This is a genomic window from Shewanella sp. HL-SH8, assembly GCF_051165765.1.
Taxonomy (GTDB): domain Bacteria; phylum Pseudomonadota; class Gammaproteobacteria; order Enterobacterales; family Shewanellaceae; genus Shewanella; species Shewanella glacialimarina.
Genome location: NZ_CP195039.1, coordinates 2,689,113 through 2,746,783, shown reverse-complemented (window position 1 = coordinate 2,746,783; position 57,671 = coordinate 2,689,113). Strand labels below are relative to the sequence as shown.

Here is a 57,671-nt window from a genome sequence, read left to right as displayed (position 1 = left end):
GCTTGTAAAAAGCTGCCTTGGTTGGCACCGGTTAATCCCATGTCAGTAAACTGTTTGGTTAAATAGTCTAAGGTCAGTTTCTCGCCTTTAGTGGTAGGGGCGCGACCTTCAAATTCGTCAGACGACAGTACTTTTATATCTTGACGAAAACGTTGCTCATCAAAGGTAATTAATTCGGTTGTTGAGCTAGCTAAAACATCATTGCTAGCCTGTGATTCTTGTTTGTTGTCTTTAGTGTCACCGTTACAGGCGCTTACTAACAACGCAATTGCGCAGAGAGGAAATAAATGCTTCATCAGGATTCCAAATATTATTTTTATTTTTATTTTAAACCAAAGTAGTGAGGTTCGGTTATTAAGCGAAGTTATTTGATCAAATCATTAAAGAGTGTGATAAGAGAACATTCGCTTTACCGTATTGCAGATTATAATGAAGCAAGCCAGCATCTTATAAAAGGGTGCTGGCTTGAAAATGTGTTACCTAATGTAAATTGAGCCACATTAGCTAGGCGCTTAAAGCCTAGACCACGTCAATATCGCCGGCACAGGCGAATACATGATTGGGCCTGAACGGTTCTTTATCTATATCGCCCATCTGGCTAACACCACTGGTGACCAGAATGGTTTCCAGACCGGCCTGGAATCCTGCCAAAATATCGGTACGCATATTATCGCCGATGATCACTGTATTTTCAGAATGGCCCTGAATATGATTGAGGGCAGAGCGAATAATCCAACTTGAAGGCTTCCCAATATAAAATGGCATTTTGCCGGTAATACGCTCAATGGGTGCGCATAGTGCACCACAGGCTGGACTAAACTGTGGCCCATGGGTATCAGGATTAGTCGCAATAAAGCGTGCTCCACCAGCAACAAATCGCGCGGCTTTATGGATCATGTCCCAGTTGTACGAGCGGGTTTCGCCAATAATTACAAAGTCTGGATTAATGTCAGTAATGGTAAAGCCTGCGTTATATAATTCATGGGTGAGGGCGCCTTCACCAATCACAAAAGCTTTAGTGCCTTGTTGATGCTTTAAAAAATCAGCAGTTGCCATCGCAGAGGTATAAAAGCAGTCTTCGGGCACATTAATGCCGGCCGCACCAAGACGATTTTGTAAGTCTTTACCGGTTTGCACTGGATAGTTTGTCAATAATACCAGTGGATTACCTTGTTCAATAATACGATGAATAAACTTATCACTGCCGGGGATCAGCTTGTTATCGTGCAGTAATACGCCATCAATATCGCAGATAATATTCTTCATCAATTCAATCTCATCTTTTAGCTAAAATGGGTTTTTCTATACTTTATATAACGCTATATATTGGGTAAAAACAATGTGTTTTAAATGAAAATGCCAACCTGAGTAGATTGGCATTGATTTGTAGTTTGTGTTCAGCAATCAAAATCTAGCAGAAAGTGATTAACACTCGACAATATTCACCGCTAAACCACCTTTAGCGGTTTCTTTGTATTTACTGCGCATGTCACGGCCGGTATCCATCATGGTTTTAATCACTTTATCAAGTGATACCTTATGATTACCATCACCACGTAACGCCATACGTGAGGCATTAATCGCTTTTACTGCGCCCATGGCATTGCGTTCAATACAGGGGACTTGTACTAGGCCGCCTACTGGGTCGCAGGTTAAGCCTAGGTTATGTTCCATGCCAATTTCAGCCGCGTTTTCTACGTGCTCAACTGTGCCGCCCATAATTTCAGTCAGTGCACCTGCAGCCATAGAACAGGCTACGCCTACTTCACCCTGACAGCCAACCTCAGCACCTGAAATAGAGGCATTTTTCTTATACAAAATACCAATAGCAGCAGCGGTTAATAAATATCGACTGCACACATCGATATCCACTTCTTGCACAAACATGTCGTAGTAACATAATACCGCAGGGATAATACCCGCAGCGCCATTAGTTGGCGCGGTTACCACGCGATCGCCAGCGGCATTTTGCTCGTTTACTGACAAGGCGAATAAATCTACCCAGTCCATTGCGGTTAACGGATCGGTATTATTACGGCCCTCTGCTTTTAAACGCCGGTATAAAGAAGGTGCACGGCGGCGAAGTTTAAGACCACCAGGCAATATGCCTTCTTTTTGATAACCACGGTCAACACAGGTTTTCATGGTTTGCCAAATTTTCCATAAACCCTGTTTTACTTCTTCTTCGCTGGCAATACTCAGTTCGTTAGCCATCATTAATGATGAAATGCTTAAGCCGTTCTCACAACATAACTCTAATAATTGCGCTGCACTGTTGAAGTCATAGGGCGCTTCTTTAATCGGCGTTGCAGGTGAAGCATTACGTTGGGTGATTTCATCTTCATCAAGAATAAAACCGCCACCCACTGAATAGTAAGTACGCTGATAGGTGATTTCGCCTTTGGTTAACGCATATAACGTCATCGCGTTTGCATGGGCGGGTAAGGTTTTACGGCGATGATATGTTACGCCATTTTCACGGGTAAACTTAACTAATCTACCATCGGCTAGTTTAAGCTTTTGATCGTTCGATACGGCTTCTAAAATGCCGTCAATCGCGCCGGTGTCGACGGTTTCTGGGTCTTCACCCATTAAGCCTAAAATGACCGCTTTGCCTGTGCCATGCCCCTTACCTGTTTGACCTAATGAGCCAAATAACTCTGACTGCAATTCATCAATACCCGATAGCAGATCTTGGTCTATCAGTTTTTGCATAAATATTTTGCCGGCTTTCATTGGGCCTACGGTATGGGAGCTAGACGGGCCAATACCGATTTTGAACATATCAAATACGCTAATCATAATTTTTAGCCTTTATGTGGTCGTTTATTGTTTTAGTTATTTGAGAGTATTATCATCACGCTATTAAAATCATCACGTCACTATCGTTCAAATCATTATAGTTAACGCCACTATAGTTAAAGATACTTAATTATAGCTGATTCTCTATAGCTGAGTGTTTTGCTAACGGTTGTTCGATGGCATACTCGTATTTTTTAACACGCGTTAAATTGGCTGAAGTATCCCATATTTTTGATCAGACAGTTCATTAGTTTTTTTTATGCATTATTTTCAGATTAGCCTAACTTATACATTAAGCTTATTAGGCTAAATTATACGAGGTATACGATTGAGCTATTTAATGATGGATCTAGCCGGGCTGACAGTGTCAGCGCTAGAAGCAGAGCAACTACAACATCCTCAAGTGGGCGGTATTATTCTATTTACTCGCAATTACGTGAGTAAACCTCAACTCATTGAGCTTGTAAAACAAGTGAGGAATATTCGGCCTGAGCTATTAATTGCCGTTGATCATGAAGGTGGTCGAGTGCAACGCTTTAAGCAGGACTTTACTCATATTCCTGCTATGGGAGATATTTTGCCCGCTGCAAAAGGTGATTTAGCATTAGCAAAATTGTGGGCTAAAGAGTGCGGTTTTTTAATGGCGGTTGAACTATTAGCGTGTGATATTGATTTAAGTTTTGCGCCTGTGTTAGATGTAAATGGTATAAGTGAAGTGATTGGTAAGCGAAGTTTTAGCGCTAATCCGGATGAAGTGGCCAGCTTAGCGGCAGAGTTTATTATTGGTATGGAACAAGCGGGTATGGCTGCTGTGGGTAAACATTTTCCCGGTCATGGCAGCGTTGCAGCAGATTCCCATGTGGCTATGCCTGTAGACAGTCGCAGCCTGGCGCAAATTGAAGCCTTTGATATGCAACCTTTTGTCAGCTTAATCGCTAAAGGGCAATTAAATGGTGTTATGCCTGCACATGTTATTTATGATCAAATTGACCCTAATCCAGCAGGCTTTTCTACTTACTGGCTGCAAGATGTATTGCGCCAACGTTTAGAATTTAAAGGGGTTATTTTCTCTGATGACTTAGGCATGAAAGGAGCCAGCTTTGCCGGTGACTATTTAGGTCGAGCGCAAGCGGCATTAGATGCAGGTTGTGACATGATTTTAGTCTGTAATGACCCAACAGGTGTGGCGGCATTATTACGCGATTTTACCTGGCCAGCAAATCCACCAATCGCCAATGCATTAAGTTTAAAGCCTGACACACAAAATGTCGCTAACGCGCTACAGCAAGATGCGCGCTGGTTAGCGGCAATTGCAACGGCTAAACAAATCCATGCAGCAGTGTAAGTTTTCGCAGTAACAATAAAAAAGCGGCTATCAATAGATAGCCGCTTTTTTAGATATTATTTACACCGTAAGTGTGCGTTTATATTAAAGTTTGATATTTTTTGGGACTTTTGGTGAGGAAAAGGGTTAAGGACTAACACATTTCTGCCCCAAAGTTGGTTAGGCTATGACATGCGGCCACCAACGTTGTGGTGCTTCACCCACACCAGACCAAAGTGGCAAACCGCACGCTTTTTACAAAAGAAGCCCTTTAGAAACCCTCAGCGCCCCAGACGAAAAATGCTGAAAAGCGCATAATTTTCGATGTAATTAGACCAGAACACATTCATGTGAGCTTCACGCTATTTTCTTCAACATCCTCAAGTTCAGAGTTGAATCTCGACCGTTGCAAGCAAGGTAAAATGAATCACAATTAACATGGCCATATATGGCTTAGTTTTAATTCTAAATGAGTGATTTTCAGCGATATATAAAATCGGTCATTACCATTTCGGTTGAGTTTTTGGGTCAGGTTCTATTTTAACGACTATCTTTCCATCTCCCTTATCAGTGTATTGATTTATGAAACAACGAGCCTTTAGTGCAGATAGAAATTCAAGGACTTCTGCTGGCATACTGGTTTGAAGTGTAGCTTGAAATTTTTGACTAAAAACCTTTCTTACTTCCTTTTCTTCGATTTCGCCGAGAAGGTCTAAGATATTTTCTTTAGTGCTGCGTGAATTAAGGGCATATCGTGTCAATAATGCCAGTTTATAAGGATCACTATCCGATGAAGCTATGACGTTTTTCAATACTGTTGAAGGTACATCTATTCCATTCAAAAGGGATAATTCAGGGTAGCTTATGAAATCTTTTATAAGCGTTGAACGCAATTCAATACTAAGCTCCGTTGATATCAATGATGCCCTAAATAGCCGCTTGAAGAATTCCTTATCTTCATTCTGTAACAAATAAAACTCCATGTTTTCCGTGAATTTATCTTGATATTTTTCAAACCAAAAAAGTAGAAAACCCAAAATATCTGATGTTGTTTTCTGTTGGGTAATGATATGGCTATATGCATCTTCTTCAAGTGGTAGTTTACCGTTTTCGACTAACCGTCTTAAGTTGTTAATAGAAAGGCTGTCATCAAGTAAAGTAAAAGGGATATGTAAGAGTGTGGTAACACTCTGATAGACCTCATCCGATAATTCATCATCAGATACAATATTTATGTAGATGTCCGTTGTAGTCTCAAGCGGCACTAGAGAATTGTCATCAGTAGATAATGTTTCGGCATGACGGGTTAGATAGTCACGTAACACAACGCGATTACACTTACTCCCGACGTATTTTGTCAAAGCTAGCCAACAAGGAACAATTCGATCATATTTGTACAGCAGATCATGCAGGGTCATCGAACTGTTGTCTATTTTAAGGACCGTGCTATCAGTAACTTGAGTATGATCCTCCAGAGAAAATGCCATGTGACTTATGATTTCAACCTTAAGGTTTATGTCTAAGTCGTTATCATCTAGCATGGCGATTATGCTTTCGCTATTTTCGTTGGAGAATAGAAAAATGTTTCTCACAAAACTGTCAATGTCAGAGGTTACATAATTTTCAATAGTAGTGAGGTTATTGTCCAATAATAACGACCAAGGCGTGTTTGCAACTTCTAAAGCGGATATGTGTTCTTGGCCAATTTTAGCCATGACTATGTTACAAAATGTCTCCCTGCTCGGTATATACATATCATTGTCGGCTAAGTATTTTGCAGCATCCCGCTCAGTATCGCTAATCACTTCAGTTACTTCGTCGTACATAACGCCTAATGACTTGGCATTGTTCATGAATGGGGCGACTTGATGTAGGTCAAGTGCACTAACGAGGCTCCACCCGCACTGTTCAATGTATTGCCTGAACTCTTTTAGTGTTCTGGATTGGCTTAAATTAGCGTGCACCATCATAGATGTAATAATTCGGTTATGTAGCGATCCGTTGTCTGTTTCAAGCAACACTCTAAGTAACTTATCTTGGTGTTCAGCTATTTTTGTTGCCGCAATTATAAAACGGTCAAAATTACTCTGATCTTCAAACCTTTGATCAATAATTCCCATAATCGAGTAGATATCTTCACATTTCCTACTTAACAGGCTATTGATAACACCGTCCAGAACAACGGGGTTATTGTGAAGAAGGTCAGCTAGCACTTGGTGATGCAGAGCACCATCACGATGAGTGTAAGAGTTTTCAATCAGTTCTCTGGTAACGTCAGCAACATTCTCAATTAAAAAAGAGTCATTGGCTTCCGCATGATTAATATGAAGGCCTACCTTTTTGATATATTCGTTATCCTCGGCTGATATTGAGCCTTTATAAAAAATTGACCGATACATCATAAAATCCTGCATCAGATAGCCGTTAGTTATCAGGTAATAAAGTGCATCAAAACCGCCATATTTGAGGCTATCGAGTACCGTTTTCTCTTGTTCTGCTGAAATAATGCCTTTATCATTAATATCTTTGATATAGTTCGTTGCTAATAGATTGAATGCTGTTCTTCCTATTCGCTTTGTTAGTTCGGCTAGGGAAATCTCGTTACGTTTGCGGATATTTTCACGTAACTCAGCGATTTCACGCTGTGTTTGTTTAATGACATTTAATCTTGAATCCTTTGTTAACTCTACACGAACAGCATATTCCTCCAAAATGTTACGCACTTCATGAGTCTCGAGTTTAACTTGTCCTTGATTTGAGCTTCCTAAATAAATATCGGCAGTCGTTGAAAAGTACGCTTTGAAAACTTCTTCACTGTTAACTAAGCCATCTGTAGTTTGCGGTGAGGCGTTATAAGAATTGGCAGGTCCTTTATAAAAAAAATAATGCGGCCAAAGTTTTTTAGAAATAAAACGACATAGTATTTCCTCACGAACATCAGTGGAATTCGATTTTAATTCATTCATTGCTCTATTCTGTTTATCCTCAAGCTCATCCAATTGTGCATCTAGATTAGCAAAGTGATTAACATGTAGTTTTTTTGTTCGAAAATCATGCATGTAGGAATACAGAATCCCCAGTTTTTTATCTACGAGGTTATAGTCGAGGGCAAAGAGGTTCTTATAAAATATCAAGGAGAAAAGTTTAGGTTTGCTGGACTGATTGTCCACTATATTCATATACAAGTTATATTCGTTAATTATGTTCTGAAGTGAACGCATATCAGTGATGTATAGAGAAGCTCCACGCAGACACTGTGAATCTGGGAATTCAATGATTTTTGATTTCAAGATGCTATAGGCATTACGAGTGTCCATTATCGGAACTATAGGAACAATGTAATCAAAGAACTTAGTTTTGACATCTGCACCAAGGAAAATATCATCCTTGACGGCATAGATGAATCGAACAGGATCATCGACCTTCCGATTGTTATTAATTATTTTATTGATTTCCCTAAGTTTTATGAAAATATCAGCTTTACCTAGCCTATCAAGATCTTCAAAAATCACAGTTCGATACTTGGACCGAGAAAAGAAGTACACAATCTCATCTAGGCAATTGTTTAAAAGTGAGGACGGCGGCTCCTGTCCTTGAACCTCTGTTGCACCAGTTAAAAATGCTATTTTGCTAAGTTTCAATTTTTTGTCGAAAATGCCGGCTCTTGAAGCTGATTGGGTAAGATAATAAAGGGTTAGCAGAAACAAAAGGATCATTGCAATAGATCTAAGAATGAAGTGTTCCTTTAGTGCATCATCCAAATATGCAGGTAGAAGAAAATATTGTGCGGCGGTTTCAGTGAAGATCAGGCTCAGCAATACTAGCGTCGGGATAACAATTTTTATCAATGAAATAAAAAGACCAAATACATGCCGATCATTACGGTCTTGGATACGATCAATCCTTGAGTCCGGGACCACATCTCGATCCACTTTATAGAGGATCTGCTGAAGGATACTGAGTTCAACTTCTCTAGGATCATGCGTTTTATCACTGCCGGCGATATCGAATCCAGCCAAAGATACATTCACATGGGGGATCTTCTTATGCAAGGAGAGAAAAGACTGTATGACAGTACTTTTACCAGCTCCATAAGGACCTGTGACGGCGATATTTTTCACATCAGCTTGTGAAAAGGCAAAGTCAAGTGCGGCAAAATAATGAGAAGTACTCTCATCATTCTTCAACTTAGGCGTCAGAGAGGCGTATTTTGAGCTTGAGTTGGGCTCATCTATAGCCACTTCATACTTACCGTAAGCCTTTAGCGCTGCAGTATTTGGTACGTTTTTGGTCATAGTTATATCTTAAAAGTTACATAGAGGAATATGGAAAACGGCCAGTGATAATATGGCATGCTTTGAGCTGTTGGTAAATAGTTGTATTAGTTAACAAAAGATTAATGGTTTCATTGAATATTACGGGGTTAAGTGAACAGGTTACACAGATGCTAAAAAGCTGAACCATGAGTGTTCGTAAGACGAAGAATCTGAGACATGGATGTTTAGGTGAGCTGTAAGGACATATACGCGTGTCGACGAATGAATAGCAAATTTAGTGAGGTCAAGGTAAACGTTTATAAAAAGTAAATTGAAATGCTGGCTTTCTAAAACGTTTCTGTCCAAAAACGAGTTAACTCTTGTTCTGATTTAGCTTTTACTACAATCACAAATAAAGCTAAATCGAAGAGATATAAATGCGGGTGTAGATGAGCCAGCGAGTATCCAAAACAAGGATGTTTTGGTTAAGCCCACATGGAGGTGCTTGCGGCGTCTCGCTGGATCATCTGCACTTGTAGTAAACCTTTGACGCCAATGAAAATTTAATTGAGTTTTAAAATTTAGTTTGGTCAGGGCAAACTTTTAGAAAAACAAATCTTGCAACCCGCTTTTGTCCAAAAGTGAGTTTCAAAGTGATCAAACTTTATTCTCAAAAAATGAAATTTGTCCTCTGATAATTTATCAACTATTACGTCATTACCGTTCATGACAACCTTAATTTTTTATCAAACTATATTATCGTCGTACAGTAAGCATATTCTCAAGTATAAAAAAACCGGATACATGATCCGGTTTTTACTCGTTCTAGATATTATTCACCTAGATAGCATTAACTTAAGGATTACTGGCCATAGGGTTGCACAACACCGGATTGACTTTGACTTTGAGAATTTGGTTGGGCTTGATAGCTAGGTTTACTTAAATCAATTGGCTTTACCGAGGTTGGCTGAGCCATTTTACGAATTTGCATTACCATGCCCATTTGCGGATGATCAAAGTAGTGAATTTCGCCACTGCGCACCCGACGGTTTTGCGCTAATGGGATCACTTGTAAAAACGGCTTCATCGTCTTTTCAACTTTAGTATTGACCGCATTAAACTGATTGAACTCGCTACGGTTAGACTCGACTAACTTTTGAGTCGGTTTACGCAGCGCTAAATTATTTTCAATATATAAATAATGGCTTAAATAAATATTGATGGTGCCATCGAGCTCCCATACCGGTTTTTTTGCTCGGTTTGAGTCATATCGCCCAAGGTTGAAAAGTCATTCATTGACAGTTGATATGACGATTCGGTTTGAGATTGTCCACTCACTTGCTGGCCGTGATAATCAAATTGTTTTGAAAAGTCTTTCCCACCAAATATTCTTACCGGAGTTGATCTGCGCTGTGACTCCATATTTTGCTGCCAGGTTAAGTGCACAACCGGTTTGACATTACGTTCACGGCTAACGGTACGGATAATATCTTTAAATTTGCTTTGGCTGTCGGCAAGCAAGAGTGGCCCTATGCCTATATAAGCTTGCTGTTCACTTGATGCTGCAACAGTAAATGGCACCTGGCTTGGGTGACTGCGTACCGTACTGCTGGTTAACGGGTCATTACAGTCTGGGGTGATCTCGCTAGACCAATCATTGGCACTACAGCCACTTAATCCCGCGGCAACGCCGGTAATGTCTGTGCTGATTAAGGGCGTGATGAAATCGACGACACGATCGCTAATTTTCGGTGCAACGGCATTAGTCCATTGTTCTAGCGATGAACTTTCACGTTCAAAAACAAATACCTCAACCTCAAACCATGATTCAGCTTGGGCTATGGATGAAAATGTTAACGCACTCAGCGTTGCCATTGTTATTGCGATACTGGGTAACGCTGATATTTTACGAAGCACTGTTATATTCAAAAGCACTACTGCTCTCCAGTTTGATGTTTAGCGAGCTGTTCAAGTAAAGTTTTCAATAATTCGAGCCTGTCTTTACTGGTTTCAGCTGGAATGGTGAACTTTAACTTATTTGGCCCATCCATTCGATAGATTTGTGGCTGCTTTTGCAATAAACCGATGATAAACATCGGATCGACTCTATGTTCTGTGCCAAATTCTAAGCTGCCACCTTTTGAGTGCATCTCAATACGCTGTAATCCTAGCTCAGTGGCTTGGTGTTTATATAAGGTGATGTCCATTAAATTACGGGTTGGATCGGGCAGCATACCAAAACGGTCAATAAACTCGACTTTAAGTTCATCAATCATGGTTTCAGAGTCACAGTTGGCAATACGTTTGTATAGCGACAAACGCATATTGACGTCACCAACATAATCTTCGGGTAATAAAGCCGGAATACGTAAATCAATGTCGCAAATTGCATTCATCATATAGGCTAATGACGGCTCTTTACCTTCCTTAAGCGCTTTGACAGCCGATTCGAGCATTTCCATATACAAGCTAAAACCAATTTTACTGATATGTCCGCTTTGCTCATCACCGAGTAATTCACCCGCGCCGCGAATTTCTAAATCTTGGGTTGCTAGTAAAAATCCTGCGCCTAAATCTTCTAGTGCATCAATGGCTTCTAGTCGTTTACGCGCATCTGAGGTCATAAGTTTTGGGTGCGGTGTCATCATATAGGCATAGGCTTGATGATGTGAACGTCCTACTCGGCCACGTAATTGGTGTAACTGGGCCAAACCAAACATGTCAGCCCTGTGTATCAAAATGGTATTGGCGCTAGGTACGTCAATACCGGTTTCGATAATAGTGGTACACACAAGTACGTTAAAACGTTGGTGATAAAAATCAGCCATCACTTTTTCTAAATCACGTTCGCGCATTTGACCGTGGGCAGTTACAACGCGTGCTTCGGGTAACAGATCGCGAATATCCTGAGCGGCTTTTTCAATGGTTTCAACATTATTATGTAAATAATACACTTGGCCACCGCGTAAAATTTCCCGCAAAATGGCTTCTCGCACCGTGGCAATATCGTACTCGCGCACGAAGGTTTTAACCGCTAATCGTTTGGCGGGTGGCGTGGCAATAATCGATAAGTCTCGCATACCCGACATGGCCATATTCAAGGTTCGTGGAATAGGTGTGGCAGTTAAGGTCAGAATATCGATATTGGCACGTAAGGCTTTAATCTTTTCTTTTTGACGCACGCCAAAGCGATGCTCTTCATCAATAATCAGTAGGCCGAGGTTATCAAACTTAGCCTCTGCTGTGAGCAGCTTATGGGTACCAATAACAATATCGACTTTGCCATCGCTTAATGATTGCACCACTTGATTTTGCTCTTTGGTGGTTCTAAAGCGTGACATTACTTCAATTACAAATGGCCAATCTGCAAAGCGATCGGTAAAGTTTTCATAATGTTGTTGTGCTAATAAGGTGGTAGGTACCAGTACGATGACTTGTTTACCCGCATTAACGGCAACAAAGGCTGCGCGCATGGCCACTTCTGTTTTACCAAAGCCCACATCACCACACACTAATCGGTCCATTGCCATTGGCGCTTGTAAGTCGGCTAATACCGCATGAATTGCACTTTCTTGGTCAACGGTTTCTTCGTAGGGAAAACCTTGGGCAAATACTGCGTATTCTTCTTCATCAAGTGCCAATGCTTCACCGGGGCGAGCTTGTCGGCGAGCATAAACATCCAGTAATTCAGCGGCAACATCACGAATACGTTCAATGGCTTTTTTCTTGGCTTTAGCCCAGGTTTCGTTACCTAATTTATTAAGTTGGGTATTTTCTTCATTACCCGCACTAAAGCGACTAATTAAATGCAGTGACGACACTGGCACATACAGTTTATCGCCGCCAGCGTACTCAAGCTTTAAATACTCAGCAACTAAACCGCCGGTGTCTAAGGTTTCTAACCCTTGATAAAGCGCGACACCATGCTCTAAATGCACAATAGGTTGACCGACTTTAAGTTCGGCTAAGTTTTTAACCAGTACATCAGAACTGACTTGTTTTTGTTTTTCGCGTCGACGTTGTTGTGAAATACGATGACCGAATAATTCGGTTTCACAGATGATGCTGACTTTACCTTTAGAGCCTAACTCTAATTCACAACCGCGTGACAGTGGCGATACAACTAAACCGATAAACTCTTTGGCAGTGACGTAGTCATCAATATGCTTAAACAGTTTCGGTTTAATGCCTACTTTTGCCAGTAATTCAAGTAACGCTTCGCGACGGCCTTCAGATTCAGCCACAAACAACATTTGTGGATGCTGTTGGCTGTATTCCTGTAAGGCTAATAAAGGTTGTTTTAACTTATGATTGGCATTGATATCACTAATAGTGCTGGCTTTGACGAGCAAGGCACTTTTAGGCTGCGATTCAGGATTAATTTGACCTTGTTCATCAAACACTGCATTAATGATTTGGCTGCGCGGCATAGGTTTGAATGCGGCAAACAGTTGGTCGCTAAGCAAATAAAGCTCTTTTGGCTCTAATAAAGGCCTTAACGGGTCGACTCGGCGGTCTTCATATCGACTGTACACTTCCTGTAGATGGTGCTCACAGGCTTTATCAATGTCACCTAAGGTTATCAGTTGGCTTTGTTCTGGCAGGTAATCAAATAAGCTTGATGATTCATCAAAAAACAGTGGTAAATAATTTTCAATACCCGCAGGCATGATATTACGGCTTACCGATTGATATACTGATTCAGCTTCTTTAGAAATGACCTCAAAACGACGCCGGTAACGCTGTCTAAATCCTTCGATTGCGGCGCTGTCTGTTGGAAACTCTTTTGCGGGCAGCATTCTAATTTGCTCAAGTGCCATACCGGAACGCTGGGTATCAACATCAAAAAAGCGAATGGTTTCCACTTCATCGTCAAACAGTTCAATACGCAGTGGCTGTTTGGAACCCGTAGGGAAAATATCAATAATCGAGCCACGAATGGCAAACTCACCGTGTTCATAGACCTGATCAACAATATGGTAGCCCGTATCGGTCAGGTGCTGACGCACTTGATCAAGGCTATATATGTCGCCTTTTTTCAAAATCATTACGTTGGCGGTTAAAAATGATTTTGGCGGCAGTCGCACCATTAAGGTGTTTACCGGCACAATCACCACGTTATGATTACTTTGGCTGATTTGTGCCAGGGACTCTAGGCGCTGTGAAATTAAGTCTTGATGTGGTGAGAAGCTGTCGTAGGGCAGGGTTTCTCTGTCAGGAAATAAGCACACATTGACACCAGTATTGGCTAAAAGGTAGCTGAGCTCTGCTTCTAAGGTCAGCGCGCTTGGCGTGTCGTGAGTGACAATCAGACTGGTGCCTGAATGCTGGTTAATTAAATTTGCGACAGTGAGCGCTTGGGATACGCCGCCTAGGGTGGTTAAAACTTGCTGTTGTTGGCCTTTTTTAACACTTGGCGGAGCGATTACACTAAATTGTTTCATTTAATTGATTAACTTGTATTGAGAGAACTTACAGATTGTCTTTACGCAGCTGCTTGCGCAGTTTAAGCATTTTTTGTTGTACAGTTAAACTGGCTTTAACTAACTGCTCAACATCTTCATCTAAAATTTGAATAAAGGCGAGGTCAGTTTGCCATAATGCCTGTTCAATCGTTGCTGGACTATTTGGGGCAATGGCTTCTTGTTTATCTGCTGGGTATGAGCCAGTGACTTCACAGATACACAGTACGGCAACCACTTCGGCATGAAGATATATATGACAACTAAAAATACTGCCAACATCCATTTGTTTGTCTGAAAAAAGGCTTAAGCCGCTGCCGCCAAACTGATGTCCTTGATATTGCACCCCAGCTTGGGCTTCTTTTTCAAGCACATGCTGCAATACTAAATCGACTTTACGGGATTGTAACTTTAAAAATTCAACAATAGATTGGGTCGCACTGTCTAGCTGGCGTAACTGCAACAAGCAATTTGATTCAAGTGCTTTAACTTCTGACAGTAGTTTAAGTCCAGTAGATTGCATTTGCCTGAGTTGGGTGTCATCAGGGATAGGACGTTGTTTATCCCAGGGCGAAAGATAAACATTAAATTGGTGAGGTACGCTAAAATAAGAATTGCTATCGTTTATCAAGGTTTGCCTCTTTATTTATCAATCTAATACACCTATTATCATGCCCAACTTGATGGTTTAGCAAGTCATAAGCTTTTTGTAATGGTTTTAGCGTCAATTTTGACTCAAGCATAACCAATATACGCGCTAATATGCGCATTGGATGACAAATTTTATATGAATTTTGGATTTTCTTTTTTTATGGGGTTTCGATATTGGCGTGCACGTAAAGCCAATGCGTTTGCGTCATTTATCACGTTGTTTGCCGTGTCTGGTATTTTTCTCGGTGTGGCCGCGTTAATTGTGGTCAGCTCGGTAATGAATGGCCTAGAAGGGCAACTTAAAAACCGCATTTTAGGTGCTGTACCGCAATTGACCTTAGTCCATCAAACAGGGTTTGATGATTGGCAAACCCAAGCCACCTTTTTACAGCAACACAAACAACTAAAGAATGATATTGTCGGCATTGTGCCCAGTGCCACAACCCAAGGCATGCTGCAATCCAGTGCTAACATCGCCGCTGCGCAAGTATTAGGCGTTTATCCTGAACTTGAGCAAGGTTTGTCGAGCATTATATCTCACACATATTCAAGCGCCTTTGATGCTTTAACACCGGGAAGCTATGCCATTGTATTGGGTAGCGAACTCGCCAGAAACTTAGCGGTTAAACCCGGCGATCAAATTCGCATTTTAAGTGGTGATGGTGTGGTGTATTCACCACTTGGCCCAGTACCAAGCCAGCGTAAATTTACTGTGGCCGGCGTATTTGAAATGGGCGCTCAGGTTGACGCTTCAGTTGCCTATGTACATTATCAAGACGCTCGTCGCTTAATGCGCCAAGACCCTAATGTTATTTCTGAATTGCGACTGTATTTAACCGATCCATTTAACGTTGCCAGTATCGCGCCATTGACGACCAAGTTACTGCAACAGAGCGGTGTTGAGGTAACTAGCCGTGACTGGCGTGCTGACTTTGGTCATTTATTTGCTGCGGTCAATATGGAAAAAAACATGATGTCGTTAATGCTCAGCCTTATTGTGGCGGTAGCGGCGTTTAATATTGTGTCAGCATTGGTCATGATGGTGGTTGATAAAACCACAGACGTCGCAGTGCTTAAAACCCAGGGGTTAACGACAACAGCAGTTATGAACATATTTATTGTTCAAGGCTCGTTAAATGCCTTATTAGGTTTAGGATTAGGCACCCTTATTGGCATTATTTTAACCCTAAACTTAAATGACATTCTAACCACTTTGGGCGTTTCTATTCTGGGCGCAGGCCAAACACTGCCGGTGCAATTATCATTTACCCAATTATGTGTGATTATTGTTGGCACCTTGTTGATTACCCTAATTGCTACTATTTACCCAGCGTTACGCGCCGCACAGGTTCAACCCGCTACCGCATTGAGATACGAATAATGACCCAGAAAAAACAGGTTTTATTAACCATTAGCCATGTTAGTAAGCATTACCATGATGGCGAAGTGACTACTCAGGTACTTACAGATGTCAATCTTGAGGTTTACAAAGGTGAACAGTTAGCCATAGTCGGCAGTTCAGGATCGGGTAAAAGTACCTTGCTGCATATTATGGGCACGTTAGACACCCCAAGTGATGGCAAGGTGATGTTAGATGGCGAAGATATCTATCAGTTATCATCGGCAAGACAAGCAAGCCTGCGTAACCAGGATTTAGGTTTTATTTATCAGTTTCATCATTTGTTACCAGAGTTTAGTGCGATTGAAAACGTTGCTATGCCAGCTTTTATTCAAGGTAAAGATAAACAACAGTCGTTAGCTAATGCCAAAGTGTTATTAGAGCGGGTTGGTTTAGGCCATAGATTAGAGCATATTCCGGCGCAATTATCCGGCGGCGAGCGTCAACGTGTGGCGATTGCCCGTGCGCTAATTAATCAACCTAAATTGGTGTTAGCCGACGAGCCAACGGGCAACTTAGACGCCAGCAGTGGCGAAACCGTATATCAATTAATACGTGAACTGGCGCAGCAATTTGGTACAGCCTTTGTAGTGGTAACGCACGATCATAAGTTAGCCGCTAAAATGGACCGTCAATTGACCATGAAAGATGGCGTGTTACAAGTTGCTACTAACAACCCGCCATTAGGAAGTGACCATGAGTAAATGGTTACCCTTTTTAATTGGTTGGCGCTTTTATCGCGCGCGGCAAAATAATGGCTTTATCGGTTTTATTTCATTTGCCTCTACCGCAGGTATCGCCTTGGGCGTGACGGTATTAATTATCGTATTGTCAGCCATGAACGGCTTTGAAAAAGAGCTACAAACCCGCTTGCTTGGGGTCATATCACACGGCGAATTAGTCGGCGTGAATGAGCCGATCCAAGATTGGCTGGCGATTGCTGAAACCGCTAAAAATATACCGCAAATTACCGGTGTTGCGCCTTTTGTGCGCTTGCAGGGACTTGTGCAAAAGCCCGGTGGTTTTCAGGGAATAGTGGTTAACGGGATTGATATTGAGTATGAACAGCAAGTATCAAGTATTGCTCAATACATGGATACCAGTGCTTGGCAGTCTTTACAAGGTTCAGATAATCATATTGTGCTGGGTCGCAGCCTACTGAATAAACTGCAATTAAAAGTTGGCGATACATTGGCAATGTACACGCCTGCCGCGAATAACAACCGCTTAAGTGCGGCTAAAAGTCATCGGTTTGTGGTCAGTGGCGTGTATGACTTAGGCGGTGAAATTGAAGCCTCGCAAGCCTATGTGCCTTTGAAATATTTAAGTGAACTATTAAATATGGGCGATGGCGTTAGTGGTATTCGCTTACAAGTCGACAATGTATTTAGCGCGCCTAGCGTTACGCGTGACTTAGGTTATGCGCAAGAACAATATCTATACCTTAATGACTGGACGCGAACCCAAGGTCACCTTTATCAAGATATTCAATTAGTGCGAATGGTGATGTATTTGGTGTTGGCTTTAGTTATTGCCGTAGCCTGTTTTAATATTGTGTCGGCGTTAGTGATGACAGTACGCGACAAAGCATCTGAAGTTGCGATTTTAATGACCATGGGATTAAAGCGCTCAGCCGTTATGGCCATTTTTATCATGCAAGGCGGACTAAACGGCTTATTAGGTTGTTCGATAGGCGGAGTTTTAGGTATGTTGATTGCGGTTAATTTAAGTGCGATAGCGAAAGGATTCGAATCTATATTAGGGATTCAGTTGCTGGACTCTGACATTTATTTTATCGACTTTTTGCCATCACAATTACAAACCCATGATGTACTTTTTGTAGTATTTATTGGGCTAGTAATGAGCCTACTCGCGACGATTTATCCCGCATGGAAAGCCACTCAAATAGCTCCGGCAGCGGCATTGGCTGGTCGATAATCAATATTCGGTAATTATTCAGTTATTAAATAAGTAAAAAGTGCCTTTAGCATTAAAGGCACTTATTTTTAACGTTTATATCTAAAAAGAGTTAATCCACCTTAAAGACATTTAGCGGGTTTGGGTAATCCGGCAATTTTTGTTGCCTGCTTAGCGGGGCCAACGGGGAATAGGGTGTAAAGGTACTTCGAATTGCCTTTATCTGCCCCTAAGCTTTGACCAATGGCTTTTACTAGTACTCGAATGGCTGGGCTGGTTTTGTATTCTAAATAGAAGTTACGCACAAAATGAACCACTTCCCAATGGGCTTCAGACAACTCAATGTTTTCAGTAGCTGCTAAAATCGGCGCCATATCAAGCTGCCAATCATCCACGCTTTTAAGATAGCCTTGTTTATCGGTTTCAATGGCTTGACCATTAAACTCAAACATAAATTCAAATGACTTTTCTACCATGTGATGACCTTACTATGGCGCAGTGTTTGATTAACAAATTCAGTGTAATCAATCGGGTGAATATTAGGATATTGCAGCTTAGCTACTTTTGCTGATAAGCCTCGGGCTTGAATATCATCGATTAATACATAAACGTCATTGCCTTGCATAGCCGTTAATAATCGTGGCTTGAGGAGGGCGTTTACCGCGTCAGCCGCCAACATAATACTGTCATCAGCCGCTATGTATCTTAAACATAGGCTTAAAGCATTATCACTCGCGGTTGATGTTTGAATGTGATGTAAAATCAAAATACCAATACCTCATCCGCTAAAGCTAATTGTGCTGTAATCGCTTCAGCGCTTGCTGACTGCACATCAATAGCTAAATCATCCACTGTTAACCCCATTGCATTAAGCGACTGCTCACAGGCCAATACGGTTTCTATTTCGTATAAATCAAACGCTTTAAAAACCGATACGTAGTCTTTGCTACCGGACAGCTCAGCGTGTTGTTCAGGTAATAAATGCAGTACAGCTTCATCGCAAAAAATCAACGACACTTGCTGCTCAAAGCTGGCGCTCAGTAAGGCAAAGTCTAATCCTTCGCGGGTGTGAGTTGTGCCATAAGGGGCGTGACGAAATACAATACAAATCTGTTTCATGTTGCGGTTAGTCCTTAAAAGCACACTAAGCGATCGGCATGTTCTATGCCGCTGACAAGCTCACCTAAGCCACCCATTACAAATACATCGTGACTGTTCCAATGGGCTTTTCCATTTTCAATCGCGTCTTGTTCAGACAAGACTCCACGGCGCAGTGCAGCGGAAACACAATTTATCATCGCGGTTTGATTATCTTGTGAGAAGGTTAGCCACATTTGCTGTAGGTTAACTTCATCGGAAGCAGGGCAATTAAGGGCATTACTATTGTAAACACCATCTTGATAAAAAAAGACTTTTACCACTTGATGACCAGCAGAAACCGCAGCTTGGCAGAACTTAAGCGCTCTAAAGCTGGCGGTAGACCCGTAGGCTGGTCCGTTAACTTGTACAATAAATTTATTCATTATAAAAAAAATGGCCCTAATTTAGGGCCATTTTATCGTAAATTACTGTCAATGACGATTAATCGTCGTTATTCATGCCTAATAAGTGCAGAAGCGCCATGAATAAGTTGATGAAGTTTAAGAATAACGAAATGGTAGCACGAATATAATTGGTTTCGCCACCGTTTACGATACGGCTCGTATCATAAAGGATTAAGCCTACCATCAATAGCGCTACAGCAGCTTGAATAGCCACAAATGCTACGCCGTTACCCACAAACATGTTTATCAGTGATGCGCCGATAACCACTAATAAGCCTGCAAACAAAAAGCCACCCATAAAGCTGAAATCTTTCTTGGTGGTGATTGCGTAAGCTGACAGCGACACAAATATAACTGAGGTTAATCCAAAGGCTTGCATGATTAACTCAGGACCATTTGCTAAACCAACATAGTGGTTCAAAATGTAACCTAGTGATGCACCTTGCATACCAGTGAAAGCAAATATCCATGCTAAACCAGACGCGTTATCGGCTTTTTTCAAGGTCACTATCATTACGACGATACTGCCTAATGACAAACCGATAGACATAAATGGACCAATATTTAACGCCATGGCCACACCCGCCATAACCGCGGCAAAAGCCAGCGTCATCGACAACAGCATATAGGTGTTTTTGATAAGTTTGTTTGTTTCCACCGTCGTAGCTTGATGGCCCGACAAAGTTTGTTGATTCATAACAGTCTCCAAGACAGTAAAATGCGTATTGTGAACAATAAACAACCACACGCAAATAGTTGATTAATTAATTAAATCTAGATAGCCCAGCTTAAAGTAATCACACTGGTTTAGCATCATAAATAAGGGTTAATCAGTAATTTAAACCACTTAAATTTAAATATGTCCCCATTGTTATCAAGCTAGCTTAAGCCAATATTAAAAAATCACCGCTTTTTAGTAGACTTTCACTTTCACAGCATAACTAGGCTAACTTTACTGATATTCATACCTGTATGTATGAGGGCGAAAGCTGAAAATTCAACTGGCTAGCATCAATATTCCTATGCCAGCCATTCATTATGTAATTTTTCTGTGTCACCTAAATAATCTAACACCCATTGCAGTGCAGGGGACATGCGGTCTTGATCCCAAGCTAAACAGCAAGGGCTGGATGCTTTCGGGTTTTTTAATTGTTTTTCAATTAACATTCCACCGCTAATAAAGGGCTGAGCAAGATGAATTGGCATATAACCCACACCTAAGCCAGAGCGAAAACAATTAATGGCTCTTATCCAGTCGGGGACCACTAAGCGGCGTTGATTATCTAAAAGCCAGGTAGTGCGTTTGGGGATTTCTCTTGAGGTATCTTCTAAACAAATAGCTGGATATTGTTTAAGTTCATCGTCTTCAAGCGGCCTATCAATTGCGGCGAGTGGATGATTTTTACTGACTAGAAAGGCCCACTCAATGTCTTTCATATCACGATATTGATAAACACCACCCACAGGTATTGCAGTCGTTGCACCTATGGCTACCATGCTGCGGCCACTGGCCAAAGATTCCCACACACCATTAAACACTTCAATTTGAATGATTAACTCTACATCATCAAAATGGCGATAAAAATCAGCAATTAAGGAGCTAATTCTATCAGCTCTAACAATATTATCTAATGCAATAGATAAAGTGGGTTGCCAACCATTTGCCACCCGTTGAGTTTCCCGTTTTAGCTCCTCCATTTGCCTGAGTAACTCGCGAGCATGTTTTAAAAAATGCTCCCCAGGCTGAGTGAGGGTTACCGACCTATGGTGACGCTCAAATAACACCACACCAATATCAGTTTCTACTTGCTTAACAGCGTAACTTACCGCTGACGGTACTTTATGTAACTCATTCGCCGCCGCAGTAAAACTGCCTAATCGAGCAACGATATCAATCATGTGTAGCGTTTGTTCTGAAAGCATAGGGCAACCTTGCTATGATATTTTTTGATGGCTGTGTTCAAATATAAACGTTTCACAGATGAATTTCTAATAATTAAACTATGTCTAATGAAAAATAATGTGAGTATTAGATATGAGTAAACAACAAAAATCCCCTGGTGTTATTGAGAAAGCTGGCTTTTTTCTCTATTTAACCATTCTCAGCATGCTGTGCTTTATCGCCACCGATATGTATTTACCTGCTTTTAAATCAATTGAAGGCTCACTTGGTGCATCTTCTACTGATGTGGCTATGTCGCTAACGACTTTCTTGGCTGGTTTAGCTTTTGGCCAACTGCTTTACGGCAAATTGGTTGAAAAATGGGGTAAGCGAAATTCACTGCTATTAGGTTTAATGCTATTTGTTATGGCTACTGGCCTAATCATTGTTAGCGATAATATTGTCATGATGAATATTGGCCGTTTCATTCAAGCTATAGGAGTGTGCAGTGCCAGTGTAATTTGGCAAGCTTTGGTCATTGAAAAGTATGATGCACAAGAATCTCAGCATGTATTGTCTAACATTATGCCACTTGTTGCGTTATCACCCGCAATAGCACCTTTAATTGGAGCATTCTTCTTATCATATTGGGGATGGCAAAGCATTTTTGTTTGTTTAGCGTTACTCGGTGTGTTGTTGATTTTGATGACTCAAATTTTTGTCAAAGCCGACAAGCCTAGCGCTGAAGCGATTAAAGCTGATAAAGATAAAGCGATGACATTCAAGCAAATGTTAGCAAATCCATTCTATGTGGGTAATGTGATGATTTTTGCCGCATGTTCTGGTGCTTTCTTTGCTTACTTAACCCTGTGGCCAGCGGTGATGGATAAATTTGGCTTTGATGCAACAGCGATTGGCTTAAGTTTTATTCCACAAACTATCATGTTCATTGTGGGTGGTTATAGCGGCAAAATACTGATCAAACGTCTTGGTAGTCAAATAGCCTTGAAAGTACAGCTTGGTATTTTCTTCACCACGACAATCTTGATTTCAATTCTGACCATTGCTTTCGAGATGACAACCATCTATCCACTATTAATCGTATTTGCTTTTATGGCCGCAGCGAATGGTGCGATATACCCCATTGTAGTGAACAATGCATTGCAAACATTTAAAGATGATGCCGCCAAAGCCGCTGGATTACAGAACTTTATTCAAATCAGTGTCGCATTTGGCGCATCAAGTATTGTGGCCGCATTTGCAGGGGCAGGTGAGCAGGCAATCGGTTTAGGCATTTTAGTCTGTTCAGTGATGGTATTTGGCGCCTATTACACTAGTCGTTATTCTTCATGGAACAGCTGGTTTGATTCGTTCACAATGCCAGATCCAGCAAGAATTGCCTTTAAAAAGGATGAAGATTAGCCAAAGTGATCTTAAAGTAGACAATTGAACATTTTTTTTCAATTAGGACTTTACAGCATCAATAGGTTGTCATATTATTCGCCGCGTTCGGAGGGATGGCAGAGTGGTCGAATGCACCGGTCTTGAAAACCGGCAACGGTTTATCCCGTTCTAGGGTTCAAATCCCTATCCCTCCGCCACATTCAACGAGAAAGTCTCATCAGAAATGATGAGGCTTTTTTGTTTTGGCGAAAGATAAAACTTTGAACCCCAGGTGCCTCCTTATTTGCGCGAAAAATAGGAATTTAAACTGAGTGCTCCTCTTTCTTTTACGCAAGCTACGTAATTGTCTATCGCGACAATAGTTATCTTCGCGTCAGCATTATTCTCTATTTCAGGGTGTTAGCACTTGAAATTTCTCAAGCAAAAATACCTTTAAGTTAGCTATGCTAATATCAACCTAAGGTGGGATTTTCTGAACGATTCAATTTTTGTAAAAAGCGCAGGCTAATTGACTTACGTTATGACTGACGGTGATTTTAGGCTTTGTAAAATGCTGCAGTCTTTAATTTGGTGGCTTTTACAACAAGAGGCAAGGGTGGCTAATGATTGCTCTAATAATGCCAGCTCTCGCTGAGTTTGCTGAATACGTGCCAGTTGCTCGGCAATAATGTTATCTACCAGTAGGCATGAGGATTTGGGGTCTTGTTGGGTATCAACTAGGCGTTTAATGTCATCTAATGCAATGTTTAATTCTCTGCATCTTCGGATAAAAATTAGCGTTTCTATGTCTTTTTGTTGGTAATGACGATAGCCATTATCAGTGCGGACTGGGGCGGATAGTAACTCAATTTGCTCATAATATCGGATTGTTTTTACCGATACTTGGGCTGCTAATGCCAATTCACTTATTTTCAACTTGACCTTCCAGTAACTGTAACCTTTACACTTGAGCATATCATTTTTAAGTCATGTTTTGTAAAAGGAAGTTGTATGTTTAGCTATTCTGCAGCGGCATCGTTAATTTTGTCACTGGGTATAACAAACTTAAGTCAGGCAAGCACTGCCGACAATTTGATCCATAGCCCTGATAATAGCGAAACCCATTCGCACACTGAGCAAACCCATGCCGATGAGCATGATGATGAGCATGATCACGAAGAAAAAATGGAAACCATTATCGTGCAAGCCACGCGCTCAGGACGTATTGCCGATGAGCAGCCTATTCGTGTTGAATTAATTAATCGTGAAGAAATTGAAGAAAAAGCCGCGATGCGGCCTGGTAACATTTCTATGCTAGTGGCTGAGACGGGTGGGGTTAGGTTGCAAACGACGTCTCCGGCTTTAGGCAGTGCTAATATTCGCCTGCAAGGTCTGTATGGTCGTTATACACAACTATTGGCTGATGGTTTACCGCTTTATGGTAATCAAGCGTCATCAATAGGCTTGTTACAAATTCCGCCAACGGATCTTAGCCGGGTAGAAATTATTAAAGGCTCGGCGTCATCACTTTATGGTGGCTCTGCCTTGGGCGGGGTGATTAATCTGATATCTAGAACCCCAAGTGATGAATTAAACGGTGAGGTGTTAGTAAACTCAACCACTCGAGCAGGTCAGGATGTGACGACTTATATTGAATCGCCGCTGAGTGAGGATATAAAAGGCTCGATAACTGCTGGCGCTCATTATCAAGATGAGCAAGATATTGATAATGATGGCTGGATTGATTTGGCTGGCTATGAAAGGTATACCGTGCGGCCTCGGATATTTTGGCAAGGGGACGCTGGACAAACACTGTATGTGACTAGCGGCTTGATGTCAGAGCAACGAACGGGAGGAACCCTAGGCGATAATAAACTTGCAGATGGTCAATCATTTGAGCAATCACAAGACTCAGACAGGCTTGACGCTGGTGTTGTGTTTAGCCTACCGGTATTAGAGTCACTGACCTTTAATACGCGAGCCTCGGCTATGGTACAAGAACACACGCATATTTATGGTATTGACTTAGAAGAAGATAAACACGAGAGTTATTTGCTTGAAAACAGCCTTGCGGGTTATACAGATAACAGTGATTGGGTTGTCGGTTTAGCGTATCAGTCAGAGGTTTTTACCTCAAACACCTTTCCAGTGTTTGATTATTCCTATGAGGTGCCAGGTGTATTTGCTCAGCTTGATTATACCCATTCGGAACAAATCACAACCTCATACAGTGCTCGAGTCGATGAGCACAGTGAGTACGGAACCCAATTTAGTCCAAGAGTATCGCTACTTTATCGACCAAACAATTTAACCATAAGAGGCTCTTATGGACAGGGATATTTTGCCCCAACTCCTTTTGTTGAAGAGATTGAGGCTGCGGGATTATCAAGATTAGCCCCCATTGAGAATTTACAACAAGAACAGGCCAAAACCGCATCGCTAGATTTTACTTATGCTTTTGAAAATGCAGAGACGAGCCTGACTTTTTTTGGATCTAACATTAATAATGTGACTGGGTTAATGGCTTTTTCTTCGGGTAACAACGGCACACTCGACGCAGTTAGGTTAGTTAATGCTGAAGGGACAAGTGAAATTCGGGGATCTGAAGTGTTGCTGCGTTACTATTTGGGTGACATTAAGCTCACCGCAAGTTACTTGTATTTAGACACAAGTGAAGAGTCACCCGATAGTTCAGAACGAAGAGAGATAGCGTTAACCCCACGTCACTCTGCGGGTTTTGTTGCTATGTGGGAGCAACATGGCAACTTTAGAATGGGCTTTGAATCCTATTACACCGGTACCCAAAGGGTTAACGATAACCCATATATTGATGAAACTAATCCTTATTGGCACCTTGGGTTAATGGGAGAGATAACGTATGGGCAAGCAAGTTGGTTCATTAATTTTGAGAACTTACTCAATGTAAGACAAACTGATGAGCACCCACTTCTGTTACCTAATAGAATGGCCAGTGGCCAGTGGACTACAGATATTTGGTCCCGTAACGATGGGTTCATTGTTAATGCGGGTGTTAGGCTGAAATTTGGCTAGTGTTTTACTTTTAATATGATTTCTTTACATTCAACAAAAAAGCCTCATCAAATATGATGAGGCTTTTTGCGGCATTTTGCGATAACAGACTCTATTGAAAAGATAAGCGAGTATAGAATGCCTGTGCCGTTTACCGGTTTCTAATCGGCATCGTTCATTTCTTCGACGCTTGCATAATAACCAAGTCAATCACCATCTTTGCTCAGTCATCATTAGGAAATAGCTTGCGGTTCTTGATGGCATTAGTGGTATAAATTACCTTTCGAATGTCTTAATAGTGGGCCAACAGCGTATTGAGATTAGCCCAGTATCTGTGACAATGAGATATGCAGCTAGTTTTCTGGTCTAATGAAAAGTCTCGCTACTGATTCGTGACAGGGCAGTCGCCTTTTCTAAGCCATCAACACCATAGTTCATCAAACCTACACTAATGATTTTATACGTCTCTGTTATTGTCTGCTGCTAAAAGTTAAACAGAGATAAGACTGTTTCGAAGCTCCAAAAGCATCTGAAATGCTGCAGAACCAGGTATGTTATAAGGGTTGAATTCTGTTGAGGTTGAAAATTTTAAATTAATGGGCCCCATATTTTTAGTTGCAGGCACATATGCCATATCCCAAGAGCTAAACTCTCTTGAATATATCTCGCAATATTCAATAATCACAATGTTGGAATGGCGTGTATCGGTTACAATTTTATTATAAGTCTCATTAACGCTTTCTCTACTACCTTCGATGCATTGAATAAAATAATTATTATTAAAGCAGAGCATTCCAGTCATACCATTTTTAGCATTATGCAAACGTGCTTTTTTGAGTATGTCCTCTAAAGACGATTCGCTAATAAAATCTGTCACTGTACTTACGTAGATTAAACGAGTTAGAAACATACTGTTCTCTTATAGCTAGGAAAAAGTTAAATTAAATATAATAGAACTATTACAAAAAGCTATGTAATAGCCATGAATAAAATCTTTCCTGTAGCACTCTTACTGCTAGGGATATTTTATTAGGAAGTGGTGGAGTAAAAATGTTGAGCTTTTAAAAAGCCAGTTCTACGAACTGAATGGTAGAGTATTCTATGCTCTTTTTTGTTTATAAAATGCCCATTATGCACCATAAAACCCAGTGCGATATGGCAATCGCTTTTGAACATAACCTTTTAGCTAAATGAGATGAATAACCATAAAAACGACCAAAATAGTACTTTTGTATGCTGCTAAGACAAAATGACATGAGCAATTATAATCATCATAAAGAGTAAGTTATCTTTCTCGAATACCTCCTAAAAAGCATAATTTAATACCTTGAGCCACTCTAACTCTTATGTTAATGTTTTGTTAATTCTAGGTTGCCTAGCAGTGGTGCGCTAATTTTGGCAATGATCAGAGATAAGAAAAAATAAAAATTATATAAATAAAATTTGCAGTTAAGGAATTACTGTCTACTCTTTTAATATAAAAAGAAATTAAGGATAGTCTCTTGAAAGAAAAGCATTTTATGTCATCACCATTTGTAGCTTTGGCGATAGGCTCATTTATCGCTTTTTGCATTTCTTGGTTATTGATGAATTGGGTGCCAGTAGTGGTTGCTTTATTTATTGCAGTACTTATCTGCACTCTATCTGGCGGTTTTGCACTAAAATTGATAACGACTAGCTCCACTGTTAATCACCAAACTACGGCTGTGAAAAATATGATTTCAAAGCCAACCCTCACTAATGATGTTGACCAATTACAACAACAATTTCTGGACACATTAAAATCAACCCTACTCGAATGCAAACAAAATGTTGACGATGTAAATAATGTGCAATCGGATGCTATTGAAACCCTTGTTACTTCATTTTCTCGATTAAAAGAATTGGCAGAGCTACAACAAGATCGCGTAATGCAGTTGCTAGAATCTGAAAATGATGAGCATGGAAATAGTTGGTTGATTTCATTTGTTCAAGAAACCAGTAAAACTCTTGAACAGTTTGTTGAAACAACAGTCAATATGTCAGCATCTTCAATGGAACTAGTCGAAAAAGTCGGTCGAATTAATACTATGGTTCCTGATGTGATGAAGGCGATGAAAGATATTGATCAAATCGCATCACAAACCAACTTACTTGCACTTAATGCAGCAATTGAGGCTGCACGTGCAGGCGAGGCCGGGCGCGGATTTGCCGTCCGTAGCAGATGAGGTTAGGTCGCTTTCTACTCGGTCAGCGGGTTTTAGTAATCAGATCCAACAGAAACTAAAAAATATGGCAGTGCAAATTGAAACTTTAACTGCTGACATTGGTGGCGCTGCCTCGCAAGATGTTACTTATGTAATGCAATCGAAAAAAAATGTCCACATTGCCATTGATAAATTAATGGAAAACGCTACAGGCAATCGAAAGCATACTTCAGCTCTTGATGAACATAACCAAATATTACAACAGTCTTTGAATGATGCAATGCGAGGGCTGCAATTTGGAGATATTAACTCACAAAATCTGGCTTATACCGCTGAACAATTAGCCCAAGTTAATACACAATTAAATATATTGATGGAACCTGGTGGTATGGAAGATGAAGCTAAGATACAAGGGTGTAATGAAAGCCTTGTACAATTTAAAATTCAAAAACATAACCCTGTTTCGGCCAGTTCTATGGCAAGTGGTGATATCGATTTTTTCTAGAAAACAGACATCTACAATGAAATACCATTGAGGACAAGTACTTTGGATAATTATAGTATTAGGTTACCAAACCGTTTTGATTTTAGTTACCACAAAACATTCAACCAAGAGGTTGAGTCATTAGTTGCAAAAACGGGTATTAAAGAAATCCAATTAGACTTCTCTCAAGTGAACTATTTAGACAGTTCTGCGCTAGGAATGTTAGTTTTATTATCAAAGAAAAATGAGAAAGGTGTTCGTGCAAAACTGATTATTAAAAGCGCTCATGGTAGTGCTTTGGAAATCCTAGAAATTGCAAAAATGACAAAACTTTATGCCTTCATTTGAACTTTTTTACGACAGTCGCCCACCTATATCAGTTTTGATTATTGAGGATAATCCTGTTTGTATTTTGATGTACAAACAATTCTTTATGGAAAAAGGAATAAAAGTAGTTGTATGTACATCAATAGAAAAAGCAAAAAAAGAAGTTTGTAGACCACGATTAAATTATGAATTGGTGTTACTGGATAATCATTTACCCGATGGGGAAGGGATTAAGTTTGTTTCACAGCTGAAAGAACACTTACCTATGGCGGCGATTATTATTGTCAGTGCCAATAGTGATACCGATTTTTTTGTTGAAGCATTCACACAAGATATTGACGATATTGCATTAAAGCCAATTAAGATGGATTTATTATGGCTAAAAATGAAAAGGTCAATTCATCAGCGTTACTTAGAAAAAGTTAATAATACACAACGTGTAGCAATAAATATTTGGCGAGATTCACAATTACAGGAGCAGGCGCTGGCTAAACATTTATTTGGTGCCATGCATGGAAAAATTCATTTAGATATACCAGCAATAAATTATTGGGTTAAACCTTCATCATTATTCAGTGGCGACGGCGTTATCCACTGTAGTGGTCCAGACGGCAGTCATTATGTCATGTTAGCCGATGCAATGGGACATGGCTTAGCAGCCGCAGTGTCGCTTATGCCAATGATGCAGGCATTTGGGGCCATGACAGAAAAAGGCTTACCGTTGTGTAATATTGTTTTTGAACTCAATAATAAGCTAAATTATTTTTTGCCAGAAGACCGTTTTGTGGCGGCAGTCATTATTCATTTGCAACCAAACAATAAAACTATTGATATTTGGAATGGAGGTATGCCACCAGTCATTATAGTCGATGAGCAATACCAAATAATTAAGCAGATAAAATCTGAAAATATGGCATTGGGTATTTTGTCCGATAATCAGTTTAGTGTTAATTCAGAACATATTGATTTGCTAGATAACCAAAGGGTAATTCTTTTCAGTGATGGTGTTATCGAAACTCCATCTAATAAAGGAAAAATGTTAACCATAGATGATCTTGTTTCGTTACTAAAGTTACCTGGAGAACCTTTAGAAGGTGTTAAACAGCATTTTAATGTTGAATGTGAATCGCCACAAGACGATATATCTGTTGTGCTAATAGATACTCACGATATTTTGCAGTCCTTTATAGAAGAAGATGAATTAACAACTGTTCAAGAGAGTGAATTTTTTATTGAACACACATTACAGGGAGCATCACTCGATTTGTTTGATATTCCAGGACATTTGTGTGAATTAATATCTAAGCAACTGCCATTATCCTTGGTGACCAAAGTCTTTACTGTGTTATCTGAGTTATATACTAATGCATTTGAACATGGCGTACTCGAGTTAAATAGTGAAATTAAGTCACAAGAAAATGGCTTTTTAGCTTTTTATGAAGAAAAAATGGAAAGAGTAAATCACTTATCTAATGACAATAAAATTATATTAAAAGTTCAGTGGCAAAGCCACTTACAGCGCTTAGAAATCTATATCGAAGATAGTGGTCATGGTTTTTTTAAGAATGATGTAGAACCGAGTAATTTGTCTAAAAGCTACGGCCGAGGCTTAACTTTAATTAAGCACTTAGCTGAAACCCTTGAAATTATACCTCCTGGAAATGCTGTAAGGGTGGTATTGGTTGGAAAACATAAACTATGAGTAAAAGCATTTTAGTTGTCGATGATTCAGCTTCAATTCGTCAAATGGTAGAAGCAACACTTAAGTCAGCCAATTACCAAGTGACATTGGCTTCAGATGGTCAAGAGGCCTTTGATTTATGTAAAACAAAAATTTTTGACTTCGTATTAACAGACCAAAATATGCCACGTATGGATGGACTAACATTAATTAAATCATTACGAGGGTTACCTGCATATCGGACGAAAGCTATTGTGGTATTAACTACCGAAGCAAGCGATGAAATGAAGGCTCGCGGTAGAGCGGCTGGGGCAACTGGCTGGATGGTTAAACCATTTGATCCAGATAAGCTTCTGCAAGTAGCTTCCAAAGTGTTGGGATAAGTCCTCTTATTTAATAGTTGGTAACATTATGTCAATGGATATGAGTCAATTTCATGGTGTCTTTATCGAAGAAAGCCAAGAGCATCTTGATGAGATGGAGCACCTATTACTAGCCCTTGATCCAAGTTCGCCAGATATCGAAGAGTTAAACAGTATTTTTCGTGCTGCACATTCGATAAAAGGCGGTAGTGGCATGTTTAGCTTTGATGCGCTAATTACTGTTACCCATGTTATGGAGAGTCTTTTTGACAAAGCTCGACAAGGTAAATTTAATTTTTCAGTGCATATCATAGATGAATTATTAATTGCTGTTGATACTCTTCGTAAGCTGTTAAAAAGCTATGCTGATAGTACCGAAATCGAATGGGCTTTAGTTAATTCTACCACAGCATCTTTAGAAGTTATTTTAGAACCAGATAGTCAGGCAGAGTCGCAAGATGATGAAAATGGCTTTGGTTTTTTTAAGCCAATTAATTCCTCAAGTAAAAGCAATACTTCCGAAATCATGGCGCAAGTAAATGATGACACTGACGATGGTTTTGGATTCTTTGAACCTATAGTTGATGAAAGCATCGCTGATATAGAGGACGGTTTTGGATTTTTTGTTGATTTAGACGATAATTTACCAGACTCGAATTCATCTAAACAAAAGGTATCCAATTATCAGGAGGAGGCTCTTACTACTGAAGTAGAGGCATCAGTTCTTCACGATATGACAGACGATTCGATTACCTCAGTATCCAGTCTTGCACAACATGCTAAATCTACGTCCCTTTCAAAATCTAACACAGATACCAAAGCGAAGGCTGAAGCAAGTGAAAGTAGCAGCATTAGAGTCGACATAGCAAAAATCGATAGTTTAGTTAATTTGGTTGGCGAATTAGTTATTACGCAATCTATGCTGAATCTTATTGGTGACGAGATAACCGGCCTTGCAAGTGAAAAACTACGCTCAGCATTAGCCGAACTTGAACGGAATACACGAGAACTTCAGGAGGGCATCATGTCGATTCGGATGTTGCCTATGTCTTTTGTTTTTAATCGGTTTCCTAGGGTTGTCAGAGATTTATCTAAAAAGCTTAATAAGAAAATCGATTTAACTATTGTAGGTGGCCAAACCGAAATAGATAAAGGCTTAATTGAACTGTTGGTGGATCCATTGACGCATCTGGTGCGCAACAGTCTAGATCATGGCATTGAATTGCCTGAAATCAGGATTGCTAATGGTAAACCCGAAACCGGCGTACTCACCCTCAAAGCTGAACAGAAGGGGGGTAACATCTTGATCTCAGTATTAGACGACGGTGCAGGGCTCAATCGTGATCGTATTCTCGCTAAAGCTTTTGAAAATAATGTAGATGTGCCTGAAAATCCAACCGATCAACAGGTTTGGCAATTAATCATGTCTGCGGGATTTTCAACCGCGGAACAAGTCACTGATGTTTCGGGCCGTGGCGTTGGTATGGACGTTGTGAAACGTAATATAGAGTCTATGGGCGGCCGGTTAGAAATACTCTCTGAAAAGGGTCGCGGTTCTTCTTTTCAAATCCGCTTGCCTCTCACTTTAGCTATCCTTGATGGAATGTCTATCTCCGTTGGTGGGCAAATATTTATTATTCCACTGGTAAATATTATTGAATCCGTACAACCACAAAGTTCTCAATTAAAGTTTATTGGTAATGAACAAGTTTTGGATTTACGTGACGCTTATTGGCCAATTGTAAATTTATATCAGGTTATGGATTTAGAGCCCCAGTCTAGGTTAGCAACTGAAGGTATTTTAGTGTTAGTTGAAACTAATAACACGCGCTTTGCCTTGCTTGTTGACGAGCTAATTGGGCAGCAACAAGCTGTCATTAAGAGTTTGGAACAACATTATCGCCGAGTACAAGGCGTTGCTGGAGCGACTATTATGGGAGATGGCAGTGTTGCATTGATATTGGATGCAGAATCATTGGCTTTGAAAATCAATGAATCTTTAAAGCAAAGGGTTAAGTATGATAACTGAACAAAAAAAGATGCAGATAGTCAAGATAGCACCGCACATGAGTATTTAACCTTTATTTTAGGTGATGAACATTACGGTTTAGATATCATGAAGGTACGTGAAATTAGGGGGTATGAACCAGTTACGAAAATTGCTAATGCCCCAGCCTTTATTAAAGGGGTATTGAATTTGCGTGGTGATATTGTTCCGATTGTTGATTTAAGACTTAAATTCGATGTTGGTGAGGCTTCCTATAACGAATTTACTATTGTCATCATGCTTCATATTAATAATCGCATTGTTGGCATAGTGGTAGATGCAGTGTCTGATGTCATTAATATGCAGGCTTCAGATATTAAACCGCCTCCAGAGTTTGGTGTAGCCTTTGACAGCCAGTATTTATTTGGATTAGCACCAGTTAATGAACAAATGATTATTTTACTTAACATTGAAAAATTGATTTCCAGCCAAGAGCTGGGGTTATTCGATTCTACAGCATTGCCATCGGAGTGATAAATATGGGTATCAGATCTTGGTTTGAAAATAATGGACAGCAACAACAATCGTTAACCCGCGCTAGTTTGGCTTTAGACAATAGCAGCACCTGTTTTATGATTGCAGACCCCGAACGAGTTATCGTTTATGCGAATAGAGCAGTAGTTAATTTATTGACCGCAGCACAGGATGACATTCGTAAAGAGTTACCCCAATTTTCAGTATCTTCTCTGATTGGGAGTAATATTGATATTTTTCACAAACAACCTCAACACCAAAAAAATATTGTTTCTCAGCTGTCCCAAACTCATACGGCTTCAATCAATGTCGGTGTGCGTTGTTTCAAACTGGTGCTTAATCCACTTCGTGATGAGAAGGGGGTATCTCTTGGTACATCAGTAGAGTGGCACGATATTACAGAGCAGAAAAAGCATGAATTACTTTCATTAAGAGTAACCTCAGCATTAGAAGCAACATCTTCAAATGTAATGGTTGCTGATAATGACCTCAACGTCATATATATGAATCAAGCTGTTGAACGGATGCTTAGGGAAGCTGAAAGCGATCTTAGAAAAGCCCTCCCGCATTTTTCTGTTAGTTCCGTTATTGGCAGTAATATTGATATTTTTCACAAAGAACCATCGCATCAACGCAGATTGCTTGCAGCGTTAGACAAAACTTATGTAGGAAATATTGTTGTTGCTGGTCGAAGCTTTCGGTTAATTGCCAATCCAATTTTTGATACAAAGCGTAATCGATTAGGCACAGTAGTGGAGTGGATTGACCGCACGAAAGAGGTCGCTTCCGAGCATGAATTAAGCCGAATTTTAGGTGCATTAGAAACCACTACAACGAATGTAATGATTGCCGATATTGATCGTAATATCACCTATATGAATAAATCAGTTGAAAACATGCTTCGCATTGCGGAGTCTGATTTAAGAAAAGAGCTTCCTCACTTTTCTGTTGAAAAGGTTGTTGGCAGTAATATAGATATTTTCCACAAGAACCCTGCTCATCAAATGCACCTTCTTGCCAATTTAACTAAAACATATACCGCAAATATTGTTGTTGGAAGCCGTCATTTTCGCTTGGTTGCTAACCCTATTTTTGCCAATGATGGAACAAGATTAGGCTCAGTTGTAGAGTGGTTAGATCGTACTCAAGAGGTGTTTGTTGAGTCTGAAGTGAATACTGCTGTACAAGCAGCAGCAGAGGGTGATTTTACCAGTTTAATTTCGACCGAAGGAAAAAATGGATTTTTCTTGAAATTATCTGAGGGATTAAATTCGCTACTTAGGGTCACTGAAAGTGGCTTAAATGACATTAATCGAGTGCTTAAATCCATTTCTGAAGGAGACTTAACTGAGCGTGTAACCGCTGATTATCAAGGTTCGTTTGAATTACTTAAAAATGGCTGTAATCAAACTTCCCAGAACCTAGCGCAGATGTTAGGTAAAATTCGTACCGCCGCAGATACAATTAAAACCGCTTCAAGTGAGATATCACAAGGTAATACCGATTTATCCAGTCGTACTGAACAGCAAGCATCCAGTCTGGAAGAAACTGCATCGAGCATGGAGGAGCTTACAGGAACCGTGCGTCAAAATGCTGATAATGCAAGACAAGCCAATACGCTTTCAGCTAAAGCTTCTGAAGTTGCTATTAACGGAGGAAATTTAATTGATCAAGTTGTCGTTACAATGGCATCTATTAACGAGTCATCACAAAAAATCGCTGACATTATCGGTGTAATTGATGGGATCGCTTTCCAAACTAATATTCTAGCATTGAATGCTGCAGTAGAAGCTGCGCGAGCTGGGGAGCAAGGTCGAGGGTTTGCTGTCGTTGCATCTGAAGTAAGAACATTAGCGCAGCGATCAGCAAACGCAGCTAAAGACATTAAGGCATTGATTTCTGACTCTGTCGGTAAGATTAATAACGGCAATGAGTTAGTTGGAAAGTCTGGCGATACGATGAAAGAAATCGTGACATCGATTAAACGTGTTAACGACATCATGGCAGAAATTGCCGCGGCTTCTAGTGAGCAAGCGACCGGTCTTGATGAAGTAGGTAAAGCCGTGAGTCAAATGGATGAAATGACACAGCAAAATGCTGCTTTAGTTGAAGAAGCTGCCGCTGCAGCTGAGAGTTTGCTATCTCAAGCGGCACAATTGGCGACTAATGTTAGCCAATTTAAACTCGACGATGATTATCAACATGTGCAAGCCGCTTTGCAACATTCGGCACCCAAAACACAAATGATTTCTCACGCTAAGAGCACATTACCGAAAAGAAATGCCATCAAACCATCGCAACCCAAAGATGACGAATGGGAGAGTTTTTAGTCTTATAAGTATTAAATAATAAAATGATTGAAGCCCTCACCCATCAGGTGAGGGTCATAATATATTTATACTAGGATATTATAATGACAAGCTCTGAAGGCTGGGATAATAGAGAGTTCAGTTTTGCAAAAGCTGATTTTGATTCAGTGAGAACTTTGTTATATCAATTAACAGGAATTCGCTTAGCAGATAGTAAAGACTCAATGGTTTATAGCCGTTTAGCCCGCAGGGTTAGGTCGTTAAAACTGCAAGGTTTTTCGGAATATCTGCATCATCTTAATACTCATCCTAGCGAAGAAGAACATTTCATTAATGCGCTAACGACAAACTTGACTTCGTTTTTTCGTGAACCACATCATTTTGACATTCTTAAAAAGTACTTGATAGCACATCCTAAAACACGAACGATTTGGTGTGCCGCCAGTAGTACAGGGGAGGAACCCTATTCTATAGCAATGGTGGTTGCTGAAACGTTTGCTATGTTTGATGTACCAATTAAAATTATTGCTTCCGATGTAGATAGTCAGGTACTGCAAAAAGCTAAAGCAGGGATCTATTCAATCGACAGAATAAATTCTTTAGCAGAGGAGCGTAAAAAACAATTTTTTTTTAAAGGAAAAGGAGCATTTGCTGGTATGGTTAAAGTCGTACCAGAGTTACAGAAAATGGTTGAATTTAGACAGATTAACTTACTTAAATCTGAATGGTCATTAAGGGAGCCAATTGACATTATTTTTTGTCGCAATGTAATGATTTATTTTGACCGTTCGACTCAGCTAAAGGTATTGGAAAGGATGGTTAAATTATTACCTGCTGATGGCCTTTATGTAGCAGGACATTCTGAAACCTTTAATAATGCTACTCATCTGGTTAGATCTGCTGGCAACACAACTTATTACCCAAATCACTCTGTGAGGTAAGCTTGTTAAACTTTGATGTTAATAATTCGAACCTTGCTCCTAATCGATATTATGACCGGTATTTTAATTCTGAAGCTGTAAAAATTTCTCCCGGAGAGTATTTTGCTACAACACAAAATACCCTTATTGTGACAGTTTTAGGATCCTGTGTATCAGTGTGTTTACGAGATCCTGTCCTAGGAATTGCCGGTATGAATCACTTCTTACTACCACAGGATAACTACCCACAAGGTGGTGGGACTTCAGAGTCTGCTCGCTACGGAGTTTATGCGATGGAAATACTGATTAACCATTTGCTCAAGCTCGGCGCAAGTAAAAATCGGCTTGAGGCTAAGGTGTTTGGTGGCGGTAATGTGCTACAAGGGTTTATGACTGTTAATATTGGTGAACGTAACGCTGAATTTGTACAAGATTATTTAAGAATGGAAAATATTCCAATCATAGCTTCTGACCTTCTTGATGTTTACCCCCGTAAAGTTTATTTTTTCCCAGATACGGGACGGGTACTGGTTAGAAAAATTAAAACTATGCATAACACTACAATTTTAGACCGTGAAAGTGAGTACAAGTTTAAGTTACGTTCACAAGCTATGAGTGGTGATGTGGAGCTATTTGATGACTAGACAAATAAAAGTATTAGTAGTTGATGATTCAGCCCTTATTCGGAGTTTATTGAGTGAGATTATTCGAGCTGAGCCAGATTTTACATTAGTTGGCGCCGCTCCAGATGCTTTTGTAGCAAAAGATATGGTCATCACCTTTAGTCCTGATGTGATTACATTAGATGTCGAAATGCCTAAGGTTGATGGGTTAACTTTTCTAGACCGTTTAATGAAAGCCAGACCAACTCCTGTGTTGATGGTTTCTAGTTTAACAGAGCAGGGTGCTGAGGTGACTCTTAAAGCTTTAGAAATTGGCGCCGTGGATTTTTTCCCCAAACCTAAATTGGATATTGCTAATAGCATGGAGGCCTATCGTAGCGAAATTGTTGCCAAGATACGCTCTGTTGCTAAGGCAAAGGTTCAGCCTAAAGCTATCAAAAAAAATACAGCAAATACTGCATTTAAATTTAAAACAAGTGAGAAAATTATTGCTATTGGCGCCTCAACGGGAGGAACTGTAGCACTTAAATCATTACTTGCTGAAATGCCTATCGACAGTCCAGCCATTGTTATTACCCAACATATGCCTCCAGGGTTTACTAAAACCTTTGCCGAAAATCTGGACAAGGTTAGTGCGATACATGTGAAAGAAGCTCAGGATGGTGAAAGATTGATCCCTGGCTGTGCTTATTTAGCGCCAGGCGATCAGCATTTACTTGTGGTTCGCAGTGGTGCTGATTATCGGATTAAACTGTCTGATAGTGAGCGAGTGAGCGGTCACCGCCCTTCAGTTGATGCGATGTTTCAATCTTTAGCGCAAACAGCTGGTAGCAATGTCTTAGGTGTTATTTTAACAGGTATGGGTAAAGATGGTGCAGCCGGAATGTTGGAACTGCTTAACTCTGATGGTATTACTATCGCACAGGATGAAGCAAGCTCAGTTATATTTGGAATGCCTAAAGCCGCAATTGACTTAGGAGCCGCGCAGATGATTTTAAGTTTGCAGGATATCCCATCTCAAATTGTGCAAATAATTAACCGATTAGGAAAAGAATATAGGATTTGATTATCTTCATTACTTATTTTTGTTATTTTTTTATGTCAGTAAAAGGTAATAATGAGGTCAAGCTCAGATAATTTAACAAGCCTTTGTTCAAGAATGTTTATGCTCTTGTCCTCGTTATTGCTTCTGGCACTTGCTTTATTACCTTTGCACAAAACACCCTCTACACCCTAAATTATTCAGCATATTGAACATAGCTAGAGTAGAAAGCTAGCGTTAGCTTAGATGATATGCCTTACTATCAATGCTGTTAGCGTGTGATTCGTAGGGCTTTTCTTTGTTGTCTTGATAGAACAATAGGTGATAATTTTGAATATGGACATCGAGTGAGTAGATGTTCGTATTATTGAGCTGGCGACCATCTTTGATATTTATTATGAGACTGGCAGATATTTAATTGAGGTTAACTAAGAATTTTTCTTCGAGTTCTTTGCTTGAAATAGGTTTACTGATTAAATAACCTTGCAAATAATCGCAACCCTCTTGAATTAGCCAATCTTTTTGTTCTTGGGTTTCGACCCCTTCAGCGATTGTTTTTAAACCTAGAGCTTTAGCCATTGCAACAATCATTTCTAAAACGGCAGTGGATGGTTGCTCTCCTGAGACAAAAGAACGATCGATTTTGAGTATATCGACAGGTAATCGAGATAGGTAAGAAAGCGAACAGTAACCTGTGCCAAAGTCATCAATTGAAATATTTATCCCATGCTGGCGTAATTTTTTTAAGGCAATAAAACTTTTATCGAGAGCTTTCATCAATACAGTTTCGGTAATTTCCAGTTCAAGCAGTTTAGGGTTAACATCATGTTTTTTAATCACTGATAACACATGTTCTACGTAATTATCTTCTTGCATTTGTCGAGCAGAAACGTTGATAGCAACGGATATTCCACCATATTCTTTCTCCCAGCGTTTGATTTGCTGACAAGCGGTTTCTAACACCCAGTTTCCAATAGCGATAATTGAACCATTCTCTTCAGCAATTTTAATAAAACCTTCTACGGAAATATCTTCAGGATTATTATTCCAACGTATTAATGCTTCGCAGCCTACTAACTTGCCCGTTTCAGAGTTTATTTTTGGCTGATAATTCAAATGAAATTCTTCACGCTCAACTGCGTAATTCAGCGCGGCTTCGATATTTAATCTTGCTTCGACTTTATCACTCATTTCTTTCGCGTAGAAGTGCCAATGTTTACCGCTCGCTTTTGCTTTATACATGGCCAAGTCAGCGCAGCGCATTAGTTGATTTGTATCTGCTCCATTTTCGGGATAAATAGAAATCCCAATGCTACCAGAAGTACGAATTTCCCGGTCAGCCAAAAAATAGGGCAGCGTTAATGTCTCATCAATTCGCTGAACCACATACATTAATTCGCTTAGCTCATTATTTCCTTCAATCACTACCAGAAACTCATCTCCGCCTAAACGCCCGACGGCATCGTTGCTTCTAAGTGTTTTTAATAATCTGTGTGCCACTTCAATAAGAAGCGTGTCGCCGACATCATGACCTAAAGAGTCGTTGATAGTTTTAAACCGGTCCATATCAATAAATAAAACCGCCACTTTAGAATGGTTTCGTTTGGCGGTGATAATCGCTTGTGATAATCGGTCTGCTATAAGTGTTCGGTTGAGTATATTTGTCAGTGGGTCTCTCGTTGCTAGGTTTCTGAGTTGTTCTTGAGCACTAATGAGACCTTTTAACATTTGCTGGATGTGATTTACTAGCTGCCCCATTTCATTTGTAGCATGAATAGTTAAGCTCTCCAGTGTTCTTGGATCTGGATTTTCAGGATCAATTTTTGATATGGACCTAGTTACTCGCCGCAAAGGCGAAGTCAATAGCCAAGAAGATAACCATAATAAAACCAAAGCAATAGTTACGGCCTGCAACAGTCCTGTAATGATTACGCTGCCGGCAAAGGTCAAAAACTGTTGCGCTAGAGGGGTGGGATTTAATTTTATTGATAACACGCCAACTTGGCGCATTTCATTATTCAGTTCAATATAGAGTTTTCTTTCACCGAGAATTTCGTCGCCGATAAAGTTAGACGTTACCCATGCAATTAAATACTTTTTTTCCTGAACGGGTTTTCTGTCGGCAGCAATAATATTCCCAGTTTCACCAGTAAGTACCGCATCTTGAACCATGCCCAGTGCCGTCATACTCGCGACAATTTGTTCGGCAAGAACAGGATCTAAAGTCCAAGCTGCATTGGTCGCGCCACCTTCAGCAGCGGTAAGGATCTCTTGAGCCAAACTAAAGGCTTCATCTCTTTGGTCTGACAGATGCAAGCTAAGCGAGTATCCACTGACTAACAGAGCAATGAGAATACTTAGCACTAAAGCGATTATGGCTTGTGTTAGCGCTAACGATTTTCTTAAATAATCTATGATGCTCATCAGTATCTATGCCCTAAAAGATCATATAGCTTAAGAAAAATAAACAACGAATGTGGATTTTTTAACCTAGCTGCCAAAATATAAAATATCCTTATATTTATTGTTCTCTTTAATCAGCTTTAAGTTAGTCACGCAAGCATCTCTTGCTGCTTCTGATTTAAATAGAAAACCATTGGGACTCTTTCCAAATAGGGGTGCTCTATCCACCGCAACGGTCTCGTCAAATTCGTTGTCATTTATCAATTCTTGCCGATAAAATTGATAGATTTGCCCATCCATTTGAATAAAGTCGACCCTTTTACTTAATAACATTCTTAACTGAGTTTTTTGATTATGAGTTTCACTATATTTTCTATTCTGCGTTGCCATTGCAGCGTACTCACCGCCAATATGTGCAATTGCTCCCTGCCATGAAATTAATGAGTATTCAGCAAGATCAGCTATTTTGTTGACCTTAAGAGCCCTTTCTGAAAGAGAAAAAAGAAAGTTTTCATAGGCGTAGATATCGCCAGTGTAATAGCCTTTAAGTCCTCTTTCAGCAATGGTTTTTTCATTGATATCTGTCACCACACTAACCTGATTTGTCAGATACTCTGCAATTCGTCTTGCGTAAGGCAGTGTTTTTGGCTTGAGTTGATAACCAGAAGGTTCTAGGCAATCTTGCAACAAGTTGACCAGTATTCCAGTGGGACCTTCTTCAATTACCCACGGAGGTAAGGACTCCCCAAAAGAGGCAACAATTTCTTTAGATTGACTAAATACAGGGTTGAAGAACATGAGTGAAAAAACGAGGGACAAGGATAATTTGACCATATTTGCTCTCAAATAGGATAAGTATTAAGACTCTGTTCAGAGTTTAGCTCACTATATACGATATGCAATTGCATAACTTGAAGTGACCTTTATGTCTACTACACATTATTTACGCTTTACGCTTTACGCTTATCGCTGTTTGTCTGTTTGTCTGTTTGTCTGTATGGCTGCTAATGATAAGGCTTTGCCAGATGCAACGGGTCGAGTATTGCTTTAAGTTTATCTTCGTCTAAATCGGTTTCTTCAAGTGCAATTACTAATACTGATTTATGTTCTTTATCTGCTCGTTTAGCAATTTTTGCGGCCATATCGTAACCTACCACTGAATTAAGTGCGGTTGCCAGAATAGGGTTTTTCTCTAATGCCTGGGTCAAATGCTCTGCATTGGGCTTAAATTCGGCAAAAACTTTATCGGTCATGGCCTGGCAGGCATGGGTTAATAAATCAATACTGGACAGTAGCTTGTCGGCAATCAGTGGCAGCATCACATTTAACTGAAAATTACCCGATTGCGCCGCGATGGTGATGGTTGTTTCATTGCCGATAACCTCAGCAGCAATCATGGCTACGGCTTCTGGGATCACGGGATTAACCTTACCAGGCATTATCGATGATCCCGGTTGCAGCGCCGTTAAACTAATTTCTTGTAATCCTGCCACAGGGCCAGAGTTCATCCAGCGTAAGTCATTGGCGATTTTCAATAAGGTAACCGCTAACCCTTTGAGCGCCGAAGCCATGCCTAAGGTATGATCTTGGCTACTCATATACAATGCAGGCATTACCGCCGCTTGCCAAGGGATTTGATCTTGCTGTTGTAAGTCATCACATGCAAGTTTGGAAAAATTGGGGTCACAATTAACGCCAGTGCCCACCGCAGTGCCGCCCAATGGCAAATGATGCAGACTTAGCTCAAGGTGCTGAATTCTAGCTTGAGCACTGTTTAGCTGTTGTTGCCAACATTGCAGTTCTTGCCCAAGCGTAATCGGCATGGCGTCCATTAAATGGGTGCGACCGGTTTTGACTGTATTGGAATACTCATCGGCCAAAAACGCTAATCTGTCACATAAGCCCTTAATCGATGGATACAACAAGCCCCTTAATTGCCTAACCGTACTGATATGAATACAGGCGGGCACGACATCGTTACTGCTTTGACCCATATTGATATGATCATTAGGGTGAACTTTTGCCTGCAAAATGTTGCTAGCGAGGCTGGCAATGACTTCATTAACATTCATATTAGAACTGGTGCCAGAGCCTGTTTGGAACAAATCAATTGGAAAGTGCTGCGAAAAATCAAGCTTCTTACTGGCGATAATCGCTTGTTGAATTGCTTTGGCCATAGCGTTATCTAACAAGCCGAGTTGGCTATTAGCCTGTGCTGCAGCTGATTTTATGTCGAGTAGGGCGATTATCGCTGGCGTCGGAAAGCGCCGCTTCGAAAACTGAAAGTTATCTCGTGCGCGTTGAGTTTGTGCCTGATAATAAACATCATCTGGCACCTGAACGTTCCCCATACTGTCATGCTCTATACGCATCTTACTCATAAGGTTTTCGACTCGATTTTTGATTGGGTTAAGGTAGTGTATTCACTAAGCTTAGCAGGAAGTGCCCGTAAATGTTTATGGGGAGACCAGCGATGAATCATGCTATGCAATTATTGAAACAGCTTGAAAATAATAGAAAATATTTTTGGTTTTATAGCTTTGATTGATTTGGCGTCAATTGTATTGTTCTCGACTTGAGCTATGCGGGGATCTTGCGACTATTAATCAAGGTATAGGCCTGTTAATTGCAGCAACCGACTTGAATGTATAATCATTAATCAGTGTTAATATTGATGCATGCAGACATGTTAAAAAACTCATAAATATACTTTACTAGAAGACATACAACCCTTTAGCGCAAGCAGCCTTAAATGATATGATATGGCAATATGTTTTAACAAAGCTAAAACTCACCGAGTGAAGATGCGGCTATTTCGGCCTAACTATCCGCCTGATGAGTGCCGTAAATCGATTTTTATTAGAATGATGCTAGGTGTATTTCTTTCCTGTCGTCCTATAGTTAGGGCGCTTACCTTTATCGTTTTTCAGCATTACTGGAGACAAGACTCATGACAAACGTGAATACCACGCAGTTAACAACTAAGCCATCTGAAGATGGTTTTCATATGCCCGCCGAATGGGCGAGGCAGCAAGCTGTGTGGATGCTTTGGCCATACCGTCCTGACAACTGGCGCAGTGCAGGAGCTTATGCTCAAGCCACCTTTGCCAAGGTGGCTGATGCCATCGGTGCCGCTACACCCGTTTATATGGGCGTGCCCAAGGCATTTTTAACGCAAGCTAAGACGATTATGCCTGCTCACGTTACCTTGGTTGAAATCGATAGCGATGATTGCTGGGCACGCGATACTGGCCCTACTGTCGTGGTGAATGCCAAGGGCGAATGTCGTGGTATCGATTGGGGCTTTAATGCCTGGGGCGGTCATAACGGCGGTTTGTACTCTCCATGGGATAAAGACGAGCAAGTTGCATTACAAATGAACGCGCAACATGGTTTTGAGGGGTATCGCGCGCCACTTATTCTTGAAGGCGGTTCAATTCATGTTGATGGTGAAGGCACCTGCATGACCAGTGCTGAATGTTTACTTAACAGCAACCGCAACCCAGATTTGACCCGTGAACAGATAGAAGCATTACTGTCTGAGTATTTAAATGTACAGCAGTTTATCTGGTTGGAAGATGGCGTTTACATGGATGAGACCGATGGGCATATTGATAATATGTGCTGTTTTGCGCGTCCAGGTGAAGTGATTTTGCATTGGACTGATGATCAAAATGATCCGCAGTATCCTCGCTCAAAAGCGGCCTTAGATGTGTTACAAAATGCTGTTGATGCACAAGGTCGTAAGTTAAAAATCCATTTCATGCCACAACCTGGCCCTTTGTATTGTACTGAAGAAGAAGCGCAAGGTGTAGAAGTGGGCACTGGTGTACCACGTACGGCGGGTGAGCGTTTAGCGGGTTCTTATGTGAACTTTCTTATTACTAATCAGCGTATTGTGTTCCCACTACTTGATCCTGCAACTGACGATATAGCAGCTCAAAAATTACAGGACATTTTCCCTGAATATGAAATTGTTGGTGTGCCTGCACGGGAGATCTTATTAGGTGGGGGTAATATTCATTGTATTACCCAACAGATCCCCTCTGGTCAGTAAATAAAAACCAAGACCAATAAAAGACAGTGAATTTTCAGTCACTGTCTTTGATGATATTTATCTTTTAGAGCAATTGATCTTTAACACAATTGCCTTTCAAGAAGAGGTTGTAACATGTTCGAAGTCACTGAGATTTCTATTGCTGAGCTGCGTGCAGCGCTTGAATCAGGCCGTACTACATCGGTTGAACTGGTTAAGTCATATTTAGCCCGAGTTGATGCTTATGACGGTCCAGCGACACAGACCAAGCTAAATGCATTAGTGGTGCGCAATCAAGATGCGATAAAAGAAGCGCAGGCTTCTGATGCACGCCGGGCTCGTGGTCAAACACTGAGCCCACTCGATGGTATTCCTTATACCACCAAGGACAGCTACCTTGTTAAGGGGTTAACAGCGGCTTCGGGCAGCCCAGCGTTTAAAGATTTAGTGGCTCAATATGATGCCTTTGCCGTGGAACGTCTGCGCGAAGCGGGTGCAATTTGCTTAGGCAAAACCAACATGCCGCCTATGGCCAATGGTGGTATGCAGCGCGGTCACTATGGTCGCGCTGAAAGTCCATATAACGCGAACTACCTTACTGCTCCTTTTGCTTCTGGTTCGTCTAATGGTGCCGGCACTGGCACCGCGGCAAGCTATTCAGCTTTTGGTTTAGCTGAAGAAACATGGTCTAGCGGTCGTGGGCCTGCATCTAACAACGGCTTGTGTGCTTATACTCCATCACGCGGTGTCATCTCTGTGCGCGGTAATTGGCCATTGACACCGACTATGGATGTGGTCGTACCTTACACCCGCACTATGGCAGACATGCTAGAAGTTCTTGATGTTATCGTGGCTGATGACCCTATCACCCGCGGTGACTTATGGCGTTTGCAACCTTGGGTTCAAATCCCCAAAGCATCAAGCGTGCGACCACAATCTTATTTGGATCTTGCTGCACAAGCCGACACGCTTAAAGGCAAGCGTTTTGGGGTGCCGCGCATGTACATCAATAAAGATGAATTGGCTGGCACCAGCGAAAATCCAGGTATTGGTGGACCAACCGGTCAGCGTATCAATACCCGCGCGACAGTTATTGACCTTTGGGAAGCGGCGCGCAAAGCACTTGAGTCTGCTGGAGCAGAAGTCATTGAAGTTGATTTTCCGCTGGTTTCCAACTGCGAAGGTGACCGACTAGGTGCGCCGACCGTTTATAACCGCGGCATAGTCACCGCGGAGTTTTTGGAAGATGAGCTATGGGAATTATCAGGTTGGGCATTAGATGAATTCTTGCGTGCGAATAATGATCCTAAATTAAATAAGCTTTCTGACGTTAACGGCCATTTAATTTTCCCACATGACCTTGGCACCTTGCCAAATCGTGAGGGCGATTTAGCAGCAGGCATGGATGAATACGTCAACATGGCTAAAAGAGGGCTTAAGTCGTATAACCAGATCGACAGTGTTCCCGATGGACTGCGCGGCTTAGAGAAAACGCGCAAACTAGACTTGGAAGACTGGATGGACGAGCTAAAACTTGATGCTGTGCTGTTTCCAACTGTGGCTGATGTGGGTCCTGCTGATGCACACCTTAATCCTGTGTCTGCCGACATAGCTTGGAGCAACGGTGTTTGGGTTGCCAATGGTAATCTGGCTATTCGCCACTTAGGTGTACCAACGGTAACTGTGCCTATGGGCGTAATGGCCGATATTGGTATGCCAGTGGGTTTAACTTTTGGAGGCCGTGCCTATGACGACAATAACCTGCTTAAGTTTGCCAGTGCATTTGAAGCGACGGGCAATAAGCGCGTTATTCCTTCACGCACACCAGCGCTTGGTCAATAAATACTAGGCATCGAACCAAAGCTTAAGCATCATAATTAAATAACGAGATTGGTTTTTCTCACCAATCCCGTTATTTATTCTATATAAGCAATTGTTTAATATATAAAAATAATTATCTATCACGCCATTCAACCATGTTATGTAAATCAACTCATTAATAAAGCCTATCTTGCTAATTCATTTTACATTCAGTTTGAAACAAAGGATTTCATGTTTTTTTCTCATTGATAAAAAATTTATTGTATGTCATACCAATAACCTAAATAATATAATGTTTTTATGTAGTTATACTAAGTAGCCTCATATCGTTAGTCATCTATGCCAAATTTGAAAGGAAAGTGGTTTAACGTAAAGCCCGTTGGTTTAATTGTGGTTTTTTGTATTTGCATTTTTACCGTTAATAATTCAGCATTAATTTAAGCCGCCCAAGGAAGATACATGAGAAATAATCAACCCATTACCCAGCGCGAACAGACATTTTCAGCAACAACAAAACTGATTTCAGTGACTGATACTCAAGGCGCTATTTTAGATTGTAATGACGCATTTATTAAAATAAGTGGTTACGAAAAAAGTGAGCTTATTGGTAAGCCACACAATATCGTTAGGCATCCTCAGATGCCTCCTGCCGCTTTTGATATTATGTGGTCTCATTTAAAATCGGGTAAACCTTGGATGGGATTGGTAAAAAATCGTTGTAAAAATGGTGACTATTATTGGGTTGATGCCTATGTCACACCCGTAACTGAAAATGGAAAAATCGTTGGTTATGAATCTGTACGTTCATGTCCTAAACGCGATGATGTTGCCCGCGCTGAGGCCTTGTATGGAAAGTTAAGCAATGGCAAAGAGCCTGCAGCTAGTATGACTTTCCCCACTGAAAACCTAATGCCTGTTTTTGGAGTTATTGTTGCAGGCGTGTTGTTTTCGATAGACTACAATTTTATTGCTTTAATAGTACTTACCGCTTTTAGCATTGGATATGCTGCGATAATGTCAAGAAATAATAAGCTCATCATAGACTCATTACAGGACATGCTTAGATCAAATTTTTCACACGATTTAGCTGCTAAAACATACACTACATCTTCGGGTAAACTGGGTTTACTCAAAGTCGCTATTCTCAGCCAGAAAGCACATTTAGTGACTGTGCTGACTCGTATTGAAAGTGCGGCTGTCCACGTGGCGACTGAATCAGAAACAGGCCATAAATTGACTTTACAAACCAGCCAACAAATTGAAAGGCAACAAGCTGAAACGTTTCAAGTGGCAACGGCAATGAATGAGATGACCACCACTATTTCCGAAGTGTCAGAGCATGTTGTTGATACTGCTAACCATGCAGAAACTGCAAATAATTTAGCAATTGAAGGTCAAAAGGTTGCAGAGATAACACGCTCGTCGATTCAAAATCTTAGAGATACCGTATTGGATATTAGTTCTTCCGTGTCTGAAGTGTCAGACCAGATATCGAACATAGCTAAGGCGGCAGAAATCATCGAACAAATTGCAGAGCAGACCAACCTGCTGGCGTTAAATGCTGCAATTGAAGCAGCAAGAGCTGGTGAACAAGGGCGTGGCTTTGCCGTGGTTGCAGATGAAGTTCGCAATTTAGCTAAAAGAACTCAAGAGACCACACGTGATATATACAAAATTGTTGAAGTATTAACCAGTAAAGCAAGTAACGCAGTGAAAACTGCCAATTTGGGTGCTGGTGCTGCCGATGAAGGTTTGCAAAAAGTGGTAGAGAGTGGCGTAATGCTGAATGGTATTTCTAGCGCAGTAGAGAAAATTGCCCAAATGGCAATTCAAATTGCCACTGCCGTAGAAGAGCAAGCCCATGTTGCTGAAGATATTAATAAGCAAGTGGTGAATATTTCGGAGCTAGCGAGTACCACTGCTGATGGCGCAGGGAATACGTCACAATCAATCTCGCGCTTGAAGAAAACTGCAGATGAACTTCATGAATTAGTTGTACGATTTAAAAATTAATTGAATTTAAGCAATATTCTCAACGATAGCCAGTAATCAATAAGATAACTGGCTATCGTTGGGCTATTTTCTATTTATCCTCATAACAATATATCTAATATCTCAACCTTAAAACCTAACTATCCTTAGCCAACAGCTCTTGTCTAACGATTTCAGCACCTGCACTTAAGGCATTGAGTTTGGCTCTTGCTACTTGATGCGTTAAAGGTGTCATGCCGCAGTTGGTACAAGGGTAAAGCTTATCAGCATCGACAAATTGAAGTGCTTTTCGCAGAGTATCTGCCACTTCCTCTGGCGTTTCTATGGTATTGCTTGCTACATCAATCGCACCAACCATGACTTTCTTACCGCGAATGAGTTCAAGGAGCTCCATCGGCACATGGGAGTTGTGACATTCTAGTGAGATAATATCGATATTTGATTTTTGCAGTTTGGGAAACGCTTCTTCATATTGACGCCACTCAGAGCCCAAGGTTTTTTTCCAATCGGAATTAGCTTTGATGCCATAACCATAACAAATATGGACCGCGGTTTCGCATTTTAGCCCTTCAATGGCTCTTTCTAAGCACGCTATGCCCCAGTCATTCACCTCATCAAAAAACACGTTAAATGCAGGTTCGTCAAATTGAATAATATCAACACCCGCTGCTTCTAATTCTTTGGCTTCTTGATTCAGTATAATGGCAAATTCCCAGGCAAGTTTTTCACGACTTTTATAATGATCATCATAAAGTGTATCTATCATTGTCATAGGGCCTGGTAGCGCCCATTTTATTGGTTGCGTGGTTTGCTGACGCAAAAATTTGGCGTCTTCAACAAAAACTGACTTTTGACGGCTCACTGGACCAACAACCGTGGGAACGCTGGCATCATAACGGTCACGAATTTTAACGGTTTTACGTTTTTGAAAATCAACGCCATTGAGGTGCTCAATAAAGGTGGTCACAAAATGTTGGCGTGTTTGCTCGCCATCACTGACAATATCAATACCTGCTCGCTGTTGATCGTGTAACGACAAACGCAGTGCGTCTTGTTTGCCAGCAGCTAACTCATCCCCTTGTAATTTCCAAGGAGACCATAGTGTTTCAGGCTCTGCTAGCCATAGAGGTTTAGGTAAACTGCCCGCAGTTGAAGTGGGTAGTAGTATTTGTTTTTTTAATGTTTTCATTATATTGATACCGTAGATTTTGACTAACGTAACCACTGAGCTAAGCGGTTAAACCGTGCGAATAAATATATAAATTACGCATAATTAGCTGACCATTGCTCAAGTACAGTTTGATACGGTTTGATAAAATACTCCGCAGCAAATTTCCCTTGTTCTGCAGCAAGTTGGCTACGTTCTGCGCGATCATAAACAATTTGCGTCAGTGAATGATCTAGATTTTTCAAATTCGGTTGATAGCATTTCCCCGCCACGGCATTGGCATTATAAATCTCTGGTCGATAGATTTTTTGAAAGGTGCCCATTGTGCTTATGGTGCTTATCAGCTCAAGATGAGTGTAATCATTGAGTAAATCACCAAAGAAGTAAAAAGCTAATGGCGCGACACTATTTGGCGGCATAAAGTAGCGAACCTGTAAGCCCATTTTTTGGAAGTATTGTTCAGTCAATGACGATTCATTCGGCTGGTATTCAACCCCTAATACCGGGTGTTGGTTTTCAGTGCGATGATATGTCTTGTTATCCGAAACACTGAGGCAGATAACCGGTGGCTTAGTGAAGTGCTGTTTATAGGTATCTGAGTTAACGAAATATTTAAACAGTTTACCATGTAGCTCACCAAAGTTTTCTGGGATGCTAAATTGGGGCTGATCTTTGTTATGATCTGGCAGTAATACGCTAAAATCATAGTCGCGAACATAAGAAGAAAAGTTATTGCCGACTATGCCTTCAATACGTCTATTGGTTTTGCTATCAACAATATTGGTTTTCAAAATTTCAATCGAAGGGAAGGCTTGGCCACTGCCTGAAATGTTCATATTAACGGAAATAATTTCAAGTTCTACTGTATAGCGATCGCCTTTTGGATTATCCCAATGGGCTAAGGCATTAAAACTATTATCAATCATCTTCAACGCGTTGCGTAAATTGGCCTGACGATAGCTGCCTCTGGCTAAGTTAGCAAAGTTGGTAGTGATGCGGGTTTTGTCTGATGGGTGGTAATTCTCATCTAGAAAAATGCTGTTAATTGAAAATGTAAAATTATTATTCATGGCGATTTAGTATCCATTCTATGATTTCAAACCTGAGTTTATGCATTGTGCTTCTAGACATTTTTTATCTACTGATCTGATTTTCTCAGTCAGTTGTCTTACCGTCTTTTAGGTTTTTCGCCTGATGACTTAGTTAAGGATCAGTTGTAAGTTTGTCTAGTGTTTTGCGCTGAGTAAGTTATACGTGGTTCGGTACATGAACAAAAACGGTATTATTTCACTTCAAACATGAGTCATATTCATGTTCTTTCTGTTTGAATATTAATCTAGGTGTCAGCCGGTTGAGGTTATATTCATTAGCTGGATTAGTGCATAATTTGATTGGCGGCTTTGTGTAAGGGGCTGATTTTATCGGTAGGTTTTTTATTAGTGATTTTTATTGATTATATTTTGTGTTTCGCTTTGCGGTAGGGTTCCTTTAGCTTGTATGATAGGTCTTGTTTAAACTCGGAGTTATTAAGTGATAAGAAATGCGCCGTAAATAGAACTCCTGCCTTTTGCGGTAAGCATAGATGTTTTTCTCTAACTGTTTGTTAACATTCAATCAACTCTGCTAAAGTTAATCCATAATGCTTTATATAATATGTCTAAAGCATAATTTAAGCTCAGTTACCGCACTTTTGTAGCGATTCTAGTGCACTTTTTACAGGGAACTTGAATGATAAAGCTCTTAGCAAGTTTGAAGCAATCTATTGTTAGTCATACCTTGATGGCGGTAGGTGTTCGAATTTTATTAGTGATCAGCATATTAACCACCATAAGTTATTTTCATATATTCTCCGAGATAGAGTCGACCAAGTTAGCTGAATTCCAATCTTTTACCCAAGAAAGGGTGGCTAGAGAAAGCCAAATTTTCACTTTGGCAGAAGACAACCACAAATTACTAAAGCAAGATATTCTGAATTCTTATCAGCCATCAAATAAAGCAGCGATGTTGTCCCTTTTCGATCAAGACTTCATTCGCCAGAGCGATCAAGCGGTGCGTTTTAATCCAAAATTATTCGATGCAAATGAACGTGCGGGGGTTTGGATTGCAAAAGATGTCCAATTAACTGACGAGCTTAAATACCGTGCAAGTTTACTTAATACACTAGTCAGCGATTATGGCAAAAGCTGGCGCAATCGTTTCATTAATACTTATGCTTATGGTACTGAAAACTTTGCCGCCATTTATTGGCCAGAAATTCCTGATTTTACCTATCGATTAGCCGCTGATTTTGATATCCGTTTGGAAGAGTATTTTACCATTTCGATTGAAAAAAATAATCCAGAGAAAAAGACGGTTTGGACAGGCGTTTACCTTGATAAACAATCTGATATTTGGATGGTTTCAATAGAAACGCCTATTTATTATCAGCAGCAACACATAGCCACCATTGGCAATGACATGTCTTTGGATGAACTGTTTCAAAGAACGATTAATCAGGCTCCCCAAGGGGCGTACAACCTCATTTTTCGTCACGATGGTCGCTTGATTGCACATCACAATTACATTGAACAACTTAAAGCGGCTGATGGTCAGTTTATTATTAATCGGGATGGTAACGATTCATTAAAATCAATTTATCAAGCGGTAATTAGTGCAGAACCGAGCCAAAAAATGATTGAATTGGCACAGATAGATTCTTATTTAATGGTCAGTAAGCTATCAGGCCCTGGTTGGTATTATGTCAGTGTTATACCTAAGGCCCTGGTGAGTAATGTGGCTTCTAGTACGGCAATAATTGTATTCATTTCAGGATTTATTGCACTTGGAATTGAGTTGATGGTGCTATTTTTTGTGATGAGAAAGAAAATTACCCAGCCTTTATCAAAACTTAATCATGCCACCTTAGCATTATCCAGAGGTGAACAAGCAGGAAAGTTAGATGATCTTCGCCCAGATGAATTAGGGCGTCTTGCCAGTGCTTTCAATGCAATGAATCATAATTTAATTAAACGTGACAATCAGCTGGCGAATGCAAATAAAGTACTGGAAACACAATTACATCAAATACAGTTAAGTCAAAGTAACCTTGCTAATGCGCAAGCTGCTGCACGTTTAGGGAGTTGGCAGTATGACACTGTAACTAAACAATTAATCCTGTCAAAAGAGCTGGTTAAACTATTGGAGTTAAATTCATCTCAAGTTGCAAATCTCAATATCGAAGGATTATTTAATCGGTTAGGTAAAAGTGATAATGAACCCATATCAGATGTGTTTAAGCAGTTTATCGAACATGGTGTTGCTTTTAGTTTGAGTCATGAGTTAGTTAGCATTAATGATAAGCATGATCGCAGTTATGTTCATTCAACAGGACAGGTTGAGCAAGATGGACTGCGTTTGACTGGTACAGTACAAGATCTAAGTGAGCAACATAAAGCGGAACAAGCTAAAAAACAAAGTGAGCAATTGTTCCGTAATGTGTTTCACAATTCGACTATTAGCATGGCTGTGGTAGGGCTTGATGGCAAAATCTTACAAGCTAATAACACACTCTGCAAAACGTTCGGCTATACCTATGATGAAATCAACCTGTTAAATTATGTCGATTTACTTCAGCCAAGTGAACGTGAATTAGGTTACAAACAATTAGAGCTTATTCGTCATGCACAAGCGAAGTCATTTGATACAGAAATAACCTTGGTCTGTAAAAATGGTACAGAACTTTGCTGTTATATTAATGTTTTTGTTCAAAAAAATATCGATGGCCTAGCCGACTATATTTTTATTCAGTGCATTGATATTAGCTTAAGAAAACAGGCTGAACTTAAATTAAATCAGTTAGCTTTTCATGACCCTTTGACTCATTTAGCTAACAGAACATTATTTATTGAGTTTCTGACCAAAGCAGTAAGGCAGTATAAACGTGATGCTGAACACAATTTTGCTCTGTTGTTTCTTGATTTAGATGGATTTAAATTAGTCAATGATAGTTTAGGTCACTTAGAAGGCGATAAATTACTGGTTGCGATCGCTGAAAGGTTGAGTCATGAAATACGTAATTCAGATACTCTGGCAAGATTTGGTGGAGATGAATTTTGTATATTAATGGAGTGTATTACAAATGAAGATCAGGTGGTTAAACTTGCCGAGCGTATTAATAGCTCACTTAATAAACCCTTTATGTTAAATAATGAGTCTGTTGTGACCAATGCTAGTATCGGTATTGTTTTGGCGAGCAAAGAGCTACTTGATGCGCAAGAATATTTACGTGATGCAGACAGTGCTATGTACCATGCAAAGCGTGAAGGTCGAGGAGGTTATGCAATCTTTAATGAAGATATGCATATGATGGCGAAAAATCAGTTAAGGTTGCGTAATGAGTTAAGTCAGGCTGTAGATGAAAATCAATTTATTGCTTATTTTCAACCAATTATCAAATCTAGTACAGGCCATATAGCCGGTTTTGAGGCATTAGTTCGTTGGTTGCACCCAACCAAAGGATTGATTGAGCCGATAAAGTTTTTAGGTATAGCTGAAGAGATGCGAAGGATAGCTGAAATTGATTATCTGGTTATTGATCAAGCATTAGGCCAAATAACCCAATGGCGTGAACAGTTAAAACGCGATGATTTAACCGTGAGTTGTAATGCGTCGAGTGACTTAATCTCAACTTATCATGTTGTTGATAAACTCAAAGCACTTTTAGACAAGCATGGATTGCCCGCACACTGCCTTAATATTGAAGTCACTGAAAGTGTATTAATTAATGATCCAGAAACAACGATGAAAATATTATATCAACTGCAGGCTATCGGAATTAATATTCATTTAGACGACTTTGGCACTGGTTTTTCTTCGCTGAGTTATTTACATCGTTTTCCCATTCATAACATAAAAATTGATCGCAGTTTTGTTAGTCGGTTAATGGATAGTGACAAAGATCATGCCATTGTTGAAAGTATAGTGTTGTTAGCTAATCGCCTCGGAATTGCAATAACAGCAGAAGGGGTAGAAACAAAAGCGCAATATCAGGCATTACAAAAAATTGGTGCAACCAAAACTCAGGGTTATTACCACAGTAAACCAGTAGACTCAGATTCAGCGATGACGCTGTTACTGGCTGATACAAAGCAACTTACCGAATTCTAATTAGTGGATGTTAATTGTTGCACATTGGAGATAAAATTTTTGGTAAAAATCTCTCATTAGCCTAAGTCTTTAGTTATATGAGAGTCATATTTTTTGCGTTAATTCAACAAGGCACCAGTGACATTTAAATTAAACTGTTTGATTATGCTAAGTTGTATGAATATGGATAGTAAAGTGGAAATATCTGTTTTGGTCAGTGTTGCGTAGACAGTAACAATATTCAAGATTAAGTCATTTTGATTCGTTAATCGACATACAGCCTTAACCAACCAATTAGTTTTTGCAATGATGGACAAATAATGATTTCTGATACGCTTAAACAACGAGCTCAGGCATTCGACTATTTATTTGATGCAGTGGTTGTCACTGATATGCAGGGTATTATAGCGGATTGGAATAAAGGCTCTGAAGCCCTATATGGCTACTCTAAAGCTGAGGCTATCGGCCAGCCCGTTAATATTTTACATGTGCCCGAAGACAGCGTTCATATCTCTTCTGAAGTGATATCTGCGGTAGAGAAGCAAGGTAAATGGACTGGTGAAGTAAGAATGCTGCATAAAAATGGCAATATTGGCTGGGTTGAGTCTATATGTGTGCCTATTTATGATTCAACTAACCAGATGATAGGCGCATTAGGGATCAATAGAAATATTACTGAGCGTATCAACGAAACTAAGCGGCTTGAGCATTTAGCGCATTACGACTCCCTGACAAAAATTCCTAATCGTTATTTATTACTTGATCGCTTAGAGCATTTAATCGCGCAAAGTGAGCGAAATAGCCTCCGCTTTGCGCTGTTTTATATTGATTTAGATAAATTCAAAATCATTAATGACACAAAAGGTCATGCGTTTGGAGATAAAGTATTACTCGAAACCGCACAACGGCTTAAACTGTCTATTCGTCACGCCGATACCGTTGCAAGAATTGGTGGAGATGAGTTTGTTCTGTTATTAGAAAACATAGCAAGTGAGGACGTTATTTCTTCAATGATTGATACTTTATCTAACAAGCTAAGCCAAATTTATACCATTAATGGTAAGCCGTTTGAGGTGAATTGCAGTATTGGTGTTGCAATTTATCCGGATGATGGCACCACTTCAGATGCCTTGCTTGCCTGTGCGGATAAAGCTATGTATAAATGTAAGAAACAACATCAAAATATTGAATGTTAATTCAACATTTAATGCTATTTCATGTGTGTTTTTTTTATATGACAACATCACCCACTCTTTATAAGTTCTGGTAGCAGCACTTAATCAAAAGTATCGATATATTATGTGCCACAGAATCCTTCGGTGTCATAATTGAGATAACCATCTCAATACTATTAAGGACGTAAATGAGTAAGTTAAATTGGGGAATTGTCAGTACGGGCAGAATTGCTGCTTTGTTTTGTCAAGATATAGCCTTTGCTAAAAACAATCATTTATATGCAGTAGCTGCTAGAACTCAAGATGATGCTGATGTATTCGCGCAGCAATATCATGTAGAGAAAGCTTATCAGGGCTATCAAACCCTGTTTGACGATCCTGATGTTGATATCGTGTATATTGCAACGCCACATAATTTTCACTTCCAGCAAACCTATGATGCGTTAATGGCCGGGAAACATGTGTTGTGTGAAAAGCCGATGACAGTTTCGGTTGAAGAATGTCAAATATTGGTCGATTTAGCTAAAGCGAAAAACTTGCTGTTGATGGAGGCGTTGTGGACTTACTTTTTACCCGCCCTTAAACATGCTAAACAGTGGTTAGATGATGGCCTAATTGGTCAGCTAAAGCATATCAAAGTTGATTTTGGCTATCCTATTCCATTTAATCCTGATGATCGAGCCTATAATCCGCAGTTGGCTGGTGGTTGCTTGTTAGATATGGGGATTTACCCTTTGGCAATTGCTAATTACTTTCTTGATGCTGATATAGGCAATCTTTATGTTCAAGCACATTGCTGTGAAACGGGCGTGGAAGATGATGTCATTATCATAGCAAAAAGCGAGCAGGTGATGGTGAGTTTAACCGCATCGTTTCAGTGCCGTTTGTCGAACAATGCTTATATAATTGGTGATAAAGGTTACATCATTATTCCAGATGCCTTTAGGGCGAGTAAATGTCACTTGTATCATCTTGATGAGCAAGTCGATACCTTTTCTGACAACAGGCAATCGCTAGGTTATCATTTTGAAGTAGAAGAGGCTTACAGACTAATTGAGAATGGCATATTTGAAAGTAAGGTGGTGTCACATCGACACAGTTTGCTGTTGCAATCACAAATGGCAAGAGTAAAGGCACTGATTAATAAAAGTTGATTTTCAGGCTGTTTGCCGGGACATTCAATGACAACTTTGATTGATTTAGTTGTTGTCAGTCAACCTTTGTTAGATCAACAGGTAATAGAAATGTTTTATACTTTTGCATGCTGTCTTGCCAATCTGGGTTGTTGTTAAGTAATACAATAAGAGGATTAATTGCCTTAAATTGAGTACTGAATGCTTTGGGAGCCAGAATATGACGAGTATATTTGTCGTGAGGCTTGGAAGATAAGTAAAGTTGTTGATTTTGTTCGAGTAAGCCTTGGTAGTAAATGGATGTTGCTCTAGACACAATAGCAAAGTCAAAACGTTTTTTGATAAGCATATTAATCAGTTGTGATTCGTTAGAAGTGTCAATGCGAGTCATTAAGCCGTCAGCGACGAGTTTGTCTATAGTGTGATAACGAAAACCCAATATGCCCCCGACGACTTTACCGTACAAAGCTTGCTTATTAACAAATTCGACAGGATTAATTAGATGAGAAATTATATCATCTTGATCGCGCATTAGTGGCTCTGACCATAAATAAGTTGTTTTATCTTTGTCTTTAAACCAAAAAGGGTTTACGCCGATAACCATACCGTCAAATTTCTGTGTCTCGAGCAAATGATTAAGACGTTTTCGAGGAATGTAAGACACGCTGAAATGGTAATCTTGTTGCTGCTGGTTAAAAAAATGTGCCACATCAT

44 protein-coding genes, 1 tRNA gene and 2 pseudogenes (2 of these 47 cut by a window edge) are annotated in these 57,671 nt (G+C 40.2%); 24 read left to right on the top strand and 23 right to left on the bottom strand.

Translation table 11 applies throughout. The features are described from left to right. From ACRWQN_RS12125 to ACRWQN_RS12115, 3 genes are all read right to left on the bottom strand, one after another. Positions 1-296: the beginning of a M28 family metallopeptidase gene (locus ACRWQN_RS12125; protein WP_434937976.1), read on the bottom strand. 1,381 nt of this gene lie to the left of the window's left edge; 296 of the gene's 1,677 nt are visible here — the first part of the coding sequence; it begins with the start codon at positions 294-296; its stop codon lies off the left edge, out of view. 223 nt (positions 297-519) lie between these two features. After that, positions 520-1,266 (bottom strand): HAD-IIA family hydrolase, encoded by a 747-nt coding sequence (locus ACRWQN_RS12120; RefSeq protein WP_434937975.1) that lies wholly within the window; start codon positions 1,264-1,266, stop codon positions 520-522. A 159-nt stretch (positions 1,267-1,425) separates the two neighbouring features. Beyond that, the gene (locus ACRWQN_RS12115; protein WP_434937973.1) at positions 1,426-2,802 is read right to left on the bottom strand and encodes an L-serine ammonia-lyase; all 1,377 of its coding nucleotides are present in this window, start codon (positions 2,800-2,802) and stop codon (positions 1,426-1,428) included. 328 nt (positions 2,803-3,130) lie between these two features. Here ACRWQN_RS12115 and nagZ point away from each other — a divergent pair, with 328 nt between their 5' ends. Continuing rightward, positions 3,131-4,147, top strand: a complete 1,017-nt coding sequence (nagZ, locus tag ACRWQN_RS12110; protein ID WP_434937971.1) for a beta-N-acetylhexosaminidase — start codon at positions 3,131-3,133, stop codon at positions 4,145-4,147. Positions 4,148-4,629: 482 nt separating this feature from the next. Here nagZ and ACRWQN_RS12105 read toward each other — a convergent pair whose 3' ends face one another. The 5 genes from ACRWQN_RS12105 to ACRWQN_RS12085 form a co-directional block, all read right to left on the bottom strand. Further along, positions 4,630-8,421, bottom strand: a complete 3,792-nt coding sequence (locus ACRWQN_RS12105) for a hypothetical protein (protein WP_434937969.1) — start codon at positions 8,419-8,421, stop codon at positions 4,630-4,632. An 823-nt stretch (positions 8,422-9,244) separates the two neighbouring features. Further along, positions 9,245-9,574 carry a CsiV family protein gene (locus tag ACRWQN_RS12100; protein ID WP_434940650.1) on the bottom strand — a complete coding sequence of 110 codons (330 nt, stop codon included), beginning with the start codon at positions 9,572-9,574 and terminating at the stop codon, positions 9,245-9,247. A 14-nt stretch (positions 9,575-9,588) separates the two neighbouring features. After that, the gene (locus ACRWQN_RS12095) at positions 9,589-10,317 is read right to left on the bottom strand and encodes a CsiV family protein (protein ID WP_434937967.1); all 729 of its coding nucleotides are present in this window, start codon (positions 10,315-10,317) and stop codon (positions 9,589-9,591) included. After that, entirely contained in the window at positions 10,317-13,826 is a 3,510-nt protein-coding gene (mfd, locus tag ACRWQN_RS12090; protein ID WP_434937965.1) for a transcription-repair coupling factor, read from the bottom strand. The genes ACRWQN_RS12095 and mfd overlap by 1 nt, the downstream gene beginning before the upstream one ends. 28 nt (positions 13,827-13,854) lie before the next feature. After that, positions 13,855-14,475, bottom strand: a complete 621-nt coding sequence (locus tag ACRWQN_RS12085) for a hypothetical protein (RefSeq protein ID WP_434937964.1) — start codon at positions 14,473-14,475, stop codon at positions 13,855-13,857. A gap of 156 nt (positions 14,476-14,631) precedes the next feature. On the opposite strand from ACRWQN_RS12085, the gene ACRWQN_RS12080 reads away from it, so the two are divergent. From ACRWQN_RS12080 to lolE, 3 genes are read left to right on the top strand one after another with little or no spacing between them, the layout of a single operon-like run. Further along, positions 14,632-15,876 carry a lipoprotein-releasing ABC transporter permease subunit gene (locus tag ACRWQN_RS12080; RefSeq protein ID WP_434937962.1) on the top strand — a complete coding sequence of 415 codons (1,245 nt, stop codon included), beginning with the start codon at positions 14,632-14,634 and terminating at the stop codon, positions 15,874-15,876. Then, complete coding sequence (gene lolD / locus ACRWQN_RS12075) at positions 15,876-16,598, top strand: lipoprotein-releasing ABC transporter ATP-binding protein LolD (RefSeq protein WP_434937960.1); 723 nt, start codon at positions 15,876-15,878, stop codon at positions 16,596-16,598. The genes ACRWQN_RS12080 and lolD overlap by 1 nt, the downstream gene beginning before the upstream one ends. Continuing rightward, positions 16,591-17,832: a lipoprotein-releasing ABC transporter permease subunit LolE gene (lolE, locus tag ACRWQN_RS12070; RefSeq protein ID WP_434937958.1), complete on the top strand. Its 1,242-nt coding sequence runs from the start codon at positions 16,591-16,593 to the stop codon at positions 17,830-17,832. Before lolD ends, lolE begins: the two co-directional genes overlap by 8 nt. A gap of 101 nt (positions 17,833-17,933) precedes the next feature. On the opposite strand, the gene ACRWQN_RS12065 is transcribed toward lolE, so the two are convergent. The 6 genes from ACRWQN_RS12065 to punR form a co-directional block, all read right to left on the bottom strand. Then, the gene (locus ACRWQN_RS12065) at positions 17,934-18,263 is read right to left on the bottom strand and encodes a TusE/DsrC/DsvC family sulfur relay protein (RefSeq protein ID WP_434940649.1); all 330 of its coding nucleotides are present in this window, start codon (positions 18,261-18,263) and stop codon (positions 17,934-17,936) included. A gap of 17 nt (positions 18,264-18,280) precedes the next feature. Next, the gene (gene tusB / locus ACRWQN_RS12060; RefSeq protein WP_434937956.1) at positions 18,281-18,577 is read right to left on the bottom strand and encodes a sulfurtransferase complex subunit TusB; all 297 of its coding nucleotides are present in this window, start codon (positions 18,575-18,577) and stop codon (positions 18,281-18,283) included. Then, positions 18,574-18,930 carry a sulfurtransferase complex subunit TusC gene (tusC, locus tag ACRWQN_RS12055; RefSeq protein ID WP_434937954.1) on the bottom strand — a complete coding sequence of 119 codons (357 nt, stop codon included), beginning with the start codon at positions 18,928-18,930 and terminating at the stop codon, positions 18,574-18,576. Before tusC ends, tusB begins: the two co-directional genes overlap by 4 nt. Before the next feature lie 14 nt (positions 18,931-18,944). Further along, positions 18,945-19,334, bottom strand: a complete 390-nt coding sequence (tusD, locus tag ACRWQN_RS12050; protein WP_434937952.1) for a sulfurtransferase complex subunit TusD — start codon at positions 19,332-19,334, stop codon at positions 18,945-18,947. 58 nt (positions 19,335-19,392) lie between these two features. After that, the gene (locus ACRWQN_RS12045; RefSeq protein ID WP_226415474.1) at positions 19,393-20,052 is read right to left on the bottom strand and encodes a Bax inhibitor-1/YccA family protein; all 660 of its coding nucleotides are present in this window, start codon (positions 20,050-20,052) and stop codon (positions 19,393-19,395) included. Between the two features lie 323 nt (positions 20,053-20,375). Beyond that, positions 20,376-21,278, bottom strand: a complete 903-nt coding sequence (punR, locus tag ACRWQN_RS12040; RefSeq protein ID WP_434937950.1) for a DNA-binding transcriptional activator PunR — start codon at positions 21,276-21,278, stop codon at positions 20,376-20,378. 112 nt (positions 21,279-21,390) lie between these two features. Here punR and punC point away from each other — a divergent pair, with 112 nt between their 5' ends. Next, the gene (gene punC, locus ACRWQN_RS12035) at positions 21,391-22,659 is read left to right on the top strand and encodes a purine nucleoside transporter PunC (RefSeq protein WP_434937948.1); all 1,269 of its coding nucleotides are present in this window, start codon (positions 21,391-21,393) and stop codon (positions 22,657-22,659) included. Positions 22,660-22,748: 89 nt separating this feature from the next. Continuing rightward, a tRNA-Ser gene (locus ACRWQN_RS12030) sits at positions 22,749-22,838 on the top strand. A gap of 316 nt (positions 22,839-23,154) precedes the next feature. Here the strand turns inward: ACRWQN_RS12030 and ACRWQN_RS12025 are convergent. Further along, positions 23,155-23,556 carry a MerR family transcriptional regulator gene (locus ACRWQN_RS12025; protein WP_434937946.1) on the bottom strand — a complete coding sequence of 134 codons (402 nt, stop codon included), beginning with the start codon at positions 23,554-23,556 and terminating at the stop codon, positions 23,155-23,157. Positions 23,557-23,631: 75 nt separating this feature from the next. Here ACRWQN_RS12025 and ACRWQN_RS12020 point away from each other — a divergent pair, with 75 nt between their 5' ends. Further along, entirely contained in the window at positions 23,632-25,671 is a 2,040-nt protein-coding gene (locus tag ACRWQN_RS12020; protein ID WP_434937945.1) for a TonB-dependent receptor plug domain-containing protein, read from the top strand. A gap of 157 nt (positions 25,672-25,828) precedes the next feature. Here the strand turns inward: ACRWQN_RS12020 and ACRWQN_RS12015 are convergent. Then, a pseudogene (locus ACRWQN_RS12015) lies at positions 25,829-25,978 on the bottom strand (IS256 family transposase); the annotation flags it as partial. Between the two features lie 162 nt (positions 25,979-26,140). After that, positions 26,141-26,560, bottom strand: a complete 420-nt coding sequence (locus ACRWQN_RS12010) for a BLUF domain-containing protein (RefSeq protein ID WP_434926310.1) — start codon at positions 26,558-26,560, stop codon at positions 26,141-26,143. A gap of 592 nt (positions 26,561-27,152) precedes the next feature. Here ACRWQN_RS12010 and ACRWQN_RS12005 point away from each other — a divergent pair. The 11 genes and pseudogenes from ACRWQN_RS12005 to ACRWQN_RS11955 all read left to right on the top strand — a co-directional run bounded on the left by ACRWQN_RS12005 (position 27,153) and on the right by ACRWQN_RS11955 (position 38,129). Then, positions 27,153-27,857, top strand: coding sequence for a methyl-accepting chemotaxis protein (locus ACRWQN_RS12005; RefSeq protein ID WP_434937943.1), 705 nt, complete (start codon positions 27,153-27,155; stop codon positions 27,855-27,857). 64 nt (positions 27,858-27,921) lie between these two features. Next, complete coding sequence (locus tag ACRWQN_RS12000; protein WP_434937941.1) at positions 27,922-28,341, top strand: hypothetical protein; 420 nt, start codon at positions 27,922-27,924, stop codon at positions 28,339-28,341. A 42-nt stretch (positions 28,342-28,383) separates the two neighbouring features. Next, entirely contained in the window at positions 28,384-28,668 is a 285-nt protein-coding gene (locus ACRWQN_RS11995) for an STAS domain-containing protein (RefSeq protein WP_434931768.1), read from the top strand. Then, positions 28,655-30,349, top strand: a complete 1,695-nt coding sequence (locus ACRWQN_RS11990) for a SpoIIE family protein phosphatase (RefSeq protein ID WP_434937939.1) — start codon at positions 28,655-28,657, stop codon at positions 30,347-30,349. The genes ACRWQN_RS11995 and ACRWQN_RS11990 overlap by 14 nt, the downstream gene beginning before the upstream one ends. Then, a complete protein-coding gene (locus ACRWQN_RS11985; protein ID WP_434926307.1) occupies positions 30,346-30,711 on the top strand; it encodes a response regulator in 366 nt (121 codons plus the stop codon). The genes ACRWQN_RS11990 and ACRWQN_RS11985 overlap by 4 nt, the downstream gene beginning before the upstream one ends. 28 nt (positions 30,712-30,739) lie before the next feature. Beyond that, on the top strand, positions 30,740-32,719 hold the full coding sequence (locus ACRWQN_RS11980) for a chemotaxis protein CheA (RefSeq protein WP_434937937.1): 1,980 nt from the start codon (positions 30,740-30,742) through the stop codon (positions 32,717-32,719). Positions 32,720-32,758: 39 nt separating this feature from the next. Next, a pseudogene (locus tag ACRWQN_RS11975) lies at positions 32,759-33,211 on the top strand (chemotaxis protein CheW); the annotation flags it as partial. A gap of 5 nt (positions 33,212-33,216) precedes the next feature. Continuing rightward, the gene (locus ACRWQN_RS11970) at positions 33,217-35,541 is read left to right on the top strand and encodes a methyl-accepting chemotaxis protein (RefSeq protein ID WP_434937935.1); all 2,325 of its coding nucleotides are present in this window, start codon (positions 33,217-33,219) and stop codon (positions 35,539-35,541) included. A gap of 83 nt (positions 35,542-35,624) precedes the next feature. Beyond that, entirely contained in the window at positions 35,625-36,461 is an 837-nt protein-coding gene (locus ACRWQN_RS11965; RefSeq protein ID WP_434926304.1) for a CheR family methyltransferase, read from the top strand. 2 nt (positions 36,462-36,463) lie between these two features. Then, a complete protein-coding gene (gene cheD, locus ACRWQN_RS11960) occupies positions 36,464-37,084 on the top strand; it encodes a chemoreceptor glutamine deamidase CheD (protein WP_434937933.1) in 621 nt (206 codons plus the stop codon). Continuing rightward, complete coding sequence (locus ACRWQN_RS11955) at positions 37,077-38,129, top strand: protein-glutamate methylesterase/protein-glutamine glutaminase (RefSeq protein ID WP_434937931.1); 1,053 nt, start codon at positions 37,077-37,079, stop codon at positions 38,127-38,129. The genes cheD and ACRWQN_RS11955 overlap by 8 nt, the downstream gene beginning before the upstream one ends. Before the next feature lie 390 nt (positions 38,130-38,519). On the opposite strand, the gene ACRWQN_RS11950 is transcribed toward ACRWQN_RS11955, so the two are convergent. The 3 genes from ACRWQN_RS11950 to ACRWQN_RS11940 all read right to left on the bottom strand — a co-directional run bounded on the left by ACRWQN_RS11950 (position 38,520) and on the right by ACRWQN_RS11940 (position 42,889). Continuing rightward, on the bottom strand, positions 38,520-40,529 hold the full coding sequence (locus ACRWQN_RS11950) for a putative bifunctional diguanylate cyclase/phosphodiesterase (protein WP_434937929.1): 2,010 nt from the start codon (positions 40,527-40,529) through the stop codon (positions 38,520-38,522). A 66-nt stretch (positions 40,530-40,595) separates the two neighbouring features. Further along, on the bottom strand, positions 40,596-41,342 hold the full coding sequence (locus ACRWQN_RS11945; protein ID WP_434937927.1) for a hypothetical protein: 747 nt from the start codon (positions 41,340-41,342) through the stop codon (positions 40,596-40,598). A 170-nt stretch (positions 41,343-41,512) separates the two neighbouring features. Further along, the gene (locus tag ACRWQN_RS11940; protein ID WP_434937925.1) at positions 41,513-42,889 is read right to left on the bottom strand and encodes a lyase family protein; all 1,377 of its coding nucleotides are present in this window, start codon (positions 42,887-42,889) and stop codon (positions 41,513-41,515) included. 569 nt (positions 42,890-43,458) lie between these two features. Between ACRWQN_RS11940 and aguA the strand changes: the two genes are divergently transcribed. From aguA to ACRWQN_RS11925, 3 genes are all read left to right on the top strand, one after another. Then, positions 43,459-44,565: an agmatine deiminase gene (gene aguA / locus ACRWQN_RS11935; protein WP_434937924.1), complete on the top strand. Its 1,107-nt coding sequence runs from the start codon at positions 43,459-43,461 to the stop codon at positions 44,563-44,565. Positions 44,566-44,679: 114 nt separating this feature from the next. Continuing rightward, positions 44,680-46,386, top strand: coding sequence for an amidase (locus ACRWQN_RS11930; RefSeq protein ID WP_434937922.1), 1,707 nt, complete (start codon positions 44,680-44,682; stop codon positions 46,384-46,386). Positions 46,387-46,824: 438 nt separating this feature from the next. Then, positions 46,825-48,378 carry a methyl-accepting chemotaxis protein gene (locus tag ACRWQN_RS11925; RefSeq protein WP_434937920.1) on the top strand — a complete coding sequence of 518 codons (1,554 nt, stop codon included), beginning with the start codon at positions 46,825-46,827 and terminating at the stop codon, positions 48,376-48,378. Positions 48,379-48,493: 115 nt separating this feature from the next. On the opposite strand, the gene ACRWQN_RS11920 is transcribed toward ACRWQN_RS11925, so the two are convergent. Further along, complete coding sequence (locus ACRWQN_RS11920) at positions 48,494-49,546, bottom strand: methionine synthase (protein WP_434937918.1); 1,053 nt, start codon at positions 49,544-49,546, stop codon at positions 48,494-48,496. Positions 49,547-49,620: 74 nt separating this feature from the next. Then, complete coding sequence (locus tag ACRWQN_RS11915) at positions 49,621-50,595, bottom strand: DUF1852 domain-containing protein (protein WP_434937916.1); 975 nt, start codon at positions 50,593-50,595, stop codon at positions 49,621-49,623. Between the two features lie 658 nt (positions 50,596-51,253). Between ACRWQN_RS11915 and ACRWQN_RS11910 the strand changes: the two genes are divergently transcribed. From ACRWQN_RS11910 to ACRWQN_RS11900, 3 genes are all read left to right on the top strand, one after another. Then, positions 51,254-54,670, top strand: a complete 3,417-nt coding sequence (locus tag ACRWQN_RS11910; RefSeq protein ID WP_434937914.1) for an EAL domain-containing protein — start codon at positions 51,254-51,256, stop codon at positions 54,668-54,670. Positions 54,671-54,969: 299 nt separating this feature from the next. Continuing rightward, a complete protein-coding gene (locus ACRWQN_RS11905) occupies positions 54,970-55,845 on the top strand; it encodes a diguanylate cyclase domain-containing protein (protein WP_434937912.1) in 876 nt (291 codons plus the stop codon). A gap of 167 nt (positions 55,846-56,012) precedes the next feature. Next, positions 56,013-56,978 carry a Gfo/Idh/MocA family protein gene (locus ACRWQN_RS11900; RefSeq protein ID WP_434937910.1) on the top strand — a complete coding sequence of 322 codons (966 nt, stop codon included), beginning with the start codon at positions 56,013-56,015 and terminating at the stop codon, positions 56,976-56,978. 55 nt (positions 56,979-57,033) lie between these two features. On the opposite strand, the gene ACRWQN_RS11895 is transcribed toward ACRWQN_RS11900, so the two are convergent. Further along, positions 57,034-57,671, bottom strand: the 3' portion of a protein-coding gene (locus ACRWQN_RS11895; RefSeq protein ID WP_434937908.1) for a hypothetical protein. 154 nt of this gene lie beyond the right edge of the window; only the last 638 of its 792 coding nucleotides appear in the window; its start codon lies off the right edge, out of view — the gene reads right to left on this strand; its stop codon occupies positions 57,034-57,036.

Coding starts and splice junctions, on each gene's coding strand:
- ACRWQN_RS12120 (WP_434937975.1), bottom strand. CDS start 1,266: ATGAAGAATATTATCTGCGATATTGATGGCGTATTACTGCACGATAAC.
- ACRWQN_RS12115 (WP_434937973.1), bottom strand. CDS start 2,802: ATGATTAGCGTATTTGATATGTTCAAAATCGGTATTGGCCCGTCTAGC.
- ACRWQN_RS12105 (WP_434937969.1), bottom strand. CDS start 8,421: ATGACCAAAAACGTACCAAATACTGCAGCGCTAAAGGCTTACGGTAAG.
- mfd (WP_434937965.1), bottom strand. CDS start 13,826: ATGAAACAATTTAGTGTAATCGCTCCGCCAAGTGTTAAAAAAGGCCAA.
- ACRWQN_RS12080 (WP_434937962.1), top strand. CDS start 14,632: ATGAATTTTGGATTTTCTTTTTTTATGGGGTTTCGATATTGGCGTGCA.
- lolD (WP_434937960.1), top strand. CDS start 15,876: ATGACCCAGAAAAAACAGGTTTTATTAACCATTAGCCATGTTAGTAAG.
- lolE (WP_434937958.1), top strand. CDS start 16,591: ATGAGTAAATGGTTACCCTTTTTAATTGGTTGGCGCTTTTATCGCGCG.
- ACRWQN_RS12065 (WP_434940649.1), bottom strand. CDS start 18,263: ATGTTTGAGTTTAATGGTCAAGCCATTGAAACCGATAAACAAGGCTAT.
- tusC (WP_434937954.1), bottom strand. CDS start 18,930: ATGAAACAGATTTGTATTGTATTTCGTCACGCCCCTTATGGCACAACT.
- tusD (WP_434937952.1), bottom strand. CDS start 19,334: ATGAATAAATTTATTGTACAAGTTAACGGACCAGCCTACGGGTCTACC.
- ACRWQN_RS12045 (WP_226415474.1), bottom strand. CDS start 20,052: ATGAATCAACAAACTTTGTCGGGCCATCAAGCTACGACGGTGGAAACA.
- punR (WP_434937950.1), bottom strand. CDS start 21,278: ATGCTTTCAGAACAAACGCTACACATGATTGATATCGTTGCTCGATTA.
- punC (WP_434937948.1), top strand. CDS start 21,391: ATGAGTAAACAACAAAAATCCCCTGGTGTTATTGAGAAAGCTGGCTTT.
- ACRWQN_RS12020 (WP_434937945.1), top strand. CDS start 23,632: ATGTTTAGCTATTCTGCAGCGGCATCGTTAATTTTGTCACTGGGTATA.
- ACRWQN_RS12010 (WP_434926310.1), bottom strand. CDS start 26,560: ATGTTTCTAACTCGTTTAATCTACGTAAGTACAGTGACAGATTTTATT.
- ACRWQN_RS12000 (WP_434937941.1), top strand. CDS start 27,922: ATGGCAGTGCAAATTGAAACTTTAACTGCTGACATTGGTGGCGCTGCC.
- ACRWQN_RS11990 (WP_434937939.1), top strand. CDS start 28,655: ATGCCTTCATTTGAACTTTTTTACGACAGTCGCCCACCTATATCAGTT.
- ACRWQN_RS11985 (WP_434926307.1), top strand. CDS start 30,346: ATGAGTAAAAGCATTTTAGTTGTCGATGATTCAGCTTCAATTCGTCAA.
- ACRWQN_RS11980 (WP_434937937.1), top strand. CDS start 30,740: ATGTCAATGGATATGAGTCAATTTCATGGTGTCTTTATCGAAGAAAGC.
- ACRWQN_RS11970 (WP_434937935.1), top strand. CDS start 33,217: ATGGGTATCAGATCTTGGTTTGAAAATAATGGACAGCAACAACAATCG.
- ACRWQN_RS11965 (WP_434926304.1), top strand. CDS start 35,625: ATGACAAGCTCTGAAGGCTGGGATAATAGAGAGTTCAGTTTTGCAAAA.
- ACRWQN_RS11955 (WP_434937931.1), top strand. CDS start 37,077: ATGACTAGACAAATAAAAGTATTAGTAGTTGATGATTCAGCCCTTATT.
- ACRWQN_RS11950 (WP_434937929.1), bottom strand. CDS start 40,529: ATGAGCATCATAGATTATTTAAGAAAATCGTTAGCGCTAACACAAGCC.
- ACRWQN_RS11945 (WP_434937927.1), bottom strand. CDS start 41,342: ATGGTCAAATTATCCTTGTCCCTCGTTTTTTCACTCATGTTCTTCAAC.
- ACRWQN_RS11940 (WP_434937925.1), bottom strand. CDS start 42,889: ATGAGTAAGATGCGTATAGAGCATGACAGTATGGGGAACGTTCAGGTG.
- aguA (WP_434937924.1), top strand. CDS start 43,459: ATGACAAACGTGAATACCACGCAGTTAACAACTAAGCCATCTGAAGAT.
- ACRWQN_RS11930 (WP_434937922.1), top strand. CDS start 44,680: ATGTTCGAAGTCACTGAGATTTCTATTGCTGAGCTGCGTGCAGCGCTT.
- ACRWQN_RS11925 (WP_434937920.1), top strand. CDS start 46,825: ATGAGAAATAATCAACCCATTACCCAGCGCGAACAGACATTTTCAGCA.
- ACRWQN_RS11920 (WP_434937918.1), bottom strand. CDS start 49,546: ATGAAAACATTAAAAAAACAAATACTACTACCCACTTCAACTGCGGGC.
- ACRWQN_RS11915 (WP_434937916.1), bottom strand. CDS start 50,595: ATGAATAATAATTTTACATTTTCAATTAACAGCATTTTTCTAGATGAG.
- ACRWQN_RS11910 (WP_434937914.1), top strand. CDS start 51,254: ATGATAAAGCTCTTAGCAAGTTTGAAGCAATCTATTGTTAGTCATACC.
- ACRWQN_RS11905 (WP_434937912.1), top strand. CDS start 54,970: ATGATTTCTGATACGCTTAAACAACGAGCTCAGGCATTCGACTATTTA.
- ACRWQN_RS11900 (WP_434937910.1), top strand. CDS start 56,013: ATGAGTAAGTTAAATTGGGGAATTGTCAGTACGGGCAGAATTGCTGCT.